Origin of the sequence: Methylobacterium sp. Leaf91, assembly GCF_001422815.1 — a bacterium.
Lineage (GTDB): Bacteria > Pseudomonadota > Alphaproteobacteria > Rhizobiales > Beijerinckiaceae > Methylobacterium.
The window spans coordinates 1-54857 of the sequence record NZ_LMMP01000004.1 but is presented as its reverse complement, the minus strand read 5'-3'; the positions used below and the strand labels follow the sequence as shown (position 1 = coordinate 54857).

Sequence of the window (54857 nt, the reverse complement as noted above, 5' to 3'; positions counted from 1 at the left end):
CCTTACGCGACGTCGGCAAGGCGGCGGATCGCCGTGCCCCGCAATTCGTCCAGGCGCGAAATCACGCCCGAGACCATGGTGTAGGTGCGGTTCACGTCCATCAGCCGGGTCATCTCGATGACGGGCTTGACGTTGGAGCGTTCGAGGGCACCCGATTCGAGGCGGCCGTTCACGCCGGCGGCCACCGGGGCCGCCTGGGACGAGTAGAGGTTGGCGCCTTCGTTGGTGAGGGCCTGCGGGTTGGGGAAGGTCACCATCCGCACGCGACCACGGATGCCGAGATTGGTGGAGACCGTTCCGTCCGGACCGATGGCGATGCCGGTTTCCTGGGGGTTGATCTGGATCGGCCCACCCTCGCCCTGGACGGCATAGCCGTCGCTGGTGACGAGGTTGCCCTGAGGGTCGGTCTCGAACGCACCGTTGCGGGTGTAGCGGTCGCCGGTCGGAGTGCGGACCACGAGGAACGCCTCGCCGCGCACGGCCACATGCAGAGGATTGCCGGTCTGCTCGATCGGCCCCTGGGCGAGGTCGAGGGCCGTGCCCTGATCGATGACGTAGGAGACGCGCCGATCCTGCCGCTGGAACGAGTCGGCGCTCGCCACCGGCATCAGGTATTCCTGGAACCGTGAGCTGCGGCCCTTGAAGCCCGTGGTGGAGACGTTCGCCATGTTGTTGGCGATCACGTCGAGTTCACGCTGCAGGGCGACCTGACTGGAGACTCCGACAAACAGCGCGTTCTGCATGGATCGAAAGGCCTTGGGCTGCGGCGACGTTAATCATGTCCGCACAGCCCATGCCATCCGCCGAAAAATGGATTTGATGAACAGTTTTAGATGCTTGGTGCGAGTCTGGCTTGCTCCCGTTCGCTGATCTTCCTCTCCCCACGGCAAGAACCGCCCGGCAGAATTTGCCTCCTTAACGAGGTGTTAACCGTAGCCACAGATATATCCCTGCAAGGGGTCGCGGGCACACATCGCCGAACGCACCCTGAGACGAGATCCGAAGGGGGCGCGCCATGGCGAAGAAGCCGACGAAGACCCCTTCCGCCGACGGGGAAGACGCCGAAGGCGAAGCCCCGAAGGGTGGAAAGAAGAAGATCATCATCATCGGTGCGGCCGTGCTGCTGCTGGCCGGCGGTGGTGGTGGATATTTTATGATGAAGAAGAAGGGCGGCGACGATCACGCCGCCGTCGAGGTGAAGAAGCCCCTCGTCTTCCTCGACGTGCGCGAGATGACGATCAACCTCGCCAACGACCCCGGCCAGGAAAAGCCGCGCGTCGCCAAGGTCAAAGTGTCCCTCGAACTGAAGGACGCCAAGGTAGAGAATGAGGTCAAGCCGCTGATGCCGCGCATCGAGGACACGTTCCAAGTCTACATGCGTGAGCTGCGCGCCAGCGATCTCGCCGGCTCGGCCGGCCTCTACCGGCTCCGCGAGGAACTGCTGCGGCGCGTCAATGTCGCGATCCATCCGGCACGGGCCGAGGCCGTGCTCTTCAAGGACGTGATCGTCCAGTAATTCCCCTCAACCGGTATCGAGACGGTCATGGCAGGTCCCGAAGACGAGCTCGAAGAGGACGATTGGGCAGCCGCCCTGATCGCGCAGAACGCCGAAGGCGGCGAAACCTCGCTCGCCGACGAGTGGGGCGCCGCTCTCGCCGAGCAGGGCACGAGCACGCATGCCAGCGACGTCGCCGCCGAATGGGCGACGATGATCGAGGACGGGGAGACCGACAATCTCCCCGAACTCGCCGGCAACGACCGCATCCTGAACCAGGACGAGATCGACGGCGTCCTCGGCTTCTCCTTGCGCGAATTGTCGGCCTCGGGCGCCGGTGGTGTCCGCGCCATCGTGGATTCGGGCGTCGTCCAGTACGAACGCCTGCCGATGCTGGAAATCGTCTTCGACCGGATGATCCGGTTGTTGTCGACCAGCCTGCGCAACTTCTTCCAGGACAACGTCGAGGTGACCCTCGACAACATCACCTCTGTCCGCTTCGGCGATTATCTCAACGCCATTCCGCTGCCGACACTGCTCGGGGTCTTCCGGGCCGATGCCTGGGAGAATTCCGGCCTCGTCACGGTGGAATCGAACCTCGCCTACTCGACCCTCGACCTGCTGCTGGGCGGCAAGCGCGGCGGCTCGGCGACCCGGCTCGACGGGCGTCCGTTCACGACCATCGAGATGCAGCTGGTGCGGCGCCTCGTGGAGATCATCCTCAGCGATCTCGAACTCTCGTTCCAGCCCCTCTCGCCGGTGCGCTTCGGCATCGACCGGATCGAGACCAACCCGCGTTTCGCCACGATCACCCGGCCGGCCAATGCCGCCATCCTGATCACCCTGAAGCTCGACATGGACGGCCGCGGCGGCCAGCTCCAGATCCTGTTCCCCTACGCCACGATCGAGCCCATCCGTGAACTGCTCATGCAGAGCTTCATGGGCGAGAAGCTCGGCCGCGATCATGTCTGGGAGAGCCACCTCGCCACCGAGATCTGGCAGGCCGACGCGACGATGGATGCGGTCCTCCACGAGATGATGCTGCCGCTGAAGAAGGTGCTGTCGCTCAAGGTCGGCGACACGCTCATGTTCGATACCAAGCCCACGGACCTGATCTCCGTGCGCTGTGGCGACTGGGCCCTGACGCAGGGGCGCATCGGCCGGGTCGACGACAACATCTCGGTACAGCTCACGCGGCCGCTGCGGCGCTCGCGCACCACGTTCCAGGCCTTCGAGGCTTCCATCAACAACCGCAACGACGGGTGACCGCGCCATGAGCCTCCTCGTCACCCTCGCAGCCGACATCCTCGTTGCCGTGCTGCTCGTCGCCAGCATCGTTTCGTCGGTGAGCTTGAGCCGGCGCATCACCCGGATGAAGGCCGATGAAGCGGCCCTGCGCCAGACGATCGGCGATCTCGTGGTGGCGAGTTCCACCGCCGAGCGGGCGATCATCGGCCTGCGCGCCACCCTCGACGAATGCGACCGCACCCTGGCCGACCGTCTCGGCACGGCGGAGCGCTATGCCGCCGATCTCTCCGCCCATGTCCAGGCCGGCCAGACCGTGATCGCCCGCATCTCGGCCATCGTCGCGCATTCCCAGCCGTCGCAGTTAGCCGCGGTGCCGCCCGTCGAAATCCGCCCCTCCGACATCCGCCCGACGGAACTCCGCGCCAGCCGGACCCAGCCCGAGCAGGCGCCGGTCGCAGCATCGAGCCCTAACGGTGAGCGTCTCGGAGCCGCCGCCGCCGCCGCGCTCGCCATGTCCGAGCGCGCCCTTGGACGCCTGCGGAGCCGCGCCGCATGAAGAAATCCGGCTTCCTCGTCCGCGCGGGGCAGAACCACCTCGGAAAGCTGCGGCCGGGCCGTAAAGGTCCCGGCCAGGTTCGGCCCTACAAGCTGCGCCTCATCGATGCGGTGACGATGGCGGCCGTCGGACTGCTCGTGCTCAAGCTCGGCGCCATCGTCGTTGACGATATGGGGCCGAGCGCGGCCTCGGCCGGTGGGCAGCTTCCAGACTTCGCCAGGGTCCTCGCCAAGGCGCGGACCAATTACGAACTCGCCGACCCGCAGACCACGGGTTCGGTCACACCGAAAGAGCCGGAGAAGCCGGCGGCCGAGCCGGAGCCGCCTGCTCCACGGCCACCGCCGCCCGCGGAGCCGATGCCGGCCAGCGAGCGCGCCATCCTCGAAAAATTGTCTGCCCGGCGCGACGCGCTCAAGCAGCGTGACGAGACCCTGAGCCTGCGTGAGCAGATGCTCGGCACCGCCGAACGCAAGCTCGAAGAGAGCGTGAAGGATCTCAAACGCAACGAAGAGAGGCCAGACGGGGCCGGCGCCCAACAGGCCGAGGCCGAGAGGGCGGCCCTGAAGAACATCGTCACGATGTACGAGACGATGAAGCCGAAGGATGCCGCCCGCGTCTTCGACCGTCTTGCCCTCGACGTGCTGGTGCCCATCGTCCTGGCGATGAACCCGCGTAAGATGGCCGACGTCCTGGCCCTGATGCAATCGGAGCCCGCCGAGAAGCTGACCGTGGCCCTGGCCAACCGCGCGCGTGGCCAGACACCGACGCAGCAGCCCGTCGTCATGGGCCTTGGCCCCAACGAATTGCCGGCCATCGACCAGGGCACCGGCCAGGACAAGCGGCGTTGAACCCGGCGGGTAGATCAGGCAAGGCGAACGGGTCGGATTGCCGGTGGGCGACAAATCGCGATGCCAACCGGTGCATTGCGCTCGGAGGCAGGGAGGGCTAGGCGGCAGGCGTGACTTCGTTCGAACGCCGGATGCCCGCTTGATGCGTTGGAGACATGTTTTACCCCTGGTCGGCGTGATCTCGCTTGCCGCGATCGGGGATGCCTGGAACGCCGCTTACGCCCAGGAGGCCGCGCCGGAGCAGGACGCACCGGCCGCCGAATCGTCGCCGAAGCCCAAACCCAAGCCGAAACCCAAGCCCGCACCGAAACCGGCCGCTGCCGCCCCAGCCGCGCCTGCGCCCATCGCCCCCGCCAAGGCGACGTGGCCGGAAGGAGCCAGCGCGCTGAGCGAGAGCTACGGCGATTGGAGCATCAATTGTTCCCGCGAGAATCAGGCGACGATCTGCTCGGTGGTCCAGGCCCAGGGATCGAAGCGCGACAATCGCCGCGAATTCGCCATCGAGCTCAAGCCGCCGGCGAACGACCGCACCGATGGACTGATCCTGATGCCGTTCGGGTTCCAGATCGAGGCGGGGTTGAGTTTCAAGATCGACGAGGCGGTCCTAGGCAAGGGCGCCCCCTATTACACCTGCAGTTCCGAAGGGTGCCTCGTCCCGGTGAGCCTGCCCACCCTCGCCACCGACACGATGAAGACCGCGAAGAACCTGCTCATTCTCGCACCGAAGCAGGACGCCACCGAACCCACGACGATCACCGTGCCGCTCAACGGCTTCGGTGCCGCCCTCGCCCGGGCCAGCGCGCTCTCGCACTGACGGCAAACAGTCAGGCGATGCGACAGACAGGTAGGAAAACGCCACCCATGAAGCAGATCTTGCTCGCCTCGCTCCTGTTCGGAAGCCTGACGCTCCCGCTCGCCGCACAGCCCGCCCCGGATGCGCCAGCGCCCCCGGACACCAAGGAAGAGCGCCAGAAGAACACCGCCGCCAAGCTCGCTGGGCTGTTGCAGTTCGTCTCGGCGTCCTGCCCCGAAGCGAAACCGAATTACGAGACCTTCAAGACGGTGGTGCGGAGCCTCGGTCTCGAGCCCGATGCCTTGGCGGGCGGCGAACTCATTCTGCGCGTGAAGGCCTATGCCGACGTCTATTCGCAGGACGTTCCGGCCAACTGCGCCAAGGCGCTGGAGAATTTCGGCGCGAACGGCAAAACCCTTCCGGGCCTCGTCGTGAAGCAGTGACCGGATCGGGTATCAGCCCGATCCGCTTGTACAGACCGTCGATCCGGGACCGTCGTCGGTCCCGGATGGGTCAAAATTCGGCCGTCGGCATACGTGTCAGGGTTTGGACGTCGCCCTGATCGACGCATCCGGGCAGTTCGGCAGGATTGCCTTGCCGACCTTGTTGTCCGGATCGCAGGCGGGAACGGCGGGGGCTCCGCCATTCTCGGCCCTTTCCGTGCGAAGCGATTCGAAATTCCAAACGCCGACCCAGATCACCGCAAGGATCGCAGCCAGACCCAGCAGCACCATGGGCATGAGGCGACGCATTAGCGAGGCGCCGTCTGCTGGACGGGCGCGGTATGTGCCGTGTCTCCGTTTCGGACGAACGCATATAGAATTCCTGCCGCAAGTAGGGCGAAGACGGCGATCAGAACGGGAAAGTAGCGGTGCATCGGTGTTCCTGAGGACGAAATGTGAGAGTGACCGGCCCGGCGGGAGACGGGCGGCGCTGTAAGGGTTCGGCCCGATGGGCTAGGAGCTTGCCACCAGGGCTACGCCTCCGATCATCAGTAGGCCGCCGACGATGCGCCACAGGGTCGCCGGATGGCGTTCGAAGCCGACCCATCCGAAATGATCGAGCATGATCGAAGCGACGACGCCCGCCGTCACGAGCATGCCGAGGAAGGGAGCCGCCCCGATCTGACGCGCCACCATAAGCTGCGCGACAACGATGCCGCCGCCCAGCACTCCGCCGAACCATGCCCACCAGGGGGCCTCGAGGACCTGAGCCGTGGTCGGCAGCGTGAGCTTGCCCGATGCAAGCCCTACGAGAAGCACGCAAGTGGCCGTTCCCGCTGCCACGACGAGGCCCGCACTCAGCGAGCCGCCGAAGCTTTTCGCCAATGCACCGTTCTGTCCCGCCTGCACAGCGTTCGCGACGCCGGCGAGCAGTACGAGGCCGTACAAATACCACATCGGTTACCGAACCCATCGATAGCCTGCGTCATCTAGGGCGGTAACGCGCCGGGGAGGTGCGACATCTGCGCAGTCGCCGTCTTTCCGGGATGATTCCGGTGCCGTGAAGCGTCTAACCCATACCCTCGGCCCCGAGGGGGATATGACGACTTCGCCCCGTCTGGCCTATGCCGGGCGGGGCTTTTACTATCGCGATCTCCATTGTCCAGTATGGATATTTCCGGTCGCTCCCGCGTTACCTCCGGGCATTCGCAGGAGCACCTATGAAGACCTTAGCCATCACATTCTGTGCGCTCGCCGTTTCTTCTCTCGCGCTCGCCCAGATGACGACGTCCGCCGATGCGCGCTCGCGCTACTCGAAGCGCGGCCTTGGCACCCCCAGCATGTCGAACAATACTGGTGGCCGCAGCGGTCGCGACAGCTCGGCGGCGGGCGGCAATTCCAGCCAGCCTTCACGCCGGTCCGGGGGCGGAAGCGCTGGCGGTGGCAGCGGCGGAAACGGCGGTCTGTAACGTCCATCATCGACCGGATCTGTCCCGTCCGCCCTGGGCAACGCCGACATATGCTCGAGCGTCAGGGTAGCCCAGCCTCGAAAGCCGGGGAGATGTTTGGGGTCGATGTGGTAAATGTGGGATCTCACATGATATGAAGGGTCATTCCTCCCAAGGAATGTCCTTCTGAACACTGCCCTGCTTGGCGAAAGCCGAGTGGGGCTTTTTGTTTGTTCGGAGGGCGAGATAGCGCGGATCCGACGATATCGCGCTTCGGAAGAATGAACGCGCCAGTATCGCTCGAGCGACGCGCAGTTTTGAGACAGCGCGCCAGGCGCCCGTTAGGCGGGCGTTAGCCTCGAAGGGGGAGAGTCGCCGACGGTGTATCGTTTCGCGGCGGCTTGTCTTCGGCTCTCCGCGCAACCGGGTGTGGCGTAAACTGCAATGGGAATGGGGGCCGGAATCGCGAGACGTCGACGCCACCTCATGGCCGGCTTCATGGCGACCTCGATCGTGGCGGGGACGTTCGTCTGGGCCAGCGAGGCGGAAGCCGCGCGGCTCCTGACGGTGAAGGCTAATCAGGTCGGGCGCTACGCCCGAATCGCCATGACCTTCAATTCGGCGGTTCCGGTGAAGGCCAGGATGTCCGGCCTCGTCCTCCTGGTGAATTTCGGCGAGCCCACCACTCCCGCGCCGGAAAAGATCGTCAGCGATATTCCCGAATTCGTCTCGATGGTGCGGCGGGACCCTGACGGGACCGGCATGCGTATCGCCTTGCAGAAGCCGTATCGCCTCAACGTCCAGGCGGCGGGCGAGCACGTCTTCATCGATCTACTACCTGAGGATTGGTCCGGGCTTCCCCCTCCCCTGCCACCGGAGATCGTGGCCGACCTCGTCCGTCGGGCACAATTGGCAGAAGCCGCCATGAAGGCGGCCACGCCCATCGTGCAACCGAGGCGACTCGCCCTCGAACTCTCGCGTCTCCCAACGCTGACGCGCCTCAGCTTACGGCTCCCGCCAGATACGGTCGCTCGCTTCGACGAGACCGGATCGGGAACGCGGCTGACGATTCCCGGTGCCTGGCGCATCGACGACGGCGCTCCCCGCGGACGGACGAAGCCTGCCATCGAGACTCTGACGGTCGAGAACGACGCGGACGGCGCCCGTCTCATGGTGAGTCCCGCCGCAGAATACGAGATCCGGACCGGACGGGACGATGACGGCGTCACGCTGGATATCCTCCGCAAAGCTGTGCCATCGGACGCCAGGGCCGCGCCCGTCGATGGCAAACCCTCCCCTGACAGTAAGTCCTCCACCGACGGCAAGGCCGCGGATGCGAAGGCCGAACCTGCGTCGAAACCCGCCTCGCCGCTCACCGCAACGATGCAGAAGCAGGCGGTTGCCCCGCAGGTGACGGCCCCGCAGAAAACCATCATCCTGCGGCCAGCCGGCCCAGGCCTCGCCTTCCCGTTCAGCCGACAGCCGGCGGCGGCTTTGTTCGAACGCGCGGGCATCGCTACCCTCGTCTTCGAGACCGCCGAAACCGTCGTCGTGCCCGCTGGCGATTCGGTCTTCGAGACCGTCAGCCAGCCCCGGCGGCAGGGTGCCTTCATCGTTCTCAGTTTCAGGGTTCCCCGCGAGCGCCTTCTCGATCTCGTGCCGATTGGCGATGCCGACGCACCGACCGGGTGGGAACTGGTCGCCGGTGAGAATCTGTCGGCCAGCGAACCGCTTTCGGCGATCCGCAACCCGGAAGTCAGTGGCCGGATCGGCATCGGTATACGCCTGCCGCATCCGGGCGGAGCGACATGGATCGAGCGGAACGGCGAGCGGATCGGTGTCGTGACCGGTTATGGGCCCAAGCCCGCCGGGATCCCCAAACGCCAGGCGTTCGTGGATTTCGAGCTGCTGCCCAGTCGTCAGGGCGTCGCCGTCCTTGCGAAAGCCGATGACCTGCTGGTGCGGCCGGATATGGACGGCGTCGTGATCGGCCGCGAGGGCGGCATGTCGGTTTCCGGCGTCGCGCGTCCTGCCGAGCCGGCCCTCACTGCCGTGAGCGATCTCGCCATAGAGCGCACGCCCTGGGATGCGGCGAGGAGCGGCAATATCGGCGAGAACCTGCGCCAGCAACTGAACGACGTGGTGGATGCCCCACGGCCGGCGCGTGGACCGCTGCGACTGATCCTCGCGAGGGGTATGCTCGCCAACGGGCTCGACGTGGAAGCCCTCGGTGTCCTTCAGGTGGCGGCCAGCGAAGATCCGGTTCTGGCCGGACAACGCGAACTCGCCATCCTCACCGCCGTGGCAAACATCCAGATGGCGCGCTACGCCGATGCGCGAAAGGCGCTGGAGAACGAGTTCCTCCGGGCGGACCCGGAAGCACGGCTTTGGAAAGGCTACCTCGATGCGATGGCGGGTCGTTGGCCGGCCGCCGATACAGCCTTTCGCGATACGGCCGGCATCATCGAGCGCTATCCCGACGACTTGCAGGGACTGCTTCGCGCGGCGGCAGCGGAGGCTGCCATCGAGAACGGCGATTGGGCCGCTGCGGGTCGGCAGATCACGACGGCGCTGGCGCGCGCGGCGGATCGCTCCGTCACCGACAGGCTCGCCTTCCTGCGCGCACGCATCGACGAGGTGACGGGTCAGACCAGTGCTGCCCTCGACACCTACACGCGGCTCTCGGATACGGCGGACCGGCCCATCGCGGCGGTGGCGACCCTTCGCGCCGCGATCCTGGCCCATGCCCTCGACAAGATGCCGGTGGCTGAGGCGATCGAGCGGCTGGAAACCCTCCTCCTCACCTGGCATGGCGACGAGATCGAGCAGAGGACGATCGCAGCGCTCGCCAAGCTCAACATGGAAGCCGGGCGCTGGCGGCAGGCCTTTGCCGCGTCACGCAAGGCGGATGCGCTGGCGCCGGGATCACCGATCAGCCGCGAACTCCACGACAGCGCTCAGGAATTGTTCGATGACCTATTCCTGACCGAGAAGGGCGCGAAGATGTCCGGCGTGGAGGCGCTGGCGCTGTATTTCGACTTCAAGGATTTCGCCCCGATCGGCCGCCGTGGCGACGAGATCGTGCGCCGCCTCGCGGACAAGCTGGTCGAACTCGATCTCCTCGATTCAGCCGGTGAACTTCTCCAACATCAGGTCGATCACCGGCTGTCCGGGCCGGCCCGCGCCAGTGTCGCTGCGCGGCTGGCGACCATCAGGATGATGGACGAGAAGCCCCTTCAGGCGCTTCAGGTCATCGACGCCACATACCAGCCCGAACTTCCCGAGGATCTGCGCCGCGCCCGCGCCCTCATCCGCGCCCGCGCCCTGTCCGACCTGTCACGCACGGATCTGGCTTTGGAGACCATCGAAGCGGAGTCAGGCCCCGACGCGGACCGGCTGCGTGCCGACATTCTCTGGGTTGGTCGCCGCTGGCGCGAGGCCGGCGAGGCGCATGAGGCCATGGTCGGCGAGGCATGGCGCATGCGCAAACCTCTCGACGATGCCATGCGCTCCGACATCATCCGCGCCGCCATTGCCTACGGCTTGTCGAACGAGGTGCTCGGGCTCGAGCGCCTGCGGGCGAAATTCGCCGGCCCCATGGCCGACAGCATGGACGCGCGCACCTTCGCCCTGCTCACCCAGCCGAATGCCGTGCGGAGCCAAGCCTTCCGGGATATCGCGCAGAAAGCCACCAAAGCGGATACGCTGCAGGCTTTCCTCAAAGAGTATCGTAAGCGCTACCCGGAAGTGTCCGTGCCCCAACCGGCCAACGCCGATGGCGCGCAGGTCGAGGCCAAGGCCAGCGAGCCCCCGCCCTCACCGAAGGGCTGAGGCCCGCCTTTCAGGACAAAGCCTCAGCGCCGGAACGCGACGGGGCCGTTCATGCCCGGCCAATCGGAATAGCCGTTGGCTCCCCCGCCATACCAGTAGGCTTTGGGAGCCTCGGCGAGCGGTGCGCCGGTGCGGAGCCGCTCCACGAGATCGGGATTGGCGATATAGGGCCGGCCGAAGCTGAACAGGTCCGCCCTCCCCTCGGCGAGGTCCTTCTCGGCGAGTTCGAGCGTGTACTGGTTGTTGCCGATATAGGCCCCCTGGAAACGCTCGCGGATCTGGCCGAAATCCACCTCGTCCGGCACGTCGCGGGTCTGCTGGGTCACGCCCTCGATCGTGTGGACGTAGAGCAGGTCGAACCCGTTCAGGGCATCGATGTAGGCGCCGAAGGTCGCCTTCGGATCGCTGTCCAGCGGCGTCTTGCCGGGCTCCGTGGTGGCGGGCGACAAGCGGATTCCGACGCGCTTGCTACCCCAGACGTCCGTGACTGCCTTCACCACGGCGAGGGGGAAACGCAGGCGGTTCTCGATCGAGCCGCCATAAAGGTCGGTCCGCCGGTTCGTGGAATCACGGACGAACTGTTCGAGCAGGTAATTGTTGGCCGAATGGATCTCGACGCCGTCGAACCCGGCACGCTTCGCGTTCTCGGCGGCCCTGCGGTAATCCTCGACGATGCCCGGGATCTCGTCCGTCTCCAGGGCGCGGGGCGTCTCATGCGGCTTCATGCCGGATTTGGTGAAGGCCATGCCCTCGGGCTTCAGGGCCGAGGGCGCCACCGGCGACTGGCCGTTCGGCTGCACGTCGGGATGCGAGATGCGGCCCGTATGCCAGAGCTGCAGGAAGATTCGCCCGTCATTGGCGTGAACCGCCGCGGTGACCGGCTTCCATCCCTCCACCTGCGCATCGGTCCAGATGCCCGGTGTCAGCGCGTAGCCGACCGCCTGGGGCGAGATGTTGGTCGCCTCCGAGATGATGAGGCCGGCATTGGCGCGCTGGGCATAGTAATCCACCGCGAAATCCGGGGGGATGCCCTCGTCGGAGGACCGGCTCCGGGTCAACGGAGCCATGACGACGCGGTTCTTGAGGGTGAGGTCGCCGAGGGTGAAGGGTTCGAGGATCGGGCTCATGAGGCGGAAGCATCCTTGGGGAGAGACGTCGGTGGAAGGCGGTGACGCCCTCCGGTGCTGACCTCACCCGATCTGCCCGAACCATCCGTGTTCGGTAGCGCGACGGCGAAGGACCGGGGTGAGGCGGGATGAGCGGGAAAGCCCGCTTCACCACGCCTTGTTCCCCGCCCGGCCGAGCCTTCGCGACGCAGGCCCGACCTCAATATCCCCTGGCCGCAATGGATTCCGACCAGTTCACCGCGCGGCGGGCCATGCTGATGTGCTGGCGCTCGTACATGCGGCCCTCGACCTTGATGGCCCCGCGCTTGGCGTTCTCGGGCTTGTCGAAGGCCTCGATCACCAGGGTGGCGCGGCGCACCTCTTCCTCGGTGGGGGCGAAGGAGGTGTTGGCTGGCTCGAGCTGGTTGGGATGGATCAGCGTCTTGCCGTCGAAGCCGAGGTCGCGTGCCTGCCGGCACTCGGTGCGACACCCTTCGATGTCGCCGATATCGTTCCATACACCGTCGAGGATGGTGAGGCCTTCCGCGCGGGCGGCGGCCAGGGTGAACATCATCCAGGGCAGCATCGGCACCCGGCCGGGCACGAGCTGCGCCCAGGTGTCCTTGGCGAGATCGTTGGTCCCGAGAACGAAGCAGGTGAGCCGGGTGCGCCGGTCGCGCCGGGCCTTGGCGATGTCCTGGATGTTGAGGATCGCCGCCGGGGTCTCGATCATGGCCCAGACGTCGATGCTCTCGGGCGCGTCGAGGGCTTCGAGATGGTTGGCGATGCTCTCCAGCACCGCGGGCGAGGACACTTTCGGCATCAGGATGGCGTCGGGACGGGCTTCGATCGCCGCCTTCAGGTCGGCTTCGCCCCAGGGGGTCTGCGGAGCGTTGACGCGGATCACGAGCTCGCGGTCGCCGTATCCGCCGCCCTTCACCGCCGCGCAGACCTGCTCGCGGGCCAGCACCTTCTCGTCCGGTCCCACCGCGTCTTCGAGATCCAGGATCAGGGCATCGGCCTGTAGGGTCTTCGCCTTGTCGAGGGCTCTCTGGTTCGAGCCGGGCATGTAGAGGACGCTGCGGCGCAGGCGGAGATCGGACATGAACGCATTCCAGTGACGATGCGGCGGAGCTTAATGCAACACGGCTGCCGGGACAGCCCTGCGGATATAAAATGCGTGTCGATGACCCGCGTTTGACCGGCGCGGGCGTGGCCTCTGCAGCGAAATGCCGATCACACCGCATCGCCGCGAGGGCCTCGCGGACATCCACCGGGTTCGCGGGAATCCGGCCCGGCCCATGCACGGATAGGGAATCATGACGCCTTCGACGGAAAACCGCCCCTATACTGCCACGCAGGAGGGCGTTCGGCTCGCCGTGCGCCTGACGCCGCGCGCGAGCCGGACCGGCCTCGACGGCCTCGTGGAGGGCGCCGACGGGCGCGTCTGGGTCCAGATGAGGGTCGCCGCACCTCCGGTGGAGGGGGCCGCCAACACGGCGCTGATCGCCGCCCTCGCCGAGGCCCTGCACCTGCGCCGGTCCGACATCCGCATCGTCACCGGGGATACGGCGCGACAGAAGATCCTGGTGCTCAGCGGCGACCCCGCAGCGCTCGCCTCGCGCCTCGACGTCTGGTTCGCCGGGGCGGCCTCGCGGCGCTGAAGCGATCTTCAGAACAGGCGGCTTCCGTCCGGCACGGCATGGTCGGGGCGGAACAGGACGACGGCGCCGTTCGTGTCGGCAAAGCCCAGGGTCAGGACCTCCGAGAGGAACTTGCCGATCTGGCGCGGGGGGAAGTTCACCACCGCGGCGACCTGGCGGCCGACCAGATCCTCCGACCGGTAATGCTCGGTGATCTGGGCGCTGGAACGCTTGGCGCCGACGGTCGGCCCGAAATCGATGACGAGCTTGAGCGCGGGCTTGCGCGCTTGCGGGAAAGGCTCGGCGGAGACCACCGTGCCGATCCGGATATCGACGGCCAGGAACTCGTTGAAGGAGATCGGGGCCGCCGCCGGTGCGGCCGAATCGTGGTTCACATGCATGGTCCGCCTCTCCGGTTCACGCCGTCCGCAGGGTGCGCCTCTTGTCGGCCGACGACCATTGCATAAGGGCGACCATGACCAGGATCGTGCCAAGATAGACGATGACCTGCAGCCCCGTCGGGCGGTCGGTATAACCGACGAGGGCGTGGAGCACGCGGCCGGCCAGGCTGCCCTCGGACAGGATGTCGGCGGTGTTCCAGAGCGGCCGGTCGAGCACGGTGATGAGCCCGGCATTGGTGAGGAACTGCGCCGCCTGCGCGGCGAGGCCGGCGGCGAGGAAGATGATGAGCGCGCTGGTGACCGAGAAGACGTAGCGGGTCGGGATCGCGGCCAAGCCGAAATAGCTCACCGCCGAGATCAGGATGCCCGCGCCGACTCCGGCCAGCGCCCCGATCTGCAGATCGGGGCCGGACGTGCCCGAGGCGACGAGGCCGTAGAGGAAGAGGACGAGCTCTGCGCCCTCGCGCAGGATCGCCGCGCCGACGACGAAGGCCAAGGCGGCGGATGTGGTCTCGCCCCTGCGCACGGATTCTCCGGCGGCCTTCAATTCGCCCGCGAGCTCGCGCCCGTGGCGGCTCATCCAGGTGTTGTGCCAGATCAGCATGACGACGGCAGTGGCGAGGACCGCCGCGTTGAGGATGTCCTGGCCCGCGCCCTCGAACGCGTCGGAGATCCCTTCGGCGAAGAGCGCCACGAGGCAGGCGCCGGCAAGCCCGCCGACCACGCCGAGGCCGATCCAGCGGCCGCGTCCGGCGATGCCGCGCGTGGCCGCCAGCACGATGCCGACGATGAGGCCGGCCTCGATGACCTCGCGGAAGGCGATGACGAATGCTCCGATCATGCGGAGATTTCCTTCGATGTCGCGGGCGGGCTGTGTGAGCGCCCTACCAGATCCAGAACAGAAGCACCCAGCCGGAAACCGACAGGGTGGCGGCGGCGGCGATGCAGGCCGTCGCGCCCGCCCGGCGCCATCCGCCGGTGGTGAGCCCCGCCACCTGCCAGGCGAGCCACGCACTCCACAGGCTCGCGCCGATGAGCAGCCCGGCCCGCATCTCGGCGACGTAGGGAAGCGGGAGCCCCTCCCCGCGCAGGAAGGTGACGGTGAGGGCCGAGAGGCCGAGGAAAACGCCACATCCCGCGATGGGGATCAGCGTCTGCGTCAGGTGGTGGAAACGCGACGACGACCAGGGGCCGAGAAAGCGCGTGCCGAGGGCCACGAGGGCGGAGAGGCCCACCCCCAGGATGATCGTCGCGGCGCCGATATAGGCCAGCAGCAGGCCGCCATCGAGCAGGGTCATGACGTCGTTGTGCTCGGGGTAGTTGGTGAGCACGAACCACGGCAGGGTGGTCTCGAGCGGCCAGACCATCCCGTGTTCGATGAACCAGGTGGCGAGCCATTGCTTGGCGTCGATGAACCAGGGGCTCGACGACCATTGGAAGGCACCGGCCGCGAGGCCCATCATGCCGAACAGGATCAGGACCGTCTGTTCGAGGCTCGGCTCGGTGCCGGCCACATGGACGATCTCGTAGGCGGGGGAGCGCCGGGCGAGGCGGACCGCGCCGCGATAGCCGCTGCAGCGCCCGCACATATGGCAGGAGCCGGCCCCGCGCATGGTCTTCACCGGCACCAGGGGCGCGCAGTTGAAGGCGGCGCCCTGCGGCTTGTCGGAGGCGGCCCAGGCGGGGCGGTCGACCTGGAAGCTCACTGGCGCGAGCTTGGCCAGCACCGCGAAGACCCCGTTCACGGGGCAGAGATAGCGGCACCAGACGCGCTTGTTGCGGCCATAGACGAGGCCCACCGCGATCGCCGCCACGGTGGAGCCGCCGAGGACGGCGAGCACCGGCTTCGGGTAGCCGTAGACGCTGACCATCTGGCCGTAGACCGTGGTTCCGGCGAACGCGATGAAGGGCCATCCGCCCCAGGTGATCCAGCGCGGCACCGCGCGGCCGAGGCTCCAGCGGCTGGCGAATTCCGTGAGCGTGCCCTCTGGGCACAGCACCCCGCACCAGGCCCGGCCGACGAGGACCATGCTCACGAGGACGAAGGGCCACCAGATGCCCCAGAACGCGAACTGCGCGAGGACGGTCAGGTTGTTCCAGAGATGGGCGGTCCGGTCCGGCAGGGGCAGGAAGGCCGGCACGGCCACGAGGACGAGGTAGACCGCGACCACAGCCCATTGCACGCTGCGGATGATCCCGCCGTGGCGCTGGAGCCAATGGCCGAGTTCCGCGAGGCGCTGGTCGATCCAGGCTTCACGCAGGTCCGTCGAGACGCTCGCCGCCATCGGGCTACTTCGCCACCAGCTTGGCTTTGGCTTCCGGGTGGAAGTCGTCGAACACGTCGTAGGTGCCGGGGTCGAGGGTGCGGAAGACGATTCCCGAGGTCGAGCCGGCGGCCAGTGCCTTCTCGCGCTTCAGTTCCATGCTCTCGAACTCCACCGGCGAGGTGCCGGTATTGGTGATCTCCAGCTTGAAGCGGGTATTAGCCGGCACCTCGATGATCTCGGGGATGATCACGCCATCCTTCATCTCGACCTTGATCACCGGCATGTCATTGGCCGATGCAAAGCCGATGCCGGCTGCCATGAAGGTGCAGGCGAGTGCAAGGCTGCGGACGTGCTGCATCACGGTGCTCAATACGCGCCCTTCTTGCCGGTGCCGGCGAAGGTGAAGTCCTGGATCAGGTCGAAGGGCTTGAACCATTCGGCGACACCCGTCTCCTTGTCCACGTGGCGGCCGAAATGCTGGTTCTTGCCGGGAGGCGCCACCGTGAGCTTGAGCCGGTAGCGGCCGGGGCCGCTCAGCTTGACGTTGTCGCCGTAATGCGGGCCGTCATTGGCGACCATCGGCATCAGCGAGCCGCTCACCTTCGGACCCGTGGCGGCCTCGCCCTCCAGCTTCGTCAGTTCGAAGCTCACGTCGAGGGAGGGCAGCCAGTCGCCCTCGGCGAACCCGTTACGGTTGTCCTTGGCCGCGCGGATATCGGCTTCGAGGTGGATGTCGGATTGCGCGGCGGCGCGCATCATGTCCGGCGGGTACATCTCGATCGGCTGAAGATAGACCGCCGTCACTTCCAGCCCGTCCTTGAGCACGGGAGGGCCGATCGGCGTCTCCTTGGCCGAGGCGAAGCCGGTGCCCAGGGCCGCGAAGGCCAGCAGGGAGGCGGAAATCAGTGCGGAGTGAGTGATCTTGCGCATTGTCGCTAGCGCGTAGCCCAGCGATCGTCGGAAGCAAAGCTGGTTCTTGAGAAAAACCATATATCAGAATACTTCCAATGTGTTGCACCGACAGGAAGCCAGGGTGTTCGCCCGGCCTTACCCTGACGGACAGGGCTGGCGTCGGTTTTTCAGCCCGATGGCGGGAATCACCCATCATCGGGAATTTTCTAAGGCATCTTCGATACCGCTGCGGCTCATCCCATGCCGGATGGTCGGTTCGCGACGGCGGGGCGTTAACGGACGCGCGACCAATCCGTGAACAATGGGATGCGCTGGCTGGGGGGCTTGGCCGGAGACATCATCTCGTCCGCTCCGTACGGCTCGGCTGGAAAATCCTCAAGCTGTTCACGACCTCGCAATCGGAGCGCGCGACGGCGCCCGAAGTGATGCATGGCATGACGGCGGCCTTCCAGGCCCTCTCCGTCACGACGGCACAACGTGTGGTTCGGATGAACGCCGCGCGATATCTGGCCAGCACCAATCATGGCTGATCGGTGCGACTTTGCGCACGATTTTGCATGCCATATTTTGTTGACGAACAGAGACTATCCTCACGGCCTATGAAGTCCAACCCCGACCGACCTTATTATCATGACGCAGCTGCACAAAGACATCGCGACGAGTTTCGTGAACGTTCGCATGAAGATCGAAGCTTATGCTTCCGTGGGTGAGGATTTATCTGGCGAGTTGAGGCGGTGGACCGATAGTGCGATGCGGTTCATCGAACCCGACCCTACGATCCACTCGCTTCACCGCATCGTCCTGGAAAGTACGGACGACCTTGTCGGCCTGATGATGGAGCAGCCTCGTCCGCGCGCCACGACCATCCTGACGGCCAAGACCCATCTCACGAAGGCCTTCGACGAACTCGAAGACGCGATCCTGAAGCGAGGCATTCTTTCGGTGAGAGGCGAGAAAGTCGGCCTGGGGATCGCAGGCAAGCCGATCTGAAGGCGTCGTCTTTGTCGAAGCGCGAGGCTCAGCGAGAGGCGGGATCGACCGCCATTGTCTTGGCTTCAGGCAGTGTCTTGACTTCAGGCAGTTCGGGGGGCGGCAGTTTGCGGTTAAGGGCCGAAGCAGCGCGTAGGAACGAAAGGACGACCGTCGCCAGGCGGATATGGCGGGGCAGTTGCCGAGGGCCGAGCGGGCGGTAGACCAGTTTGGGGCTGACACGCTCGATCTCGGCGACCGCGAGTCCGACGAGAGGCTGCTTGGCGATCCGCACGGCATCCGCCTCGGGGATCGACAGTTTGCGTGCCCAGGCCGTGGTGGTCGCCAAGGCGCTCGAGGCGTGGAGCCGACGAAGGCGGCGTCGCCACAGATAGCGGTAGAGAGCGCGGGGAACCGCCTCCATACGTGCATCGCAGAGGCTGTCAGGCACCTCGCAGCGCGCGCGTATCGTATCGGCGACGCCGCCGGGCGCGCGGCCGACCAGGCGGCCGGAAACGGTGACGACCACGTCCTTGGCGTGCCGCACTCGCAGCCCGTGCTGCAGCAGGGCTGCCACGAAAGCGCCGTCCTCGCCGAGGGCGATCATCGGCATGCCCCCCACCTTACGGTAGGCTGAGAGGCGGACGGCGAGCGTGGCGCCGATCGTCGTCCGGTGGCACGGCCAGGGATCGTGCGGATCGTGGTCGATCCGTGCTTCCAACTCGGTCAGGAGATCGCTGTAGGCATCTTCGAGCTTACCCCGAGCACGAAGCGACTTGGGCAGTGCCGCCCATTCGTCCTCATCGATCTGGATGCGCCCCGCTACGGCATCGGCCCCGGCATCCAAGGCTGCGAGGTTGCGCGCAACCCAATCCGACGGCACCCGGCTGTCGGCATCCGAGGTCAGGATCGTTCCGGCGGTGCCGTCCGGGCCGATCCATTCGGCAGCGGCTTCCATGGCCGCGCGGCGCGCCCATCCGGCATGGGCACCGTCGAAGGTCACCATCCTGACCCGGACCGGGATCGACATGTCCTGTACGAGTTCGGCAACGATCCGATCCGTGCCGTCGCTGCAATTGTTGAGGAACAGATAAAGACCGAGGCTGCCGGAACGCACGCCCTCCTGCGCGTCGATGGCGCGGAGGCAGGCCTCGATCCGCTCGGCCTCGTTATAAACCGGGATCGCGATGACGGTGTCGGGAACCGAGGAGGCGAAGCGCGGCGACGTATCGATGGCGGGGGCGACGTCGGAGAGGGTGGAATAGGGCACGGAGGACTCCGATGAGGCGGCGCGGATGGATACCGGCGCCGATCCCCGGCAGGTGAGACGTGATCAGTGTATCGATCAAAGCTGAACGGCAGCAATCCGGCTCGGACGCCGACGATCAGGGCGCGCGCACATCCCTTGCCGCAGGCGCACTATCGAAGGTCCGGCGGGCGAGCCCCGGATAGGCCAGAGCCTGACTGGCGCCGCGTGCCGCCAGCAGAATCAGGAACGAGAGCCACAGACCCATATTCCCGAAGCCTGCGGTGTGAGCGATGCCGATCGCCACGGCGTAAACGCCGGTGGCCGCGATCATTAGATTGCGCATGGCCCGTGTCCACGTGGAGCCGATGTAGATTCCATCGAAGGCGAACGGCACGGAGGCAACGAGAGGAGCGAGTGCGGCGGGGGCCAGATACGCACGCGCCGTTTCGCGCACCTCCGGGCTCGTCGTGACCGTATCGATGAAGGCTGCGCCGAAGGCCAGGAACAGTGTCGCCACCGCTAGGCCGAAGGCAACGCACCAGATTACGCTAAGGCGGGCCGCGCGGCGGAAACCGGCTTCGTCACGCGCGCCGACCGCCTGCCCGCACAGCGTCTCGGCCGCGGTGGCGAACCCGTCGAGGAAAAACCCTCCGATGAGGAAGAGATTCCACAGGACGGCATTCGCCGCCAGGATCACGTCGCCCGAGCGCGCACCGAGCGCGGAAAACAGGGCGATGGCACCGACCAGCAGCAGGGTGCGGATCATGACGTCGGCATTGACGCTGAGCATGCGCGCCAATGCCAGGGGATCGCGAATGACGGCGAACGGTACCGCGAACGGACGCGAGCCGAGCCGGGCCAGCAGGACGAGCCCGATGCCGGTTCCGGCGGCTTCGGCGACGAGCGTGGCCATGCCGGCTCCCGCGACGCTGAGATCCGCCCAGAGCACGAGGAAGAGGGTCAGGACGATGTTGACGAGGTTGATCGCCACCTGAAGCAGAAGTCCGAGATCGGTCCGCCCACGACCGAGCACCGAGCCGAGGATGGCATAGTTCGCCAGCGTGAATGGGGCCGCGAAGATGCGGATGTGGAAATAGGTGGCGAGACCCGCGATTACTGCCGGGCTCGCGCCGCTGAGGGCGAAGGCCCCGGTCGCGATCGGCACCTGAGCGGCGACGATGACGAGCCCCACCAGGATTCCGGCCGCAAGCGAGCGGGCCAGGATCCGGTCGATCTCGGCCAAGTCGCGGGCACCTGCCGCCTGAGCCGTGAGCCCCGCCGTCGCCATGCGAAGCGAGCCGAAGGACCAGAAGATCGCATCGAACACCACTGCACCCAGCGCCATGGCGCCGAGGAGAGCGGCATCGCCGAGGCGCCCGATCACCGCCGCCCCGACGAAACCGAGGAGCGGGGTGGTGACGTTGGCGAGCGTCATCGGCAAAGCCAGCGCCAGGATGCGGCGGCTGGTGGCGGGAGTCGGGGTCGCGATACCGTTCGGGTCCGCGGTGGCGGTCAGTGACATCCGCACCCGCTTCCGCAGCTTCCCTCGCCCTTCGGTGGCTCGCTCTTTGCCGGATTGGCGGTCGGACGCCGGGCGGCATCGCGCACGAGGCCGCGCTCTTCGAGCTCGGACAGGTACTTCGCCCAGCGGTTCCGGTACTCACGGCCGAGGTCGTAGAGATAGCCCCAGCCGAACAGCCCGGTATCGTGCATGTCGTCGAAGGTCAGCTTCACCGCATAATTGCCCACCGGCTCCACCGAAAGGATCGCCACGTCGCGCTTTCCGCCGATGACCTTGCGCTCGGCGGGGGAATGGCCCTGAACCTCGGCCGAGGGGCTCGAGACGCGCAGATATTCCGCTGGCAGCGCGAACTTGCCGCCATCCTCGAAGGAAACGTTCAGCGTCCGCTTGTCGCCTGACAGGCGGATCTCGGTGGGCCACCGCTCCGGTGAGGCGACCTGCTGTCCGGTGGGGAGGGGATCGGCGTGATGCTGGCTCATACTGGAACTCTCATGCCTGTAACCGTCTCGGATGCAATATATGTGTAGAGCGTACGGGGCATGCGTCGGCATGCGCTTGCTCCCTGGCCACCAACGCCTCATATGCCAGTGATGCTAGGTTCCTCGCGCGACCACGCTTCAGAAATCTCCCCAGCCAAGAGCCACGAGTCTCCCATGGGTGTTGCCTATGCCGAACCCGTAGCTTCGAAAGCGCAAGCGCCCCTGATAGACCCGTTCCAGCGGGCTATCACCTATCTTCGCATCTCCGTGACCGATCGCTGCGACCTGCGATGCGTCTATTGCATGTCGGATGACATGACGTTCCTGCCCAAGCGTGATCTGCTCACGCTAGAGGAACTCGACCGGCTCTGTGGCGTGTTCATCGACCGGGGCGTGCGCAAGCTCAGGATCACCGGCGGCGAGCCGCTCGTTCGCCGCGACATCATGCATCTCTTCCGTCGTCTGTCGCGCCATCTGGGCACCGGCGCCCTGGAAGAGCTGACGATGACGACGAACGGCACGCAGCTCGGTCGCTTCGCATCGGAACTCGCCGAACTCGGCATCAAGCGCGTGAACGTGTCTCTCGACACGCTCGACCCGGACAAGTTCCGCGCCGTGACGCGGCGCGGCGACCTCAAGGTCGTGCTCGACGGCATCGAGAAGGCCCGCAAGGCCGGGATCAAGGTCAAGATCAACGCCGTGGCGCTGAAGGGCGTGAACGAAGACGAGATCGCCGACATGATCGCCTGGGCCCATGGCGATGGCATGGACATGACCCTCATCGAGGTGATGCCCCTCGGTGAAGTGGATGGTGACCGCACCGACCAGTTCCTGCCCCTATCTGTTGCCCGGGCACGTCTCGAACAGCGATACACCATGATTCCGCTGCCGGACCGCACCGGTGGCCCTGCCCGCTATGTCCGCATCGCCGAGACCGGGGGGCGGCTCGGTTTCATCACGCCTCTGACCCATAATTTCTGCGAGAGCTGCAACCGTGTCCGCCTGACCTGCACGGGGAAGCTCTACATGTGTCTCGGCCAGGAAGACGCGGCCGACCTGCGCGAGGCCCTGCGCGCCTCACCGGACGACGCCCTCGTCACGCAGGCCGTGATCGATGCGATCGCGCGAAAGCCCAAGGGCCACGACTTCGTCATCGAGCGCGCCCGACCGGCTGCCGTACCGCGCCATATGAGCGTCACGGGCGGCTGAAACCGTCTCGCGTTTGACCCCTCCCGCCATCGAATCTAGACCCGCCGCAAACGTAGTGACGGATGGAGACGGATGATGGCGAAGGTCGCGTTCCTGGGCCTGGGTGTGATGGGCGGCCCAATGGCGGGTCACCTCGCAAAGAATGGCCACGACGTCACCGTCTACAACCGAACCACCGCCAAAGCGGAAGCCTGGGTGACGGCGAATGGCGGCGCCTTCGCGGCGACGCCCCGCGAGGCGGCGGCGGGGCAGGAGATCGTCTTCGCCTGCGTCGGCAACGACGACGACCTGCGCGGCGTGACACTGGGCGAGGACGGGGCCTTCGCCGGAATGGAGAAGGGCGCGATCTTCGTCGATCACACCACGGCCTCGGCCGAGGTCGCCCGCGAACTGTCCCGGGCCGCGTCCGAACTCGGCCTCGGCTTCATCGACGCTCCCGTTTCCGGCGGACAGGCCGGCGCCGAGAACGCGGCGCTCACCGTGATGTGCGGCGGGGACGAGGCCACCTACGCCAAGGTCGAGCCCGCGATCCTCAGCTTCGCCAAGGCCTCACGCCTGATGGGACCGGCGGGCTCCGGCCAGCTCACCAAGATGGTCAACCAGATCTGCATCGCCGGCATCGTCCAGGGCCTGTCGGAGGCGATCCACTTCGCCAAGCGTGCCGAGCTCGACGTGGATGCGGTGCTCGACGTGATCTCGAAAGGCGCGGCCGGCTCCTGGCAAATGGAGAATCGCGGCCGGACGATGAATGCCGCGAAATTCGATTTCGGCTTCGCCGTCGACTGGATGCGCAAGGATCTCGGCATTCTCCTCCTAGAAGCCCGGCGTAACGGCGCCAAGCTCCCGGTCACCGCCCTCGTCGACCAGTTCTATGCCGACGTGCAGGCTATGGGCGGCAACCGCTGGGATACGTCGAGCCTCATCGCCCGCCTGGAAAAATGAGGCTGGTCGCCACGGCGAGGGCCGCATCGGGATCGGTCCAGGCCCAGTCCTCGCCCATCTGGTGGCGGAACCAGGTGAATTGCCGCTTGGCGTAGCGCCTCGTGTCGCCCTGGCCGCGCTGGATCGCCTCGGCGAGGGGGATCGTCCCGTCGAGATGGGCGATGAGGCCCGGCACGCCGTGGGCGCGCATGATCGGCAGGAGCGGATCGAGGCCGCGTTCCCGCAGGGCCGCGACCTCGTCGAGGGCGCCCTCCTCGATCATCGCCACGAAACGTCGGTCGATCCGGGCGCGCAGGGTCTCGCGCTCAGGGGCGAGGAACAGCTTGACCAGACGTTTGCCCGCCAGCGGCCCTGCGACGCGCTCGCCATGAAACGCCGAGATCGGTCTCCCGGTGGCGGCGAAGATTTCGAGCGCCCGCATGATCCGGGCGCGGTCGGTGGGCCGCAGCGTTTCCGCCCCGGCGGGGTCGACCTCCGCGAGGTCGGCATGGAGCAGGTCGGTGGCCCGGTCCTCGGCCCGTGAGCGAAGCGCGGTTCGGATCTCATCGGGGACCGGCGGCAGGTCCGACAACCCCTCTTCCAGGGCGCGAAAATACAGGCCGGTGCCGCCGACGAAGATCGGAAGCCGGCCGTTCAGATCGACGAGGAGGCGCGTGGCATCGCGGGCGAAGTGCCCGGCGGAGTAATTCACCGCGCCATCCACCTCGCCGTAGAGCCGGTGGGGCGCCAGCGCTTCCTCCTCGACGCTCGGCCGCGCCGACAACCGTCGCAGATCGACATAGACCTGCATGGAATCGGTGTTGACCACGACGCCGTCGTGACGGCGCGCGAGTTCCGTCGCGAGGCCGGACTTGCCCGAGGCGGTGGGCCCTGCGATGAGGATCGCCGCCGGGGGCGCCTGTCTGTGTGATCCGTCCGTGACCGGCGGCAAGGCGTGGACACTCCCCGATGACCCTCGTCGCGACCCTGATAGCAAACGAGAGCCGCCCCGCCATCACCGATGCGGTGCTGGCGGAAGCCCGTTCCGTGCTGCGGACCGATCATCAGCCGCGCATCCTCCATGGCGAGGTGGCGGCTGAGATCCTGTTTCCGGGCACCGGGGAAGACGTTTCCGCGATGGCGCGGCGACTACGGGCGGCCTTCGCCGCCGAACCGTTCGACGTCGCCGTGCAGGTGGCCGGCTCCCACCGCCGTAAACGGCTGTTCCTGGCCGACATGGATTCGACCATGATCGAGCAGGAATGCATCGACGAGCTCGCCGACACGATCGGCCTGAAGGACCGCGTCGCCGCCATCACCGAGCGGGCCATGCGCGGTGAGATCGCCTTCGAGCCGGCCTTGCGCGAGCGTGTCGCCCTGCTGTGCGACCTGCCGGTCGGCGTGGTGGACGACCTCATCCGGGATCGCATCACCCTCACACCGGGGGGACGCGTCCTCGTGCGGACGCTGAAGGCCAACGGCACGCATACCTGCCTGGTCTCCGGCGGGTTCACCCTGTTCACGGGACCGATCTCGGCGACCATCGGATTCGACGAGGCTCACGCCACCACCCTCGGGGTGAAGGACGGCCATCTCACCGGCGAGGTGCTGGAGCCTATCGTCGGCAAGGAGACCAAGCGCGCGACGCTCATTGCCCTGCGCTCGCGCTTCGGCCTCGACCGTGAGGACACGCTGGCGGTGGGCGACGGGGCGAACGATCTCGACATGCTCGGCGAGGCCGGACTCGGGGTGGCGTTCCGAGCCAAGCCCAAGGTCGCGGCGGCGGCCGATGTCCGCATCGACCACGGCGACCTGACCGCGCTTCTCTACCTGCAGGGTTACGGGGCGAACGAGTTCGTCGCGTAGGACTACGCCGTCAGCGGACGATCCGTGCCAGGGCGATGACGGCCCCGAGGATGATCAGGGTCTGAAAGCCGATCGTCCCGAACATCCACTTGATGATGTCGGCCTTCGTGGCTTCAATCTTGGCTTCCAGCCGAGCCAGGGCTTTGCGAAGGTCTCATCTCGTGGGCAGCCGAAGAGCTTCGATATCCACTCGTGTCGACAAGCGAAGAGCTTCGATATCGACTTTCACCGATCCGATATCGGACTTCGTGGTGATGTCGCCCTGAAACAGTTCGATGAATGCGTCCGCGAAACCTTCGGCCTGTTCGGACGACAGCTTCGCCTTTTCGCGAAGGGAGCGGGCGAATTTCAAGGTGTCGAAGGCGACCGCCGTCATCAATTGCTAGTCTCAATAGCGTCGAGATCAGCCTACGCGCCGGCCGGCGAGTCGCACAAGCCGAATGTCCCGGCTCGACGGCATAGCGAAGCCCATCCCGCGTGCGAGATGGGCTGATGCTCTCGATGGGACGGCGCCTATTCGAGGCCGATCGCCACGAAGCGTACATCGCCCGATGCGGCCGCCACGAGGAGGAGAACCGATTTGCGGTTCTCCTTCTTCAGCTGATCGACCCGCTTCGTCACGTCGGCGGGCGATGAGACCGATTCCTGTCCAACCTCGACGATCACCTCACCCGGCTTGATCTGCTTGTCGGCGGCGGTGGAATTCGGGTCGACGCGCGTGACGACCACGCCCTTCACGCTGTCCTTGATGCTGAAGCGGCGGCGCAGCTCGTCGGTGATCCCGGACAGGTTGAGACCGAGGGCCTGACGGATGGCGGGCTCCGCCTCAGGCTGCTTGGCATTGGCGAGTTGCGGCTTCTCGGGATCGTCCAGGCGGCCGAGGGTGACGGATTTCGTCGTCTCGGCGCCCTTTCGGACCACGATGACCTCGACCACCTTGCCCACCGGCGTAGAGGCGACGATGCGGGGAAGGTCGCTGGAGGATTTCACCGTCGTTCCGTTAAACTTGGTGATGACGTCACCGACTTCGAGGCCGGACGTCTTGGCGGGACCCTTCTCATCGACGCCTGCGATCAGCGCGCCCTTGGCACCGCCCTTGAGGCCGAGGGCGTCGGCGGTGGCATCGTCGACGTTCTGAATGCGCACGCCGAGCCAGCCACGACGAACCTCGCCGAACTCACGAAGCTGGTCGATGACCTGCGACGCCGTAGCGGAAGGAACGGCGAATCCAATGCCGACCGAGCCACCCGTCGGCGACAGGATCGCCGTATTGATGCCGATGACTTCGCCATCCATGTTGAACAGTGGGCCACCGGAATTGCCCTTGTTGATGGCCGCGTCGGTCTGAATGTAGTTGTCGTAGGGGCCGGACTCGATGTTGCGGCCCCGCGCGGAAACGATACCGGCCGAGACCGAGCCGCCGAGGCCGAACGGGTTGCCGATGGCGATGACCCAGTCGCCGGGACGCATCTTCTCTGAATCGCCGAAGGGCACAGCTTTCAGCGGCTTGTCGGCCTCTGGCTTCACCCGCAGAACGGCAAGATCGATCTTGGGATCCTTGCCGATGATCTCTGCTTTCAGCTTGGTGCCGTTGTGCAGGATCACCTGGATGTCGTTGGCGTCTCCGATGACGTGGTTGTTCGTTACCACGATGCCCGATGCGTCGATGATGAATCCCGAGCCGAGGGAGTTCGACTTGCGCGATTGTGGGCGCGGTGAATCCCCGTCACCGCGCTGACCACGCTTGCTGAAGAACTCTTCGAAGAGATCCTCGAATGGTGTGCCCTGAGGCAGCTGCGGCATCGTCCGGCCGGGCGTCTTCGACTCCACAGTGGTAGAGGCCGAGATGTTGACGACGGCGTCGGTCACCTTTTCGGCGAGATCGGCAAGGGATTCAGGTCCCTTCGCCAGGGCCGGAGTCGCGAGGCCCGTGAACGCCACCGCGGTGGCGAACGACACGGCGGCGAAGGCCGAGCGTGCCGTCTGGTGGAACGCTCGGGGACGTCGCGCCGTTTTGGCGCTCGCGGCGGAAATCATGGTCGACCTCTTGTTGAGACGAGGCTTAGATCGTCCGCCGAAGCGGACGATCAAGGGTAGGTCAGTCAGTGGACGCCCGTTTCAGCGGACGGTCCCGGTCGTCGGAGCCGCATCCGCCGAACCCGACGCGCGCGGTGCAGTCGCCGGAGCACGCCCCTGCGGATCGTTGAAATAACGGAAGAAATCCGAGTTCGGGTTGATAACGAGGCGTGTCTCGGGGCCCTTCAGACCAGTTTCGTAAGCCTGCATCGACCGATAGAAGGCGAAGAAGTCAGGGTCCTTGCCGAAAGCCTCCACGAGAATCCGGTTTCTGTCGCCGTCGCCCTGGCCTCGCAGGGTTTCAGCCGTCTGGTTGGCCTCCGACAGGACGACGGTGACGTCGCGGTCCGCCTTCGCCTTGATGGTCGCAGAGATCTGATCGCCGTTCGCGCGGATATCGGCGGCCTCGCGGTTACGCTCGGTGATCATCCGCTTGTAGACGGCGGTCGAGTTCTGCGCCGGAAGATCGACCCGAGTCATGCGCAGGTCGACGATTTCCACGCCCAGCTCTTTCGCCTGATTGTTCACGTCACCCTGGATGACGTTCATCAGATGCGAACGCTCGGTCCGCACGATGGCGTCGCGGGTCGAACGGGCGAGCACGTTACGCAGGGCCGAGTTGGTGAAGCTCGCCAGAAGCGTGTTGGCGCGCAGGACGTTATTCGCCGACTGATAGAAGCGCAGCGGATCGACGATGCGGTAGCGGGCGAACGCATCGACTTCCAGATTCTGCCGGTCGGCAGTCAGAAGCGTCTGAACCGGAAGATCGAGATCGAGGACGCGCTTGTCGAAGAGCACCACGTTCTCGATCAGCGGAACCTTGAAGTACAGGCCCGGCTTCTCGGTGCCGGTCTGATTGAGGACCGTGCGCACGCGGCCGAACTGGATCACCAGGGCCTGCTGCATCTGTCCGACGGTGAAGACCGAAGCATAGAGCGCGACGGCGAGCACTGCGAGGAGGAAGAGGACGCCGGTGCGAAGAGCGGGATTGTTCATCGTCCAGCCCCCGTATTGGTGTTGCGATTGCCGAATTCGGTCAGCGGAAGCACCGGAACGACGCCCGCGCCCGTTGCTCCACCGGCAACGCCGGTTCCGTTCTGGTCGATGATGACCTTGTTGACCGAGCCCAGGACCCGCTCCATCGTTTCGAGGAAGATGCGCTCACGGCTGACAGCCGGTGCGAGCTTGTAGGATTCGTAGACCTGCTGGAAGCGGGCCGCCTGACCAGTAGCGTCCGCTGTCGCCTGGGTCTTGTAGGCTTCCGCGGCCTGGACGATCTGCGAGGCTTTACCGCGAGCCTGCGGAACCTCGCGGCTCGCATAGGTGCGGGCTTCGTTCTGAGCGCGTTCCGCATCCTGCTGAGCCGCGTTCACATCGATGAAGGCGGGCCGAACATCCGGCGGCGGGTTGACGGCCACGAGCTGGACGACTTCGATGCGGACACCGGCGCCGTACTCGTCGAGAGCCTTCTGGGTGATCTCCTTGACCTCCTGGGCCACGCTGGACTGCTCGTTGGTCAGGATCGCCTGGATATTCCGGCGACCGATCACTTCGCGCATGGCGCTCTCGGAAATTGCCTTGATCGTCCCTTCGGGATTCTCGAGGTTGAAGACGAAGTCCGACGCCTTCAGCGGATTGATGCGCCACTGCACCTCGAAATCGAGGTCGACGATGTTCTCGTCGCCCGTGAGCATCAGGCTTTCCTCAGGCATGTCGCGGCCCCGCGATTGGGACCCGGCGCCTGCGCGGTAGCCGATCTGGACGCTGTTGACCTGACCGACATTCGGCTTGGTGACCGCGCCGATCGGATAGGGAAAGTTGTAATGCGGCCCCTGGCCGGTGGTGTTCGTGTAGCGGCCGAAGATCGTCTCGATACCGACCTGCTGCGGCGCGACCGTGTAGATGCCGGTGGCGAGCCAGATGAACAGCACGATGCCGCCGGCCACGGCCACACCCTTGCCGCCGCCCATGGAACCGCCGGGGATGATGCCACGCAGACGGTCCTGGCCACGACGGAGGATCTCTTCGAGGTCGGGGGGCGTTTTACCGCCGCCGCCTCCACCGCCGCTACCCCACGGGCCGCCCCCGCCTCCATTGCCGCCGCCGCCACGGCCCCAGGGCCCTCCCCCGTTGCCGCCACCGCCGCCGCTTTGATTGCTCCAAGGCATGCTCGCCGATATCTCCCGCTGAGGCAGTGACGTTCGAGGTCGGACCGGCGCGTTGCCGCTTCAGGCCGATCCGTCTCACGGTACTGAGTGTCGCCACTCCGTCCTGTCAAGGCTGGCAAGTGGGCATCATGAAGGGGAAAGGCAACAGCGCCGGGCGCTCTTGCACAATGCGTCGCGGCGTAGAGTTACCGGACCCGTTCCATATCAACGAATGCGAAGGCGCATTCATCCCGATCGCCGGACGGGTGTGCGACGCGGGATGTTTCGTGGAAGGCACCTCTGTCGAAGCTGGGGAAGACGGTGTCTCCCTCAGGAGAAATGTCGACTTCCGTCATGTAGATGCGGTCGGCATGCGGTAGCGCCAGTGCATAGATCTCCCCCCCACCGGCCACCATCAGCTCTTCCGCATCGCCGGCCGCCGCGATGGCCCCTTCCCAATCGAGCACGACATTGACGTCCGCGATCGAGAGTGACTGATCGCGGGTGAGAACGATGATGCGTCGGCCGGGTAATGGTCGTCCGATGGATTCGTAGGTCTTCCGGCCCATCAGGAGCGGCTTGCCCATGGTGAGTGCCTTGAAGCGGCGCAGGTCGCTGCCGAGGCGCCAGATCAGGCCATTGTCGCGGCCGATGACGCCATTGCGGGCCATGGCGACGACGAGACTGATCAGGGGGCGGGAGGAGACAGACATCAGACCGCCACCTGCGCACGGATGGCGGGATGTGGCGCGTAGCCTTCGATGGCGATGTCTTCGAACCGAAATTCAAACAGCGAGCGGACTTCCGGATTGAGAACGAGGCTTGGCAGCGGGCGCTGCTCACGAGTCAGCTGTAACCGCGCTTGGTCGAGATGGTTCACGTAGAGATGGGCGTCGCCCAGGGTATGGATGAAATCGCCGGGCCTGAGACCGGTCACCTGCGCGATCATGGCTGTCAGAAGCGCGTAGGACGCGATGTTGAAGGGCACGCCGAGAAACACGTCCGCCGAGCGCTGATAGAGCTGGCACGAGAGCCGTCCGTCGGCGACATAGAATTGGAACAGGCAATGGCAGGGCGCCAGCGCCATCCTGTCGAGGTCGGCCGGGTTCCAGGCCGAGACGATCAGCCGGCGGGAATCGGGGTTCCGCCTGATTTCGTCCACGAGCCAGGAAATCTGGTCCACCGCACCGCCGTCGGGCTTAGCCCAGGAACGCCATTGCCGGCCATAGACCGGACCGAGATCGCCGTTGGCGTCGGCCCATTCGTCCCAGATCGTGACGCCGTTGGCCTGGAGCGCCCGCACGTTGGTGTCACCGGTGAGAAACCAGAGCAGCTCGTGAATGATGGAGCGCAGATGCAACTGCTTCGTCGTCACAAGCGGGAAGCCCTGCGCCAGGTCGAAGCGCATCTGGTGGCCGAAGACCGAGAGCGTGCCTGTGCCGGTTCGGTCGTCCTTGCGCGTCCCCTCGGAGAGGATGCGTTCGATGAGCTGATGATAGGCGTGCATCGGGATCCCATTCTTGTCTCCTGCGATACCGCGAAGCGGGTCGGGAGGCGAGCGTCAGGCGGACGCCGGCCACAGCAAGTAGGCGACGACGGCGAGATTGCTCCAGACGTGGAGCAGGATGCATGGCCATAGCCGCCCGGTCCGCCAACGCAGCCAGCCTAGCATCAGGGCCAGGGGGACTAGGGAGACCGGACGGGCGATGCTGCCGACTTGGAGATGAAGCAGTACGAACAGCGCCGAGGTAGCGAGGATGGCTCCCCACGGCTTGAGGAAGCGCGATGCCCTCTCGAACATGGCCCCGCGCATCAGCAGCTCCTCCGCCACGGGAGCCAGGACGATCGTGAAGGCGAGCCAAGCGACCGCGCCCGTCCTGCTGAGCAGGGGCGACAGGCCGACATTGCGTCCGAACGCCATGTGAAAGGCATCCGCGGTCGCGATCACCCACAGAATATGGAGGAAGGGCCAGAACAGGATGATGGCGAGAAGCCTCGAAGGAGCGAGGCCGGGTGCGTCGACCGGACTGAGCGCGAGCTTGGCGCGCCAAGCCTTGCCCGCGGACCAGATCGCCGTACCGATGACGATGGTGACGATCAGGCATTGTCGCAGGATGTCGCTCGCCACCTCCCGTAGGACCATCTGTTGCGGATAGAGCCGGGGTCGGCGGACGTCGCTGGCCAGCGGATCGATACCCTGCAGGATGTCTGCGCCGACTCGAACGATGAGCATCGCGGCGATGGCCGCGACGACCATGATGGACAGCGTTACCAGGACGAGGCCGATGGCATCCCGAAACGCGGTCGCGGCCAGATGGAACGACGAGCGCCTCGACCGCCCGTCGCCTTCATGGCAAGCCATTTCAGCGATTGCCCGCTCCGCGGACATCTCCACGACAGGATCGGGCTTCAAAAGCGACGCCTCTCCCTCTATATTCAATCCGCTCGGTCGAGAGGCCGGGCTAGGCGCCTGACAGACTTCGGTGAAAGCCGATGGACCAAGGCGTTTTCAGCAGAATTCTGGGTACTTGGATACGGTGTCAATTCACCGCCCCCCGTGGCCACCACGGCGGCAACGGCGCGATTGAAACCTGGGCCCGAGTCCGGCAAGCCTTCACGTCAATTCACCGACCCGGTGCGCCACCAGCGCGATATTCCGGCAGGTACCGGGCAAAGCGACAAGCGATGGCAGACGATCTGATCCGTTACGACCTTCTGGTTCAGGATGCCCTTCGCGGCGTCGTGCGCAAGGTATTGAACGACGCGGCCCGCGAAGGCCTCGCGGGGGAGCATCATTTCTACGTATCGTTCCGGACAGAGGCGCCGGGGGTGCGGATGTCCCAGCGGTTGCGGGAGAAATACCCTCAGGACATGACCATCGTCCTCCAGCATCAGTTCTGGGACCTCGGCGTCACCGAACATGCGTTCGAGGTCGGTCTGTCCTTCTCGGGAGTACCAGAGCGTCTGCTCGTACCGTTCGATGCTCTGAGCGGGTTTTTCGATCCCTCCGTGCAGTTCGGTCTGAAGTTCGACTTGAACGAGACGGCTGAGGACGACGCTTCGGACGATGCTCCACAGGTCCCGGGCTCGAAGAACGCGCCGCGTGGCGCCGCATCGGAGCCGAGCGAGATCATGCCGAAAGGCAATGCCGTCGCGGCGATCGGCGCAAGCGTTCCCAAACTTCTGCCGGCGCAGGGTGCGAGCCAGAACCTCGACAAGACCGAGGATGGCGCGGACGGAAAGCCGGCCCGGCCAGCGGCCAAGAAGCCCGAGGGTGGTGAGGCCGGCGCCGAAGTCGTGAGCCTCGATGCGTTCCGCAAGAAGAACTGAGCCGAAGCGCGCTTCGCTTATCCAATAATGGTGCCGCGGGTCAGGTCAGGCCCGCTGCTCCACTCGCATCCGTAAGCCATGTTCTGGTCGGAGCGTTACGCGCTGCAACGGCGTCACCGGGGCATGATCCGCCGGCAATGTGAAGCGTATGCGACGGATCATATGCGCCAGCACGATGACGGCTTCCTGGAGCGAGAAGCTCTGGCCGATACAGACCCGCGGTCCGGCTCCGAACGGCAGGTACGAGAATCGCTGTACCGCCGTTCTGTTCTCCGGCAGAAAACGTTCAGGCATGAACGTCTCGGGCTCGTCCCATAACGTCCGGTGGCGGTGGAGCACGTAGGGTGCCACCATGATCAGCGATCCCTGCGGGATCTTGATCCGGCCGATCCGATCCTCCGCGATGGCCTGCCGGCTCATGAACGGAACTGGCGGGAACAGCCGCATCGTCTCCTCCATCACTGCCTTGGTATAGGGGAGTGCGTCGGCATCGAATACATCACCCTGCACCGAATCGACTTCACGCTCTACGTGAGCTCGGGAATCGTGATCCTGCGACAGACAATAGAGAGCCCAGGTCAGCGCATTCGCCGTCGTCTCATGACCGGCAGCGATGAAGGTGACGATGTTGGCGCGGACTTCGAAGTCGCTGAGACCTTTGCCGGTTTCAGGGTCCTGAGCCTGAAGCAGCAACGTCAGAAGATCGGAAGGCGCCGTTCCGCCATCGAGTTGCGCGCGCCGGCGCTCGATAAGCGCGTTCACGACCTCCTCGAAGAAGCGGATCGCGGGCCTCGCCCGGAGGCGGCCAATACGCGGCACGAAGGCAGGGACACCGAATACGTCCATCGGGTCCACCGGCCCGACCGATTCGAGGAAGCGCGTGATGGCGCGGCCGAGAGCGTCGGGATCGCTGGAGAGCCCCTCGGTGAAGATGGTCCGTTCGAGCACGTCGAGGGTGACCCGGGTCGTTTCCAGCGCCACGTCGACGGTGGTGCCATCGCGTCGGGCGAGGCGACGGCCGATTTTCGCCCCGGCCTCATTCATGGGAGCCGCAAAACCGAGGACGTGGCGGGCCGAAAAAATCGGCGCGAGGGTACGCCTTTGCAGTTTCCACTCCTCGCCCTCCGCCGTGAGAAGGCCGTTGCCGAGGCCCGGCGCGAGAACCCGGCGCTGCAGGTCGTCCTTGCGGTAATTGGCAGCGTTCTCGACGAACAGGTAGCGGATCAGGGCAGGGTCACTGACCACGGTCACGCGGCCCATCGCACCCTCTCGCGCCACGACCGGCTCAACGAAATGCTCGTCGAGCCACGTGGTGATCGGATTGGCGCGCACCGCCTTCAGGAAGGCGAACAGCCCCGGCTGTTCGCGAAGTGGGCGGGGAACGGAAGGACGGAAACGCGGTCGGGCATCGGGCTCCATGGTCGCTGCGTCCACGGGCATCGGCATGTATCCTCGTTGGATTCGACGCGGGGGCGGTGCCTGACTCCGGCACGGACCTGTGACGCCTTTGGTAAAAGCACCATCGCGGTTTGGCCCCGCACCGTCTAAGTAGGGCCGCATACTCCGCCATCTAAGAGGCCACGATGTCGCCGCTCGAAAGCCCCACCGAAACGTCCGCCACCCGGACCGAGTCCGACACGTTCGGCCCCATCGAGGTTCCGGCCCATCGCTACTGGGGCGCGCAGACCCAGCGCTCGATCCAGAATTTCAAGATCGGCACCGAGAAGATGCCGGCCCCCCTGGTCCATGCCCTCGGGATGGTGAAGCAGGCCGCCGCCCTGGTGAACCAGGATCTCGGCGCCCTCGACCCGAAGGTGGCCGAGGCCGTCGCCGCCTCCGCCGCCGAGGTGGTGTCCGGTGAGCACGACCAGGAATTTCCCCTCGTGGTCTGGCAGACGGGGTCGGGCACCCAGTCGAACATGAACGCCAACGAGGTGATCGCCAGCCTGGCCAACGAGCTGCTCGGCGGAAAGCGGGGCGGCAAGTCGCCGGTCCACCCCAACGATCACGTCAATCGCGGCCAATCCTCCAACGACGTGTTCCCCACGGCGATGCACATCGCGGCCTCGCGCGAGATCAACGACCGGCTGCTGCCCTCCCTGAAGCACTTGCACGACGCTCTCCATGCGAAGTCCGAGGCGTTCTCGTCCATCGTCAAGATCGGCCGCACCCATTTGCAGGACGCGACTCCCGTCTCCCTCGGCCAGGAATTTTCCGGCTACGTCGCGCAGGTGGCGTTGGGCACCGAGCGCGTGAAGGCGACGCTTCCGGGCGTGCTCGCACTGGCCCAGGGCGGCACGGCGGTCGGCACCGGCCTCAACGCCCATCCCGAATTTGCCGAGAAGTTCGCGGCCAAGGTCGCCGAGCTGACCGGCCTGCCCTTCACCTCGGCCGCCAACAAGTTCGAGGCGCTGGCCACCCACGACGCCCTCGTCTTCACGCAAGGCGCGCTCTCGGCCCTGGCCGCGGGCCTGTTCAAGATCGCCCAGGACATTCGCTTCCTCGGCTCCGGCCCGCGCTCGGGCCTCGGCGAACTCTCCCTGCCGGAGAACGAGCCGGGCTCGTCGATCATGCCGGGGAAGGTCAACCCGACGCAGTGCGAGGCGCTGACCATGGTCTGCGCCCAGGTGATCGGCAACGGCACCACGGTGAGCTTCGCCGGCTCCCAGGGCAATTTCGAGCTCAACGTGTTCAAGCCGGTCATCGCCAATGCGGTGCTGCAATCGATCCGCATCCTCGCCGATGCCGCCGTGAGCTTCGCCGACAATTGCGTCGTCGGCATCAAGGCCAACGAGGACAAAATCGCCGACCTGATGAGCCGCTCGCTCATGCTAGTGACGGCGCTCGCCCCCTCCATCGGCTACGACAAGGCTGCCGAGATCGCCAAGACCGCGCACAAGCGCGGCACCACCCTGAAGGAAGAGGCCCTGCGCCTCGGCTACGTCACGGAGGAGGAGTTCGATCGGGTCGTGCGCCCCGAGACCATGCTGGCACCGAGCATCGACTGACGGGGAAGCTCATGGCCGAGATCATCAACCTGCGCTCGGTACGCAAGGGCAAGGCGCGGGCCGAGAAGGAGGCGAAGGCGGAGGACAACCGCATCGCCTTCGGCCGGCCGAAGAAGACCAAGACCCTGGCCGAGGCCAAGAAGGCCATCGAGTTCTCACGCCACGAGGGCCACAAGCTCGTGGGACCGGATTCGGACGGGTGACGACCCTAAAACGCTCGCAAGTCTCCCCTCCCCCCTCTGCGGGGGAGGGTGGCCCTCGCATGAGCGAGGGTCGGGAGAGGGGAGCGCCATCTCCGGAGAGGTCGCCCCCTCTCCCGCCTGCTTCGCAAGCACCCTCCCCCGCAGAGGGGGGAGGGTTGCGCGCTCGATGACCACCGGCACTACCAAACGCTCGGTCATGATCGCCGGCCACCGGACCAGCGTGTCGTTGGAGACGCCGTTCTGGGAGGCTTTGCGCGAGATCGCCGCCGCCCGCGAGCAGTCGGTGCAGGTGCTGATCGGCGAGATCGACGAGGCGCGGGGCGCGCAGAACCTGTCCTCGGCGATCAGGGTGTTCGTGTTGGCTGAAGTGCGCCGGCCGAACTGAGGCCACTGGCGTCTATGGCCGCCGAATACCCACGAGGCTCGCCGAGGCGGGTGCGCCGAACGTCTGCCGGAAGGCGTTGGCGAAATGGGCCTGATCGGCGAAGGCCGCGTCGTGGGCCGCGACCGTGAAGGTTTCACCCCGAATGACGGCGTCGATCGCCCGCCGCATGCGCAGCCACGAGCGATAGCGCCGGAATGGAACTCCCACCTCGCGGGTGAACAGGTGCTGCATCCGCGAGGATGACAGCCTGACGGATGCCGCGAGGCGCGGCGCCGACATGCTGGCGTCCTGGCAGGTGCCGAGATCGGCCATGATCCGGGTGATGCGCCCATCGAGCGTCGGTTCGTTCCGACGCACCGCGAAACCGGCGAGATCGGCGATGGCCTGCCCGGCCCAGACCGTGGCGCGCCGGCATTCGTAGAGCGCACGCAACGGCTCGATCTCACCCCGCATGGCGACGCGTGCACCGTCGATGTCCTCGCCGGCGGCGATCAGGCCCAGGAGAGCCCGCGCTCCGGCCTCCGGCTCGAGATAGAGGACGCCCAAGGGATCGCCGGCACAATCGAGTTCGTGCCGCATCCCGGCCGGGACGAAGGCCGTGCGGCAGGCGATCCACGGACCGGGCCTGAACCGGATGCGGAAAGATCCATACAGGCCGGCCAAATAGACCGGTGCACCATGCTGGTGGCTAGCGTTGTAGCCGAGCGGTCCGGCAAAGAAGGTGTGCCCGCCCTCGACGTGCCAAAGGGGGCCGAGCGCTGGGCCAGCACGTTCGTTCAAGCGGTGCCCCCTCCTAACGCGCTAGGCCGGTCATCCCCGCCTCGCGGTCCGCCTGCGCGGTGGGATCAGCCGGAGATCCTGCGACGATGATCACATTGAGCCGACGCCTTGTCACGGGCGTCCTCGCGGGCCTCGCTCTTTCCGGCGCGAGGCCGGCCCTGGCCGGGGCGGCTGCCCTCGCCGAGGCGCCTGCGTCGCGACGCATCCGGCTCGGCGCCTTCACCATCACCACCTTGCTCGATGCGGACGAGACCATCGACGGGCCGTGGCCGATCGTCGGCGAGGACCGGCCGAGAGAGGAGGTGCAAGCGCTGATGCGGGAGAACTGGCTTCCGCCGGACCGGTTCACGCCGGGCTTCACCCCGACGCTGATCGAGACCGGCACACAGCGCATCCTCTTCGATACCGGAAACGGCGAGGTCGGCTTCATCCCCAGGCCAGCGGGAGGGCGGCTGGGTCAGGCGCTACGGCGCGCCGGAATCGCGCCGGAGACGATCGACCTCGTGGTGATCACGCATTGCCATACCGACCATATCGGCGGCCTCCTCGAGGGCGGCATTCCGCAATTTCCCAACGCGGCCTACGTCGTGGGAGAGGCGGAATACCGCTTCTGGACGGCGGAGGAGCGCCTGTCGGCGCCGGCGGACAGCAACACCTACCGGTCGGCCGCAGTGGTGGGCAGCCACCTCGTCCCGCTGCGCGACCGCATCCGCTTCGTCGGACCCGGCGACACGGTCGCGCCCGGCATCGACGTGGTGGCGGCGTTCGGGCACACACCGGGGCACCTTGCCTTCCATTGCGAGAGCGAGGCGCAGCGGATGCTCGTGTGGGGCGATTGCGCCCATCACGAGGTGGCGTCCCTGATCCACCCCGAATGGCACGCCCTGTTCGATCTCGACAAGGATCGGGGCATCGCGACCCGTCGGGCGATCTACGCGATGGCCGCCACCGAGAGGCTGCTGGTCGCGGGCTATCACACGGCGTTCCCGTCGCTCGGCCATGTCGAAGCGCGAGGAACGGGCTTTCGCTGGATTCCGGTGACCGGATCAGGAACTCCCTGACCCCTCTCTTCCCGTCCGCTGCCGATCCGAGCCAGCGACAGGACCTGCGCAGGTCTTGGGGAAATGCGTAGATCTTGGCGAAATGCGCAGATCCTGGCGTCGCTTCCGGGTTACTCCGCCGCCTCCAGCACCCGCGTCCCGCCCAATCGCTCGAGCACCGCCGGCTTCGGCCCGCCCGTCGCCCAGTCCAGCAGTTCCACCGTGTGCACGATGGGGATGCTCGTGCCGTTCCCGATCTGCGTGGCGCAGCCGATATTGCCGGTGGCGATGAGGTCGGGGCGCATGCGCTCGATATTGGCCACCTTCCGGTCGCGGAGGCGCCCGGCGATCTCCGGCTGTAGAATATTGTAGGTGCCGGCCGAGCCGCAGCAGATATGGCCCTCGGGCACGTCCTTCACGGTGAAGCCGGCCTTCTTGAGCAGGTTCTTCGGCTCGGTGCGGATGCCCTGGCCATGCTGCATCGAGCAGGCGGAATGGTAGGCCACGACGAGATCGCTCTCGAACAGGGGCGGCATCAGGCCGAGGTTGGCGACGTATTCGGTGACGTCCTTGGCGAGGGCCGAGACCCGCGCCGCCTTGTCCGCATAGGCCGGGTCGTCGCGGAACATGAAGCCGTAATCCTTGATCGTCGTGCCGCAGCCCGAGGCCGTGACGATGATCGCGTCGAGGCCGTCGCCGTCCATCTCGGCGATCCAGGCATCGATGGTGCGCTTGGCCTGGGCGTGGGAGGTCTCGGACTTGCCCATATGGTGGGTGAGCGCGCCGCAGCACCCCTCCCCCTTCGCCTGGACCACCTCGACGCCGTGACGGGTGAGAAGCCGGACCGCCGCCTCGTTGAAATCCGGCCGCAACACGCTCTGGGCGCAGCCGCGCAGGAGGGCGACCCGGCCGGCGCGGGCGGGTGCGACCTCGCCCTGAAGCAGGGCGCTCGCTTCCCGCGCGCGGTTGTCGGCCGGGAAGGTGCCGGGCCGGTCGTTGACGGTGCGGTTCGGCAGGAGCGCGGGGGCGAGGTCGAGCATCGCCGCGAGGCGGTTGCCGACACGGGGCAACTGGGCGACGAGGGGCCGGAACGGCGAGCCGATCTTGGCGGCCAGAAGCGCGAGGCGGAAGCGGTTCGGATAGGGCAGCACGAAGGCGAGCACGCTGCGCAGGAGCCTGTCGCTCAAGGGCCGGCGATAGGTCTCCTCGATATGCGTGCGGGCATGATCGACGAGGTGCATGTAATGCACACCGGACGGACAGGTCGTCATGCAGGACAGGCAGGACAGGCAGCGGTCGACATGCTTGACCACTTCGGGCGTCGCCGGTTTGCCGCCTTCCAGCATGTCCTTGATGAGGTAGATGCGGCCGCGCGGGGAATCGAGTTCGTCGCCGAGGAGGAGATAGGTCGGGCAGGTCGCAGTGCAGAATCCGCAATGCACGCAAGTACGCAGGATTTTTTCCGATGCGGCCATCGCCGGGTCGGCAAGCTGTGTCAGGCTAAAATTGGTCTGCACGGCGTTTCCTCAGGGTCCCGATATCGTTTTCTTGCTGGGTGGTCTGTCGCCGCCCGGCGCTGTTTCAAGCAGCTTAGAGAAAATTTCGGCGGAAGCCGAGCCTTGGAACGGCTCTAAACCTCCGCCCACCCGGCGGGGATAGCGCGAAAGCCATTCAGGATCATGAGGCCGCTGCGGGTGAGATTGTCGCGGTCAACGTTTGGGCCGGATGCTGAAAGCTTGGTTCTGGCATCGGGCGAGAACCGGATCGCCGGGGCGGGAACCGTACGGGGGTCAGATGCCAGCATACATCCGGCCGGGATTGAAAACCCCCTTCGGATCGTGCGCCGCCTTGATCCCGGCCGTCATACGAAGCAGTGGATCTGACAGAGGCTCGAAGACGGCGGTCGCCGCGCGTACCGCATCCGGTGCCCGCACCAGGGTGGCGTGCCCGCCGGTGGTGCGGAGGACGTCGCGGATGGTCTCGGCGCCGGCATCGCCCTCGGCCGAGGTGGCCAGCCAGACGAGGCCGCCGCCCCAATCGTAGAACCAACGCGCCTGACGCTGCGCCGCGATGGCGGCTGTGACCGCAGGACCCTGCATCGGTGCGGTGGAAATTCGCCAGACGGCGGATGCGCGCGGTTCCGTCAGTGGGATGACATCGCGGATCGCAGCCCACAGAACGGCTCCGATCTCGCCCTCGATGATCTCCGGCTCTCCGAACCGCCTGAGGAGCTTGCGCAATTCGCCGAGGCGGTAATCGAGGGATTCCGAGAAACCCTCCAGACGCATCAGGGTGCGCGGGCTCGGCCCGTCGAGGCCGCTCGGCAGGTGAGCCGCACCCGTGAGTTCGAACGGCGATCCGAGGGCGGCACTAAGAGCGGCCACCGCCGTCGCATCGTCGAGGCCGGAGAAGGCCAAGGTCGTCACCCGTTCCTGGACGGGAAGCACCTTGAAGGTCACTTCGGTCAGCAGGCCGAGAGTGCCCCACGAGCCCGCCATGAGCTTGACGAGGTCGAGGCCGGTGACGTTCTTCATTACCCGGCCGCCCGATTTAATGGCCTCGCCGCGCCCGTTGACGAAACGGACGCCGATGAGGCTGTCGCGGGCCGCCCCCGCATTGATCCGGCGCGGTCCCGCATTGTTGGTCGCTGCCACGGCACCGAAGGTCGGCTCCCCGGCCGAGCCCATCAGGATGCGATGGTCCATCGGCTCGAAGGGCAGCATCTGGCCGCGTTCCGCCAGCAAGGCCTGGACCTGCGCGAGGGGAGTTCCGGCCCGGGCGGCGACCACCATCTCGGCCGGCTCGTAGAGGGTGATCCCAGTCAGACGAAGGGAAGAGAGGGTGGCTTCGTCCTGGGCGGGGCGGCCGATCGCGGCCTTGGTTCCCCCGCCGACGAGCCGCATCGGCTCTGACCGGCCGGCGGCGGCGGCGACGATGGCTTGTGCCTCGCCCTCGTCCTGAGGCTCGTATGACCGCATCGTTTCCTGCCCGCTGCGATGCTCGACGGCATCTTCAGACGACCATATGCGGGAAGGGACGCCCCGCTTTCAAGCGGTGCGTTCTGTCTCACGCCGCCGGGGTGACGGCGCGCTGCCGCAGATAGGTCGTCACGAGGCCGCGTAATCCGGCGATGTCAAACACCGCAACGAGCAGGGCATAGACCAGCACACCGAGAGGCAGGCAGATGGCGAGTGCCATGGTCGGATCCATGTGCCTGAACGGTGCCAGGCAGGCCATCATCGCCAGGGTGGCGGTACAGGCGGCGAAGATCTCCCACCAGTCGATCCGCAGGCGCTGCGGACCCGCGAGGGCCCGGACTGCGAGCCAGAGCGTCGAGGCGACAAGGCCGGCGCTCTGCGCCATGGCGATGCCGGGAGCGCCGAAATGCGCGGGCAGGACGACCAGGCAGATGGCATTCACGGCAAGGCCAACAAGGGCGGCGGCGATGACCGGCACCGTCTTGCGCCGGATCTGGAAGATCGGGTTGAGCCCGAAATTGAGCAATGTGCCGCAGAGCAGGCCGGGGATGAGGATCAGCGCATAGAGGGCGAAGGGGCCGCGATAAGCCTCCGGCACGACGAGCCCTTGGAGTGCCGGAAGCACAGCCCAGAGCCCGCCGGCGCAAGGCACCATGAGCGCCACCACGATGGCCGCATTTCGGCCGATTTGGGCCTCGGCCGCCACATGGCCCTCGTGCTCGTCCACCCGCACGGCGAGCTGGAACAGGATAAGGTCCAAGGCCGTGCCGATCATGCTGAGGCTGCGCGAGGCGACATCCGCCGCCAGGGTGAAATAGCCGGCCTCCGCCAGGCCGAACGACATGGCGATGGCGCTCCGGTTGAGGAACGGCGTGATCTGGTAGATCGCGTTCGCCACGATCAGCGGAAGCCCGTAGGCGCGAAACAGCCGCCAGGTCTCCCCCATCCGTACGCGGACGATCGGCACGGGCGGATCGAGCAGCGGCTTGCGCAGCGCTACGATGGGTAGAAACTGGCTGAGCCCGCAAGCGACCAGCACCCAGAGCGGCTGCGGAAACAGCCAGGCTGCGCCCGCCATGAGCAGGAATGATAGGCCGTTCTTGATGAGGGTGAGCTTGAGATAGAGGCCGCCGTCAAAGCGCGCGCGGGTGAGGGCTGCGTGATAATCGAACAGGCCGATGCCGAAGGCGGCGAGGCCAGCCCCCGCCGCGATGGCGAAACGGCCCTCCGTGTTCATTTCCACAGTCGCGCCGACGACGGCGCAGAGAGCCGATGCGAGCAGAAGGAGGACGGCCAGGATGGCGTAGGCCCGGTCCAGCCCATGGCGGATCCAAGGTTCCTCGCGCCGGACGCGGTTGGAATAGAACCGTGTCGCCGACAGCCGCAGCCACTCGAAGACCAGGGTGTTGAGCACCACGGCACCCGTGGTGGCGAGGCCGAACAGGCCGAAATCTGCCGGCCCCATGAGCTTGGCTAGAAGGAGGCCGAGGCCGAAATTGAGCCCGGCATTCAGGATGAAGGCGACGATTACGGCCATGCGGTCGACTCTGGTCGCCGGATTGCCGGCGATGCTCCCAATCCTTGCGCGCTGGGCCGAAAAGATTTCCCTAAACCCCGAAAACGCTCGATCGAACGCGCGTTAGAACCAGCCGCGCAGCTTGAAGAAGACGATGGGGATGATCGCGCTGATGACGATCAGCGACAGACCATAGGGATAGCCATAGGCCCAGTCGAGTTCCGGCATGTGCTTGAAGTTCATGCCGTACATCGACGCGATCAGGGTCGGCGGCACGCCCACCACCGAGACGACGGTGAGCACGCGAAACGTGTTGTTCTGCTCGATGTTGATGAGACCGAGAGTGGCGTCGAGCAGGAACTGGACGTTTTCCGACAAGCGGATCTCGAACTCGTCGAGGGAGGCGATGTCCCGGCGCAGGGTCTCGAAGCGCGGCATCTCCGTGGCGCCGAGGAGGTGCTCGCACTCGCCGGCGACGAACGGGAGGATGCGCTCGAGACCGAGCAGGCTCGAGCGGATCTTGCCGAGCGCCTTGCCCCGCCGACCGACGCTGCGGAGGATTCGGCGCAGCGCGAGGTCGCGGCGGCGCGGGGTCTTGCCGGAATCGCCGGCGACGCCCCCTGCCCTCACGTCGAAGTCGAAGATCCGGGTCGAGAGCGCGTCGAGATCGGCACCCATCTCCTCCAGGGCGTCGGCGAGGCTGTCCACCAGCTCCTCCACCAAGAGGAGGAAGATCTCGGTGCCGGTCTGGCAAGCGCCGTCACCGTCGCCGATGCGCTTCTTGACCTCCTCGAAGGCGCGCAGCTCATTGAACCTGACGGTGATGAGCCGGTCCCGGGTCAGGACGAAGCCGAGCGGGGTCAGCTGCGAATCCACCTTGTCGAAGGTGATCATCGGTGTGGAGAGCGAAAGACCGTTCTTGAGCCGGCGCAGGCGGCTCGAGTTCTCGACCTCGCTCAGGGCTTTTCGCGAGGGGACGCGCAGGCCGGTGGCGGCCTCGATATGCTCGGCCTCCTCGGCGCTCGGATCGTTGAGGTCGATCCAGATCGCATGGCTCGGCACGCCGCCGCCATTGGCTGCGCCGGAATGCTCGACCGCGCCTTGCGGTCCCTGAAGGCTGATCATGGGGTGATTGTCATCCGTCTGTCAGCGACCGGAGAGCAGAACATGCTGCGCAAACGCGGCATGACGCGTCGTCCGCGTCTTGACTCGCAAGGAGCTTGAGCCTACCTCCGCCCTTGCTTTGGCACTCTTCGCTCGGGAGTGCTAACAGCCTGGGTTGGGCGAGCCCTTCGGCCGCATCAACGCCATCCATGAATTTGAAGCAAGAGGGCAGCTCATGAAGTTCCGTCCGCTGCACGACCGTGTCGTCGTCCGCCGTATCGAAGGCGAAGAGAAGACCAAGGGGGGCATCATCATCCCCGATACCGCCAAGGAGAAGCCGCAAGAGGGCGAGATCGTCGCTGTCGGCCCTGGCGCCCGTGACGAGGCCGGCCGCGTGAACCCGCTCGACGTCAAGGCCGGTGACCGCGTCCTGTTCGGCAAGTGGTCCGGCACCGAAGTCAAGATCGACGGTCAGGACCTCCTGATCATGAAGGAATCCGACATCATGGGCGTCGTCGCCTAAAGCGACCCGGCCCTCTTCCTTCTTCCATTCGAGCCTTTCGAGCGCGCCCTTCGGTGAGCGCCTCAAGGCTCTCAACCTGATGAGGATCTATACATGGCAGCGAAAGAAGTACGCTTCGGCTCAGATGCCCGCGAGAAGATGCTCCGCGGCGTCGACATCCTCGCCGATGCCGTCAAGGTGACCCTCGGCCCCAAGGGCCGTAACGTCGTCATCGAGAAGTCCTTCGGCGCTCCGCGCATCACCAAGGACGGCGTCACCGTCGCCAAGGAGATCGAGCTCGCCGACAAGTTCGAGAACATGGGCGCCCAGATGGTGCGCGAAGTGGCCTCGAAGACCAACGACATCGCTGGCGACGGCACCACCACCGCCACCGTCCTGGCCCAGGCCATCGTCCGTGAAGGCGCCAAGTACGTCGCCGCCGGCATGAACCCGATGGACCTGAAGCGCGGCATCGACCTCGCCACCACCGCTGCCGTGAAGGACATCACGAGCCGCGCCAAAAAGGTCGCCTCGTCCGAGGAAGTTGCCCAGGTCGGCACCATCTCGGCCAATGGCGACAAGGAAATCGGCGAGATGATCGCCCACGCCATGCAGAAGGTCGGCAACGAGGGTGTCATCACCGTCGAGGAAGCCAAGACCGCCGAGACCGAGCTCGACGTCGTCGAGGGCATGCAGTTCGACCGCGGCTACCTCTCCCCGTACTTCATTACGAACGCGGAGAAGATGGTCGCCGAGCTCGAGGACCCCTACATCCTCATCCACGAGAAGAAGCTCTCGTCGCTCCAGGCGATGCTGCCGGTTCTCGAGGCCGTGGTGCAGACCGGTAAGCCGCTCGTTATCATCGCCGAGGACATCGAGGGTGAGGCTCTCGCCACGCTCGTCGTGAACAAGCTGCGCGGTGGCCTCAAGGTCGCTGCCGTCAAGGCTCCGGGCTTCGGCGATCGCCGCAAGGCCATGCTTGAGGACATCGCGATCCTGACCCAGGGTCAGATGATCGCCGAGGACCTCGGCATCAAGCTCGAGAACGTCACCCTCCCGATGCTCGGCCGCGCCAAGCGCATCCGCATCGAGAAGGAGACCACCACGATCATCGACGGTCTCGGCGAGAAGGCGGACATCGAAGCCCGTGTCGGCCAGATCAAGGCGCAGATCGAGGAGACCACCTCGGACTACGACCGTGAGAAGCTCCAGGAGCGCCTGGCCAAGCTCGCCGGCGGCGTCGCGGTCATCCGCGTCGGCGGCGCGACCGAGGTCGAGGTCAAGGAGAAGAAGGACCGCGTCGACGACGCGCTCAACGCCACCCGCGCTGCGGTGGAAGAAGGCATCGTCCCCGGCGGCGGCACCGCCCTCCTCCGTGCCCGTGAGGCCGTCCGCGCTCTCCAGAGCGACAATCCGGACGTCCAGGCCGGCATCAAGATCGTGCTGAAGGCCCTCGAGGCACCGATCCGCCAGATCGCCGCCAACTCGGGCGTCGAAGGCTCGATCGTGGTCGGCAAGATCACCGACAACACCTCTTCGATCACCTACGGCTTCAACGCCCAGACCGAAGAGTATGTCGACATGATCCAGGCCGGCATCGTCGACCCGGCCAAGGTCGTGCGCACCGCTCTGCAGGACGCCTCCTCGATCGCCGGTCTCCTCGTCACCACCGAGGCCATGATCGCCGATGCTCCGAAGAAGGACAGCGGCGCTCCCCAGATGCCGGGCGGCGGCGGCATGGGCGGCATGGACTTCTAAAAAAGTCCCTATCGTCACGTGGAATGGATGCTCTCGCGGTTACCGCCGCGAGAGCGGAGAGGGTCGTCGCAAGACGGCCCTCTTTTCGTTGCGGATGACCGGACAAGATCGGGCGCTGGGCGGTTAAATGTCGTCGCGCGGACGGATTTGGCCGACGTGAATCCGTGAAACCTTCGCCCGATATTTCAGCCCGTCATGGCGAAGAGATCCGGCGAGACTTCAGTATCGGCGGTGTTTACCCTGCGCGGCGATTGCACCGGACGTAAGAGGCGTCGCCCTTGGCACTCGACCATGTCAGACGGTCGCCCTCGACGATCAGCTTCACTTGGGATGTCCAGCGCCGGCCGCCATCGCTGCAGGATGCTGCCACGCTCCAACTCGCGCCCATGCGCCGTCCGTCGCGGAAGGTACAGACGGTATTTCCCGCCCGCGCGCCATTTTCGGTGATCCGCGCCGGTATGTATCCACGGCGCCGCGCGCCGCGGCGGCATGCCACCTCGTTCGGCCCCCAGACGCCGACATAAGCCGCCGCCTCGATCGGCGGAGAAGCGGTAGCGGGGGCATCGGCGCGTGGCGTCACTTCCGTATCCTGCTTGAGCGCGACCGGCCGGATGCCCGGCTGGGCAGGGGATGCAGCGAGCCTGTCCCGGGCAGGCGCTCCAGCGTGAGCAGAGCCAAGCCCCACATCCGACCAGGGCGCATTGGCACGGGGCAGGCGTGAGGATGCCGCCGTGTTCTCGAACGGACCCGGCTCGTTCAAGGCAGCCTGTGCCGTGCCGGTCTCAGGGCGGACAGGTGTATCGTTCGTCAACAGAACTGTGCTGTAGCCGAGGAGAACGCCCCAGCCCATGGCGAGGGATACTGGAAGTATCAGGGCACGGCGCGACCCGCCCGACGGTCCGGTCACCGTCACTGACGGCGTGCCGTCCTCGTTCTTCATATCCTCGCTTTCGATGCGGGCGGCCATCGTTGTCTCCCGTCAAGCCCGACCCTGAGGCCGAGCCAATCCCGTGCGCGCCAATTTCTCGTCGGCACCCACCACCTCACTATTCCGCGACATTCGATCCCCCACCCAGTCCGACATGCAGGCCGTTATCATTCTCAAAGTCGGCTCTCGTCAGGAAAGGTGTGTGATTATTCTGTCTCGGTGCGTTTGATAGCGGTGGATAGACTCCGGGAATAGGGCGAGCGAACGGCAAGGCCTTCCCGTCGCTTGCCAAAACTGCCATGCTCAAGCTTGTGAGAAACATACCAGCGCGCAGATCCATCGTGACGAGACGCCTCGCCATCGCCGTCTGCGTCGTCATCGCCACCTCGGCCGGCGCTCAGACGCCTCCCCCCACTCCGCGGATGTCCTGCGCGGACGCGATGGCGCTCGTGAAGCGCGACGGATCGGCGATCCTGTCCTGGTCCGTGGGCAAGGCGGATAGGTCCGGCAGGGGGGAGCAGCCGGTAAAGACGGAACGCTTCGTCAGCGATCGCAGCCTTTGCGGCCTGACGGAAATCGCCGAGCTGCGTTTCGTCCCGACCCGCGATAATCTGGAATGCCCCGTGGGGTACCGCTGTCGCGAGCCCGATTACGGCGACTGGGATTGGCCCTGATCCGATCTGACGCATCCGGCGGGTGAAGCCCTCGCCACGATCTCGCCACGACCGGCCGTCACTGCCGCCGTCACGATCGGGTGCTAATCCGGCGGGCGAAGACCTATTCGCACATTTGAATTTACCGAGTTGAGGAGACGCGCGTGGCCGTACTCAGGACAGGCCTCGGCCTGCAGGCCGCCATAACGGCGCTCTTTGCCCTCGTTCTTCTGATCCTGCCGGGCACCTCGACACCGCTCTACGTCAGCCTCAGCGGCTTCGCGATGGTGGTGATCCTTTTTGCCTCCGCCAAGCTCTCAGATTATCTCAAGGTGTTCGTTTCCGTCTACGGTATCGGGTATTTGTTCCTAGCCGGTGCTAAGCAACTTGCAGCATCCGGTTTTCTGCCGGAGACGCTGGCGGCACTGCTGCCGCCTGCCTTCGCGGCCACGGGCGCGGTGGTCTTCGCAGGCATCGTGTTCGGAATTTCCCATCTCGAACCCATCCGCGCGATCACTCGTATCGCGGATCCGTTCTTCGCCGCACGCGAGGAGCCGAACCGGGAAATCCGACCGTTCCGTTTCTTCGGCGGTACCGAAGGCCGCGTCGCACGGCGCCTCGTTGCGCTTTCGATCTTCATCACCTTTGCGCAGGTTGCGCTACAACTGCGCCTGAACTTCTGGTACCGCGACCTCTTCAACGCGCTGCAAGAGTATAACGCCGACGCATTCTGGTATCAGCTCGTCTGGATCTTCGTGCCTCTTGCGACGATCTGGGTCATCATCGGCATGTTCGACACTTTCGTCGATGCTTCGCTGCACATCCGCTGGCGCACTTGGCTCGCACGCAGCCTCTACAGCCGCTGGCTCGATGGGGGCACGCATTACCGCATACCCTTCACCGACGAACCGGCCGACAACCCGGATCAGCGCATCCAGAGCGACGTCAACCTCTTCATCCAGCAGACGACGAGCCTGTCGATCCGGCTCCTGTCCCAGGCCGCTACCCTGGTTTCCTTCATGGTTATCCTTTGGGGGCTGTCGCGGGATTTCGTTCTTCCCTTCACCGACATGGTAGTGCCCGGCTTCCTGGTGTGGCTGGTCATCGTCTACGCGGTGGTCGGAACTTGGCTGACCCATCTCATCGGCCGCCCGCTCATCGGCCTCGACTTCCGGCAGGAGAAGGTGGAGGCCGATTTTCGCTTCTCACTCGCGCGGACCAGGATCTATTCCGAGCAGATTGCCCTGCTGCGCGGTGAGCGGTCGGAGACCTTGCGACTGCGCGAGCTGTTCCGGGAGATCATCGAGAACTACCTCGCCATCATCTACCGGCGGATCAAGATCGGCAGCTTCACCCTGTCCTACAACCAGATCAGCGTGGTGTTTCCCTACATCCTCGCCGCTCCATCCTACTTCCTGAAGAAAATTACCCTCGGCCAGTTCCAGCAGACGGCGAACGCCTTCAGCAGCGTCCAGGGTTCCCTGTCCTTCTTCATCGATTCCTACACCACCATCGCGTCGTACCGCGCCAATACCAACCGCCTGACGTCATTCAAGCGGGCGATGACGAAGGCGGAGGCCCTGTCCGGTGCCGGATATGGCTTGGTGCAGGGCAGTGGACCGGGCCCGGCCGTGACGGCGTCCGGCATGACCCTGGCGCTGCCCGATGGTCGCGAGATCGTCTCCGCCAAGTCGTTCACCCTCACCAAGGGTACCGCCACTCTCGTCACCGGCCCGTCTGGATCGGGCAAGTCGACCCTGTTCCGTGCGATCGCCGGGATCTGGCCGTTCGGCAAGGGCCGGATCGACGTGCCCGAAGGTCAGTCGGCGCTGGTGCTGCCGCAGCGGCCGTATATTCCACTCGGAACCCTGCGTGGCGCAGTGGTCTATCCCAGCACCACCGACCAGTTCTCCGACGAGGCGATCCGCGAAGCCTTGATTGCCGCGCAACTGCCGCAGCTGGCCGACCGTCTCGACGAGATCGATGCCTGGGACCAGCGCCTGTCCGGCGGTGAACAGCAGCGTTTGGCCATCGCCCGCGCCGTGCTGGCGAAGCCCGCGTGGCTTTTCCTCGACGAATCCACCGCCGCCCTCGACGAGCCGAGCGAAGCTGGCATCTACCGCATGCTGCGCGAGCGGTTGCCGGGGACGACCATCGTTTCCATCGGCCATCGCTCGACGCTGCACGCCCTTCACGACACGCGCATCGACATGAAATCGGGCCAGGACGGCCGCTTCATCCCGACAGAAATTACTGAAGCTGCGCTCGCCAAATAGGGGGGGTGACGTCAGCGCAAAAACGTCACGGCGAGCGGTGCGAGGATCGCCGTGATGAAGGCGTTGAGACCGAGTGCGATACCCGCGAAAGCACCCGCCACCTCGTTGACCTGAAACGCCCGTGCGGTGCCGACACCGTGCGCGGCGAGACCGGCGGCGAAGCCTCGTGCCCGCATGTCCTGAATGCGGAGCAGATTCATGAGCGGCGTCACCAGGATTCCACCGGTCATACCCGTCAACATCACCAGCACGGCTGCGAGGGTCGGATCACCGCCGAGATTCTGAGCAATCCCCATCGCGACACCGGTCGTCACCGATTTCGGGACGAGGGCGATGATGACGTCGTGCGGGATGCCGAAGGCCGTGCCCAAGGTCACGGCAGAGATGAGAGCTACGACGGAGCCTACGAGGAGAGCTGCCAGCATTGGCGCCAGCGAGCGGATCACCGTGGCGCGATATTCGTAGAGCGGGATCGCCAGGGCCACGGTGGCGGGCCCGAGCAGGAAGTGGACGAATTGGGCACCGTCGAAATAAGTCGCGTAGGGCGTTCCGGTCAGCTTAAGCACGCCAGCCATCAGGATGATGGCGACGACTACGGGATTCGCCAGGGGATGCCTGTTCGTTGCCGTGGCGATGCGGTCGGCCACCGCATAGACCATCAGAGTCACGGTCAGCCACAGCAGGGGCGTGCGCGAGAGATAGACCCAGAGCGCGAAATCGCCGGTCATGGCTCCCTCCCCGGGGCGAACCAACGCTTGACGGCGACGAAGGTGAGCGCCGTCGCCGTAAGGGTCGCCAATGTCGAGACGACAACGACGCAGGCCAGCGCCAAGCCATGAGCTTCGAGCACGTCGAGCCGTCCGACGATACCGGCGCCGGCCGGGATGAACATCAGCGACAGATGGGCGAGCAGCCCTTTCCCGGAGCGCTCCAGGGTGCCGTCCACGAGTGGCGCAGCGAGGACTCGTGAGGCAATGCCGGACCAGTGGTCGCGCAACACCATGAACAAGAGAAGCAGTGCCATCCCGATGACCGGACCCGGGACTGAGAGGGCCGTGGCACGTGCGAGCACCTCTCCGACGAGTTGGGCCAGGAGGATCAAGGTGAAGCTGACGATCATCGCGCCGCGATTCTTTCTTCCGGCCTGATCCGGCCCGGCGAAGCCGAGGATCGTCTGCCGAGCTGCCGCTAGGAGACCGCCCCCGATTCTGCGCCGGCCCTGGCGAGACGGATCGCCGTGTCATCGAACCGGAGCAGGCGACCGAGCCGCCAGACCAACGCCTCTTCGAACTCATGAACCGTGCCATCGGCGCCGGCCACCGACCATGCCATGGAGAGCAGCCGCGCGCGCTCCGTCTCGCCGAACTCGTGGCCCATCATTTCCACGAGCAGCGCCATGTCGCGGGTCTGGGCATCGACACCGGCCGCGCGAGCGATCAGCGCTTCGGCCTCCTCGCGGTTGCCGGCATAGCGTCCCTCGACCAGGCGGCAGAGCCGCTCCGACTCGGCGCCGTCGAGAACGCCATCCACCCGTGCCACATGGACGAGAAGGGCAATCGCCGCCAAGCGCTCATCTACAGCTTCCGAATCGTCCGGGCTCGCGGACAGGCCGAACGCGTCGGCAGCATAGGCACGCAAGCGGGCGATGAGGGACATGGCTTTTCCTGAAACGTGCCGCGAGCCTTCGAAGCCGCATCGCTCCGCGTCAAGGCAGCATGGCGCATCGCGGGACCGTGATGCACCGTCCGTGGCACAGTTGCATCACGAAGACGACGCGGGCCGCCTTGCCATCGGTCGAGCGTGCGGATATGAAGCCGCAACGATCCGAAGCGACACCAGCCGTCGCACTACGGATCTCGCCGCAATAGCTCAGCTGGTAGAGCACCTCATTCGTAATGAGGGGGTCGGGGGTTCGAATCCCTCTTGCGGCACCAGCAATCCCCCACTGTAGCGACCGCTTGGGAAGGCCGGCTCTCCGATCAGTTCGGACAGACGCCCCCTGACCTCTACGTCGAAGCCCTGTCTCGGCAGGCCGGGATGGATGGTCACTGTCTCAATAAGTGACCGGAACGAGCGGACCAGCTTTTCGCCAGCCTCTCCCTCTTCGCGTCCATAGATTGACAGCGTTTCGTGAAGCACTTCGACATGCCGGAGGTACTCGGCGATCAGCGTCGGGTGCAGTGCGATGACCTGTGGCGACTCCTCGATCTGGGCGAGTTCCGCCTCCAGCGCTGCACGCTCTTCGCGGAGCTTGGGCAGGGTTGCCTCTGCGTCGTCCTCGGACAAGAAGCCCTTGGCGAACGCCGCGAGAAGGCGGTCGTACGCGCGCCGACATCCGTCCAATCGGGCAGCGATGCGGCCCCGATCCCTGTCGGCCGTGCTCGCAAGCCGCTTCCGCTCCGCGTTGTAACGCTTCACGAAGACCTCGATCAGGCGAGGATCGCGGAGATGCTCGCGCATCCCATCAATTACGGCTGCCTCCATCGACGGCAGGTAGACGATTCGCCGGTTGTCGCAGCTGCCGCTCTCGCGTTGGGCGGAGCAACGGATGCGTACCTTCCCAGTCTTGTCACGGTCGTGGACAGTGTACCCAGATCCGCAACAGCCGCAGCGGAGCAAGCCGCTTAAAAGGTGCGTCGGTCGCCGGCTGATATGAGGGTGCGAGACACTTCGCTGCCCGCGTATCGCCTGGACCCGATCCCAGAGCTCCGCATTGACGATCCGAAGCGTAGGCACCTCGACAGCCTCGCGCTCGGCTGACGGATTGATGCGGGGCACGCGCTTGCCGGTGTAGGGGTTGCGAGCCTTCGAGACCTTGTTCCAGACGATTCGGCCCGCGTAGTGCTCGTTATTGAGGATGCCGTTGCCCCTGGCGGACGAGCCGTTGAGCGTCGATGCATTCCAGAGAGAGCCCCTCGGCGGTGCAATACGCTCCTTGTTCAGCGCCGCGGCAATGCGGCGGGGGACGCGACCAGATGCATACTCCTCGTAGATGCGGACGACGATCGCGGCTTGGTCTGGATCGATCTCGCGCTCGCCTGGTTTGCCTGGCACGACCCGGTAGCCGTAAGCGAGCCCGCCGGCGATGCGGCCAGACCTGACGACACCGGAGAGGCAACGCTTGATCTTCTTCGCACCGTCTTCCCGAAATAGCTGACCGACAAGGCCACGCAGACCGACGAGCACCGTCGATGCCACTCCCTCGTGAACAGCGCGAATCTCCACACCGTGGAAGGTCAGTCGCTTGTGGATGCCGGCAAGATCTTCCATGTCGCGCGACAGGCGATCGAGGGCCTCTACGATCAGCACGTCGAACGGTCGATCAGGCGCTTGAGCCTGCGCAAGCAAGGCGAGTAGGTCGCCGCGCTCGAACATAGAGCCGCCCGAGCGGGCCTTGTCGGAGAAGCGAGAAACGACCCGCAGCCCCTCGCGGACGGCGTAGGCACGGCACAGCTCGAACTGGTCCTCAACGGACCTCTCATTCTGCATATCGGTGCTGTAGCGGGCATAAAGGGCGGCGCGCTTCATTTTCTCTTTGCTCTTGCCGCCTCACGAGCTGAGAGCGCCGCGCGCTGATCACGAAGCGCTACCGCTTCGGCAAGCGCTTCGACGAGGCGAACGAGGCCCGGATCCAGTTCGGGGCGTGCTGCGGTTGAATGCGGCGAGTGAGCTTTCAATCCGCCCTCCCCTCAACGGAGACCTTCATGCTGCGGCTCCGATGTCGAGCGCGTCGGCCGGGGCGAGCGGCGTCCAGCGGATCACCACGCCCTCGAACACCAGGACGTTGCCCTCCGCGGGCGGGTGCTCTCGCCACCAGAATGCAGCCATGTCGGTGATGTCGCGGAAGCCATCGGCACGCGCAAAAGCGTCTCTCACGCAACTGCTGATGAGATACCGGGTGCCAACATTGAGAAGTTCGGCTGTGCCGCGATTCGAGAAGACCATCCGCTCGGGCTGGATATACGGGCGAGCGCGTCGCCGGCCTCGGTCAGACCACGCTAGCCGGCCTGGACAGCATGAAGGCCAATGCCAGCGGCGCCACGGGCGCGGCGCAGGCGGGGAGCAGCTTCCTCGGCACGCTGCTGGGCAATGGTGGCTCGACGGCCGGTACCCAGAGCGCGGCCGCGCAGCTCGGTGGGGTGAAGACCAACGTCGACACGGGCGGCGTCGCCTCTGCCGCGTCGAAGCTCTCCGACCCGAACAGCCTGGCGCAGACCACCGGTTCGGCGCTGGCCGGCGGGACCTACGGCACCGACACGTCGGCCATGAAGGCGCTCGCCGACAGCGTGGCGGGCGGGCCGTCTCAGGTGAAGTCGTCACTCCTTGACGTCGCCAACGGGAAGTATCTCGGCGGCGCGAACCCCTATCTCGACGACATTCTCGGGCGCTCGAGCGCCGAGGCCGCATCGAAGGTGGGGCAACAGTTCGCCGCGTCGGGTCGGTACGGCTCGGGTCGGTTCGCCGCCGCAACCGCCGATGCCGTCGCCAATGTCGAGACCCAAGCCCGCTATGCCGATTACGAGGCCGAGCGCGGGCGTCAGGCGCAGGCCGCCTCCGCGATCGACGCGGCCGAGAACGCGCGGGCCGGGACTGCCGGCAACCTCTACCAGGGCATCGCCGGAATCAACACGGGCAACGGCAGCCTCGCCGCGACCGGCGCGAACCTGTCGCTGAACGCGAACCAGGCCGGGCTCGCCGGCGCCAACGCGCTGGCCAACCTGCAGGGCTCGAACGCCGATCGCTCGCTTACGCAGGCTGGCGCGCTCCTGTCGGCGGCTCAGAGCGACCGCGCCGCCGGCATGGCCGGCATCGGACAGGTCCAGACGGTCCAGGACAACCTTCTGGCGCCCGGGCGCACATTGGCGGGCATCGGTGCCGTCGAGGACCAGGCGAAGCAACAGCAGCTCGCGGCTCTGCAGGACCTCTTCAACGAGCAACAGGCGGCACCCTGGCGTCAGGTCGGGCTT

General features: G+C 66.0%; 55 protein-coding genes, 1 tRNA gene and 1 pseudogene. 24 read left to right on the top strand and 33 right to left on the bottom strand.

What is annotated here, in order from left to right; genetic code table 11:
- Positions 1 to 2: 2 nt before the first annotated feature.
- Positions 3 to 743, bottom strand: coding sequence for a flagellar basal-body rod protein FlgF (gene flgF, locus ASF32_RS05670; RefSeq protein WP_056424716.1), 741 nt, complete (start codon positions 741 to 743; stop codon positions 3 to 5).
- Between the two features lie 272 nt (positions 744 to 1015).
- Here flgF and fliL point away from each other — a divergent pair, with 272 nt between their 5' ends.
- The 6 genes from fliL to ASF32_RS05640 all read left to right on the top strand — a co-directional run bounded on the left by fliL (position 1016) and on the right by ASF32_RS05640 (position 5383).
- Positions 1016 to 1516: a flagellar basal body-associated protein FliL gene (fliL, locus tag ASF32_RS05665; RefSeq protein ID WP_056424713.1), complete on the top strand. Its 501-nt coding sequence runs from the start codon at positions 1016 to 1018 to the stop codon at positions 1514 to 1516.
- 27 nt (positions 1517 to 1543) lie between these two features.
- Positions 1544 to 2761 (top strand): flagellar motor switch protein FliM, encoded by a 1218-nt coding sequence (gene fliM, locus ASF32_RS05660; RefSeq protein WP_056424709.1) that lies wholly within the window; start codon positions 1544 to 1546, stop codon positions 2759 to 2761.
- Positions 2762 to 2768: 7 nt separating this feature from the next.
- Positions 2769 to 3299: a DUF6468 domain-containing protein gene (locus ASF32_RS05655; protein ID WP_056424706.1), complete on the top strand. Its 531-nt coding sequence runs from the start codon at positions 2769 to 2771 to the stop codon at positions 3297 to 3299.
- Positions 3296 to 4147, top strand: coding sequence for a hypothetical protein (locus ASF32_RS05650; protein ID WP_244483597.1), 852 nt, complete (start codon positions 3296 to 3298; stop codon positions 4145 to 4147). The genes ASF32_RS05655 and ASF32_RS05650 overlap by 4 nt, the downstream gene beginning before the upstream one ends.
- A 142-nt stretch (positions 4148 to 4289) precedes the next feature.
- On the top strand, positions 4290 to 4961 hold the full coding sequence (locus ASF32_RS05645; RefSeq protein WP_056424703.1) for an invasion associated locus B family protein: 672 nt from the start codon (positions 4290 to 4292) through the stop codon (positions 4959 to 4961).
- A gap of 47 nt (positions 4962 to 5008) precedes the next feature.
- On the top strand, positions 5009 to 5383 hold the full coding sequence (locus ASF32_RS05640) for a hypothetical protein (RefSeq protein WP_056424699.1): 375 nt from the start codon (positions 5009 to 5011) through the stop codon (positions 5381 to 5383).
- A 96-nt stretch (positions 5384 to 5479) separates the two neighbouring features.
- Here the strand turns inward: ASF32_RS05640 and ASF32_RS05635 are convergent, their stop codons facing one another.
- Positions 5480 to 5692, bottom strand: a complete 213-nt coding sequence (locus ASF32_RS05635) for a hypothetical protein (protein ID WP_056424696.1) — start codon at positions 5690 to 5692, stop codon at positions 5480 to 5482.
- 204 nt (positions 5693 to 5896) lie between these two features.
- Positions 5897 to 6340, bottom strand: coding sequence for a DMT family transporter (locus ASF32_RS05630; RefSeq protein ID WP_056424691.1), 444 nt, complete (start codon positions 6338 to 6340; stop codon positions 5897 to 5899).
- A 263-nt stretch (positions 6341 to 6603) separates the two neighbouring features.
- Between ASF32_RS05630 and ASF32_RS05625 the strand changes: the two genes are divergently transcribed.
- Entirely contained in the window at positions 6604 to 6852 is a 249-nt protein-coding gene (locus ASF32_RS05625) for a hypothetical protein (RefSeq protein WP_056424689.1), read from the top strand.
- Positions 6853 to 7317: 465 nt separating this feature from the next.
- The gene (locus ASF32_RS05620; RefSeq protein WP_244483596.1) at positions 7318 to 10662 is read left to right on the top strand and encodes a hypothetical protein; all 3345 of its coding nucleotides are present in this window, start codon (positions 7318 to 7320) and stop codon (positions 10660 to 10662) included.
- 23 nt (positions 10663 to 10685) lie between these two features.
- On the opposite strand, the gene ASF32_RS05615 is transcribed toward ASF32_RS05620, so the two are convergent.
- Both ASF32_RS05615 and ASF32_RS05610 read right to left on the bottom strand, forming a co-directional pair.
- Entirely contained in the window at positions 10686 to 11789 is a 1104-nt protein-coding gene (locus tag ASF32_RS05615) for an alkene reductase (protein ID WP_056424683.1), read from the bottom strand.
- 199 nt (positions 11790 to 11988) lie between these two features.
- A complete protein-coding gene (locus tag ASF32_RS05610; RefSeq protein ID WP_056257933.1) occupies positions 11989 to 12873 on the bottom strand; it encodes a CoA ester lyase in 885 nt (294 codons plus the stop codon).
- Between the two features lie 214 nt (positions 12874 to 13087).
- On the opposite strand from ASF32_RS05610, the gene ASF32_RS05605 reads away from it, so the two are divergent.
- A complete protein-coding gene (locus ASF32_RS05605; RefSeq protein WP_056424680.1) occupies positions 13088 to 13432 on the top strand; it encodes a DUF167 family protein in 345 nt (114 codons plus the stop codon).
- 8 nt (positions 13433 to 13440) lie between these two features.
- Here ASF32_RS05605 and ASF32_RS05600 read toward each other — a convergent pair whose 3' ends face one another.
- The 5 genes from ASF32_RS05600 to ASF32_RS05580 are packed head-to-tail and all read right to left on the bottom strand — an operon-like array spanning position 13441 to position 17009.
- Positions 13441 to 13812: a tRNA-binding protein gene (locus tag ASF32_RS05600; RefSeq protein ID WP_056424677.1), complete on the bottom strand. Its 372-nt coding sequence runs from the start codon at positions 13810 to 13812 to the stop codon at positions 13441 to 13443.
- Positions 13813 to 13828: 16 nt separating this feature from the next.
- Positions 13829 to 14653 carry an FTR1 family protein gene (locus ASF32_RS05595; protein ID WP_056424674.1) on the bottom strand — a complete coding sequence of 275 codons (825 nt, stop codon included), beginning with the start codon at positions 14651 to 14653 and terminating at the stop codon, positions 13829 to 13831.
- Between the two features lie 43 nt (positions 14654 to 14696).
- A complete protein-coding gene (locus tag ASF32_RS05590) occupies positions 14697 to 16097 on the bottom strand; it encodes a 4Fe-4S binding protein (protein WP_056424671.1) in 1401 nt (466 codons plus the stop codon).
- A 4-nt stretch (positions 16098 to 16101) separates the two neighbouring features.
- A complete protein-coding gene (locus ASF32_RS05585; RefSeq protein WP_056424666.1) occupies positions 16102 to 16437 on the bottom strand; it encodes a cupredoxin domain-containing protein in 336 nt (111 codons plus the stop codon).
- A gap of 8 nt (positions 16438 to 16445) precedes the next feature.
- Positions 16446 to 17009, bottom strand: coding sequence for an iron transporter (locus ASF32_RS05580; protein ID WP_056424662.1), 564 nt, complete (start codon positions 17007 to 17009; stop codon positions 16446 to 16448).
- Between the two features lie 612 nt (positions 17010 to 17621).
- Between ASF32_RS05580 and ASF32_RS05575 the strand changes: the two genes are divergently transcribed.
- Complete coding sequence (locus ASF32_RS05575; protein WP_056424658.1) at positions 17622 to 17981, top strand: hypothetical protein; 360 nt, start codon at positions 17622 to 17624, stop codon at positions 17979 to 17981.
- 28 nt (positions 17982 to 18009) lie between these two features.
- On the opposite strand, the gene ASF32_RS05570 is transcribed toward ASF32_RS05575, so the two are convergent.
- The 3 genes from ASF32_RS05570 to ASF32_RS05560 all read right to left on the bottom strand — a co-directional run bounded on the left by ASF32_RS05570 (position 18010) and on the right by ASF32_RS05560 (position 21210).
- Entirely contained in the window at positions 18010 to 19194 is a 1185-nt protein-coding gene (locus ASF32_RS05570) for a glycosyltransferase family 2 protein (RefSeq protein WP_244478244.1), read from the bottom strand.
- A gap of 151 nt (positions 19195 to 19345) precedes the next feature.
- Positions 19346 to 20731, bottom strand: a complete 1386-nt coding sequence (locus tag ASF32_RS05565; protein ID WP_056424652.1) for an MATE family efflux transporter — start codon at positions 20729 to 20731, stop codon at positions 19346 to 19348.
- A complete protein-coding gene (locus tag ASF32_RS05560) occupies positions 20722 to 21210 on the bottom strand; it encodes a DUF971 domain-containing protein (protein WP_056424649.1) in 489 nt (162 codons plus the stop codon). Before ASF32_RS05560 ends, ASF32_RS05565 begins: the two co-directional genes overlap by 10 nt.
- A gap of 174 nt (positions 21211 to 21384) precedes the next feature.
- Between ASF32_RS05560 and moaA the strand changes: the two genes are divergently transcribed.
- Complete coding sequence (gene moaA / locus ASF32_RS05555; RefSeq protein WP_056424647.1) at positions 21385 to 22419, top strand: GTP 3',8-cyclase MoaA; 1035 nt, start codon at positions 21385 to 21387, stop codon at positions 22417 to 22419.
- A 75-nt stretch (positions 22420 to 22494) separates the two neighbouring features.
- Complete coding sequence (locus tag ASF32_RS05550; RefSeq protein ID WP_056424974.1) at positions 22495 to 23361, top strand: NAD(P)-dependent oxidoreductase; 867 nt, start codon at positions 22495 to 22497, stop codon at positions 23359 to 23361.
- Here the strand turns inward: ASF32_RS05550 and miaA are convergent.
- On the bottom strand, positions 23339 to 24292 hold the full coding sequence (gene miaA / locus ASF32_RS05545) for a tRNA (adenosine(37)-N6)-dimethylallyltransferase MiaA (protein ID WP_056424644.1): 954 nt from the start codon (positions 24290 to 24292) through the stop codon (positions 23339 to 23341). The two genes, ASF32_RS05550 and miaA, sit on opposite strands and share 23 nt — an antisense overlap.
- A 17-nt stretch (positions 24293 to 24309) precedes the next feature.
- On the opposite strand from miaA, the gene serB reads away from it, so the two are divergent.
- Positions 24310 to 25206 carry a phosphoserine phosphatase SerB gene (gene serB, locus ASF32_RS05540; RefSeq protein WP_056424641.1) on the top strand — a complete coding sequence of 299 codons (897 nt, stop codon included), beginning with the start codon at positions 24310 to 24312 and terminating at the stop codon, positions 25204 to 25206.
- Between the two features lie 154 nt (positions 25207 to 25360).
- Here serB and ASF32_RS26340 read toward each other — a convergent pair whose 3' ends face one another.
- The 7 genes from ASF32_RS26340 to ASF32_RS05505 all read right to left on the bottom strand — a co-directional run bounded on the left by ASF32_RS26340 (position 25361) and on the right by ASF32_RS05505 (position 31842).
- A complete protein-coding gene (locus ASF32_RS26340) occupies positions 25361 to 25582 on the bottom strand; it encodes a hypothetical protein (protein WP_244478236.1) in 222 nt (73 codons plus the stop codon).
- A 137-nt stretch (positions 25583 to 25719) separates the two neighbouring features.
- Complete coding sequence (locus ASF32_RS05530; protein ID WP_056424638.1) at positions 25720 to 27243, bottom strand: DegQ family serine endoprotease; 1524 nt, start codon at positions 27241 to 27243, stop codon at positions 25720 to 25722.
- A gap of 81 nt (positions 27244 to 27324) precedes the next feature.
- Positions 27325 to 28278, bottom strand: coding sequence for a protease modulator HflC (locus ASF32_RS05525; protein WP_056424635.1), 954 nt, complete (start codon positions 28276 to 28278; stop codon positions 27325 to 27327).
- Positions 28275 to 29450, bottom strand: a complete 1176-nt coding sequence (hflK, locus tag ASF32_RS05520; protein ID WP_056424630.1) for an FtsH protease activity modulator HflK — start codon at positions 29448 to 29450, stop codon at positions 28275 to 28277. The genes ASF32_RS05525 and hflK overlap by 4 nt, the downstream gene beginning before the upstream one ends.
- Before the next feature lie 185 nt (positions 29451 to 29635).
- A complete protein-coding gene (locus ASF32_RS05515) occupies positions 29636 to 30142 on the bottom strand; it encodes a dihydrofolate reductase (protein ID WP_056424627.1) in 507 nt (168 codons plus the stop codon).
- Complete coding sequence (locus tag ASF32_RS05510) at positions 30142 to 30936, bottom strand: thymidylate synthase (RefSeq protein WP_056424624.1); 795 nt, start codon at positions 30934 to 30936, stop codon at positions 30142 to 30144. The genes ASF32_RS05515 and ASF32_RS05510 overlap by 1 nt, the downstream gene beginning before the upstream one ends.
- Positions 30937 to 30990: 54 nt before the next feature.
- A complete protein-coding gene (locus ASF32_RS05505) occupies positions 30991 to 31842 on the bottom strand; it encodes a CPBP family intramembrane glutamic endopeptidase (RefSeq protein WP_244483595.1) in 852 nt (283 codons plus the stop codon).
- A 272-nt stretch (positions 31843 to 32114) separates the two neighbouring features.
- Between ASF32_RS05505 and ASF32_RS05500 the strand changes: the two genes are divergently transcribed.
- A complete protein-coding gene (locus tag ASF32_RS05500; protein WP_056424619.1) occupies positions 32115 to 32759 on the top strand; it encodes a ClpXP protease specificity-enhancing factor SspB in 645 nt (214 codons plus the stop codon).
- Positions 32760 to 32804: 45 nt separating this feature from the next.
- Here ASF32_RS05500 and ASF32_RS05495 read toward each other — a convergent pair whose 3' ends face one another.
- The gene (locus ASF32_RS05495; RefSeq protein ID WP_056424617.1) at positions 32805 to 34199 is read right to left on the bottom strand and encodes a cytochrome P450; all 1395 of its coding nucleotides are present in this window, start codon (positions 34197 to 34199) and stop codon (positions 32805 to 32807) included.
- Between the two features lie 143 nt (positions 34200 to 34342).
- On the opposite strand from ASF32_RS05495, the gene fumC reads away from it, so the two are divergent.
- From fumC to ASF32_RS05480, 3 genes are all read left to right on the top strand, one after another.
- Positions 34343 to 35767, top strand: coding sequence for a class II fumarate hydratase (gene fumC / locus ASF32_RS05490; RefSeq protein ID WP_056424613.1), 1425 nt, complete (start codon positions 34343 to 34345; stop codon positions 35765 to 35767).
- Between the two features lie 11 nt (positions 35768 to 35778).
- Complete coding sequence (locus ASF32_RS05485; protein ID WP_056424610.1) at positions 35779 to 35970, top strand: DUF4169 family protein; 192 nt, start codon at positions 35779 to 35781, stop codon at positions 35968 to 35970.
- Positions 35971 to 36136: 166 nt separating this feature from the next.
- Positions 36137 to 36355, top strand: a complete 219-nt coding sequence (locus ASF32_RS05480) for a ribbon-helix-helix domain-containing protein (RefSeq protein ID WP_056424607.1) — start codon at positions 36137 to 36139, stop codon at positions 36353 to 36355.
- 12 nt (positions 36356 to 36367) lie between these two features.
- On the opposite strand, the gene ASF32_RS05475 is transcribed toward ASF32_RS05480, so the two are convergent.
- Positions 36368 to 37135, bottom strand: coding sequence for a helix-turn-helix domain-containing protein (locus ASF32_RS05475; RefSeq protein WP_056424604.1), 768 nt, complete (start codon positions 37133 to 37135; stop codon positions 36368 to 36370).
- A gap of 86 nt (positions 37136 to 37221) precedes the next feature.
- On the opposite strand from ASF32_RS05475, the gene ASF32_RS05470 reads away from it, so the two are divergent.
- Complete coding sequence (locus ASF32_RS05470) at positions 37222 to 38196, top strand: MBL fold metallo-hydrolase (RefSeq protein ID WP_082470642.1); 975 nt, start codon at positions 37222 to 37224, stop codon at positions 38194 to 38196.
- A 110-nt stretch (positions 38197 to 38306) separates the two neighbouring features.
- Here the strand turns inward: ASF32_RS05470 and ASF32_RS05465 are convergent, their stop codons facing one another.
- The 4 genes from ASF32_RS05465 to ASF32_RS05450 form a co-directional block, all read right to left on the bottom strand.
- A complete protein-coding gene (locus ASF32_RS05465; RefSeq protein WP_056424602.1) occupies positions 38307 to 39692 on the bottom strand; it encodes a heterodisulfide reductase-related iron-sulfur binding cluster in 1386 nt (461 codons plus the stop codon).
- 273 nt (positions 39693 to 39965) lie between these two features.
- Complete coding sequence (locus ASF32_RS05460; RefSeq protein WP_056424599.1) at positions 39966 to 41153, bottom strand: FAD-binding protein; 1188 nt, start codon at positions 41151 to 41153, stop codon at positions 39966 to 39968.
- 88 nt (positions 41154 to 41241) lie between these two features.
- The gene (locus ASF32_RS05455; RefSeq protein ID WP_056424596.1) at positions 41242 to 42690 is read right to left on the bottom strand and encodes a polysaccharide biosynthesis C-terminal domain-containing protein; all 1449 of its coding nucleotides are present in this window, start codon (positions 42688 to 42690) and stop codon (positions 41242 to 41244) included.
- 102 nt (positions 42691 to 42792) lie between these two features.
- The gene (locus tag ASF32_RS05450) at positions 42793 to 43794 is read right to left on the bottom strand and encodes a magnesium transporter CorA family protein (protein WP_056424594.1); all 1002 of its coding nucleotides are present in this window, start codon (positions 43792 to 43794) and stop codon (positions 42793 to 42795) included.
- A 214-nt stretch (positions 43795 to 44008) separates the two neighbouring features.
- Between ASF32_RS05450 and groES the strand changes: the two genes are divergently transcribed.
- Positions 44009 to 44296: a co-chaperone GroES gene (groES, locus tag ASF32_RS05445; protein ID WP_018042554.1), complete on the top strand. Its 288-nt coding sequence runs from the start codon at positions 44009 to 44011 to the stop codon at positions 44294 to 44296.
- 93 nt (positions 44297 to 44389) lie between these two features.
- Entirely contained in the window at positions 44390 to 46033 is a 1644-nt protein-coding gene (gene groL, locus ASF32_RS05440) for a chaperonin GroEL (protein WP_056424589.1), read from the top strand.
- A 235-nt stretch (positions 46034 to 46268) separates the two neighbouring features.
- On the opposite strand, the gene ASF32_RS05435 is transcribed toward groL, so the two are convergent.
- The gene (locus ASF32_RS05435) at positions 46269 to 47000 is read right to left on the bottom strand and encodes a hypothetical protein (protein WP_056424587.1); all 732 of its coding nucleotides are present in this window, start codon (positions 46998 to 47000) and stop codon (positions 46269 to 46271) included.
- Positions 47001 to 47320: 320 nt separating this feature from the next.
- Here ASF32_RS05435 and ASF32_RS05430 point away from each other — a divergent pair, with 320 nt between their 5' ends.
- Positions 47321 to 47635 (top strand): hypothetical protein, encoded by a 315-nt coding sequence (locus tag ASF32_RS05430; protein ID WP_348271054.1) that lies wholly within the window; start codon positions 47321 to 47323, stop codon positions 47633 to 47635.
- Between the two features lie 143 nt (positions 47636 to 47778).
- Positions 47779 to 49890 (top strand): ABC transporter ATP-binding protein/permease, encoded by a 2112-nt coding sequence (locus ASF32_RS05425; protein ID WP_056424580.1) that lies wholly within the window; start codon positions 47779 to 47781, stop codon positions 49888 to 49890.
- An 11-nt stretch (positions 49891 to 49901) separates the two neighbouring features.
- On the opposite strand, the gene ASF32_RS05420 is transcribed toward ASF32_RS05425, so the two are convergent.
- The 3 genes from ASF32_RS05420 to ASF32_RS05410 all read right to left on the bottom strand — a co-directional run bounded on the left by ASF32_RS05420 (position 49902) and on the right by ASF32_RS05410 (position 51546).
- Entirely contained in the window at positions 49902 to 50618 is a 717-nt protein-coding gene (locus ASF32_RS05420) for an LrgB family protein (protein WP_056424577.1), read from the bottom strand.
- Positions 50615 to 51010 carry a CidA/LrgA family protein gene (locus ASF32_RS05415; RefSeq protein WP_056424573.1) on the bottom strand — a complete coding sequence of 132 codons (396 nt, stop codon included), beginning with the start codon at positions 51008 to 51010 and terminating at the stop codon, positions 50615 to 50617. Before ASF32_RS05415 ends, ASF32_RS05420 begins: the two co-directional genes overlap by 4 nt.
- A gap of 68 nt (positions 51011 to 51078) precedes the next feature.
- Complete coding sequence (locus ASF32_RS05410; RefSeq protein WP_056424570.1) at positions 51079 to 51546, bottom strand: TerB family tellurite resistance protein; 468 nt, start codon at positions 51544 to 51546, stop codon at positions 51079 to 51081.
- A 202-nt stretch (positions 51547 to 51748) separates the two neighbouring features.
- Here ASF32_RS05410 and ASF32_RS05405 point away from each other — a divergent pair.
- A tRNA-Thr gene (locus tag ASF32_RS05405) sits at positions 51749 to 51824 on the top strand.
- 535 nt (positions 51825 to 52359) lie between these two features.
- Here ASF32_RS05405 and ASF32_RS26335 read toward each other — a convergent pair.
- Both ASF32_RS26335 and ASF32_RS05395 read right to left on the bottom strand, forming a co-directional pair.
- Positions 52360 to 53379: pseudogene (locus tag ASF32_RS26335) on the bottom strand (recombinase family protein); the annotation flags it as partial.
- A 213-nt stretch (positions 53380 to 53592) separates the two neighbouring features.
- The gene (locus ASF32_RS05395) at positions 53593 to 53835 is read right to left on the bottom strand and encodes a hypothetical protein (protein WP_056424564.1); all 243 of its coding nucleotides are present in this window, start codon (positions 53833 to 53835) and stop codon (positions 53593 to 53595) included.
- A gap of 71 nt (positions 53836 to 53906) precedes the next feature.
- Between ASF32_RS05395 and ASF32_RS05390 the strand changes: the two genes are divergently transcribed.
- The coding region (locus ASF32_RS05390; RefSeq protein ID WP_056424559.1) for a hypothetical protein at positions 53907 to 54857 on the top strand (951 nt) is incomplete at its 3' end.

What these genes read in the sequence shown, in the direction of transcription:
- flgF (WP_056424716.1), bottom strand. Translation starts at nt 743, where the DNA reads ATGCAGAACGCGCTGTTTGTCGGAGTCTCCAGTCAGGTCGCCCTGCAG.
- fliL (WP_056424713.1), top strand. Translation starts at nt 1,016, where the DNA reads ATGGCGAAGAAGCCGACGAAGACCCCTTCCGCCGACGGGGAAGACGCC.
- fliM (WP_056424709.1), top strand. Translation starts at nt 1,544, where the DNA reads ATGGCAGGTCCCGAAGACGAGCTCGAAGAGGACGATTGGGCAGCCGCC.
- ASF32_RS05655 (WP_056424706.1), top strand. Translation starts at nt 2,769, where the DNA reads ATGAGCCTCCTCGTCACCCTCGCAGCCGACATCCTCGTTGCCGTGCTG.
- ASF32_RS05650 (WP_244483597.1), top strand. Translation starts at nt 3,296, where the DNA reads ATGAAGAAATCCGGCTTCCTCGTCCGCGCGGGGCAGAACCACCTCGGA.
- ASF32_RS05645 (WP_056424703.1), top strand. Translation starts at nt 4,290, where the DNA reads ATGCGTTGGAGACATGTTTTACCCCTGGTCGGCGTGATCTCGCTTGCC.
- ASF32_RS05640 (WP_056424699.1), top strand. Translation starts at nt 5,009, where the DNA reads ATGAAGCAGATCTTGCTCGCCTCGCTCCTGTTCGGAAGCCTGACGCTC.
- ASF32_RS05635 (WP_056424696.1), bottom strand. Translation starts at nt 5,692, where the DNA reads ATGCGTCGCCTCATGCCCATGGTGCTGCTGGGTCTGGCTGCGATCCTT.
- ASF32_RS05630 (WP_056424691.1), bottom strand. Translation starts at nt 6,340, where the DNA reads ATGTGGTATTTGTACGGCCTCGTACTGCTCGCCGGCGTCGCGAACGCT.
- ASF32_RS05625 (WP_056424689.1), top strand. Translation starts at nt 6,604, where the DNA reads ATGAAGACCTTAGCCATCACATTCTGTGCGCTCGCCGTTTCTTCTCTC.
- ASF32_RS05620 (WP_244483596.1), top strand. Translation starts at nt 7,318, where the DNA reads ATGGCCGGCTTCATGGCGACCTCGATCGTGGCGGGGACGTTCGTCTGG.
- ASF32_RS05615 (WP_056424683.1), bottom strand. Translation starts at nt 11,789, where the DNA reads ATGAGCCCGATCCTCGAACCCTTCACCCTCGGCGACCTCACCCTCAAG.
- ASF32_RS05610 (WP_056257933.1), bottom strand. Translation starts at nt 12,873, where the DNA reads ATGTCCGATCTCCGCCTGCGCCGCAGCGTCCTCTACATGCCCGGCTCG.
- ASF32_RS05605 (WP_056424680.1), top strand. Translation starts at nt 13,088, where the DNA reads ATGACGCCTTCGACGGAAAACCGCCCCTATACTGCCACGCAGGAGGGC.
- ASF32_RS05600 (WP_056424677.1), bottom strand. Translation starts at nt 13,812, where the DNA reads ATGCATGTGAACCACGATTCGGCCGCACCGGCGGCGGCCCCGATCTCC.
- ASF32_RS05595 (WP_056424674.1), bottom strand. Translation starts at nt 14,653, where the DNA reads ATGATCGGAGCATTCGTCATCGCCTTCCGCGAGGTCATCGAGGCCGGC.
- ASF32_RS05590 (WP_056424671.1), bottom strand. Translation starts at nt 16,097, where the DNA reads ATGGCGGCGAGCGTCTCGACGGACCTGCGTGAAGCCTGGATCGACCAG.
- ASF32_RS05585 (WP_056424666.1), bottom strand. Translation starts at nt 16,437, where the DNA reads ATGCAGCACGTCCGCAGCCTTGCACTCGCCTGCACCTTCATGGCAGCC.
- ASF32_RS05580 (WP_056424662.1), bottom strand. Translation starts at nt 17,009, where the DNA reads ATGCGCAAGATCACTCACTCCGCACTGATTTCCGCCTCCCTGCTGGCC.
- ASF32_RS05575 (WP_056424658.1), top strand. Translation starts at nt 17,622, where the DNA reads ATGACGCAGCTGCACAAAGACATCGCGACGAGTTTCGTGAACGTTCGC.
- ASF32_RS05565 (WP_056424652.1), bottom strand. Translation starts at nt 20,731, where the DNA reads ATGTCACTGACCGCCACCGCGGACCCGAACGGTATCGCGACCCCGACT.
- ASF32_RS05560 (WP_056424649.1), bottom strand. Translation starts at nt 21,210, where the DNA reads ATGAGCCAGCATCACGCCGATCCCCTCCCCACCGGACAGCAGGTCGCC.
- moaA (WP_056424647.1), top strand. Translation starts at nt 21,385, where the DNA reads ATGGGTGTTGCCTATGCCGAACCCGTAGCTTCGAAAGCGCAAGCGCCC.
- ASF32_RS05550 (WP_056424974.1), top strand. Translation starts at nt 22,495, where the DNA reads ATGGCGAAGGTCGCGTTCCTGGGCCTGGGTGTGATGGGCGGCCCAATG.
- serB (WP_056424641.1), top strand. Translation starts at nt 24,310, where the DNA reads ATGACCCTCGTCGCGACCCTGATAGCAAACGAGAGCCGCCCCGCCATC.
- ASF32_RS26340 (WP_244478236.1), bottom strand. Translation starts at nt 25,582, where the DNA reads ATGACGGCGGTCGCCTTCGACACCTTGAAATTCGCCCGCTCCCTTCGC.
- ASF32_RS05530 (WP_056424638.1), bottom strand. Translation starts at nt 27,243, where the DNA reads ATGATTTCCGCCGCGAGCGCCAAAACGGCGCGACGTCCCCGAGCGTTC.
- ASF32_RS05525 (WP_056424635.1), bottom strand. Translation starts at nt 28,278, where the DNA reads ATGAACAATCCCGCTCTTCGCACCGGCGTCCTCTTCCTCCTCGCAGTG.
- hflK (WP_056424630.1), bottom strand. Translation starts at nt 29,450, where the DNA reads ATGCCTTGGAGCAATCAAAGCGGCGGCGGTGGCGGCAACGGGGGAGGG.
- ASF32_RS05515 (WP_056424627.1), bottom strand. Translation starts at nt 30,142, where the DNA reads ATGTCTGTCTCCTCCCGCCCCCTGATCAGTCTCGTCGTCGCCATGGCC.
- ASF32_RS05510 (WP_056424624.1), bottom strand. Translation starts at nt 30,936, where the DNA reads ATGCACGCCTATCATCAGCTCATCGAACGCATCCTCTCCGAGGGGACG.
- ASF32_RS05500 (WP_056424619.1), top strand. Translation starts at nt 32,115, where the DNA reads ATGGCAGACGATCTGATCCGTTACGACCTTCTGGTTCAGGATGCCCTT.
- ASF32_RS05495 (WP_056424617.1), bottom strand. Translation starts at nt 34,199, where the DNA reads ATGCCCGTGGACGCAGCGACCATGGAGCCCGATGCCCGACCGCGTTTC.
- fumC (WP_056424613.1), top strand. Translation starts at nt 34,343, where the DNA reads ATGTCGCCGCTCGAAAGCCCCACCGAAACGTCCGCCACCCGGACCGAG.
- ASF32_RS05485 (WP_056424610.1), top strand. Translation starts at nt 35,779, where the DNA reads ATGGCCGAGATCATCAACCTGCGCTCGGTACGCAAGGGCAAGGCGCGG.
- ASF32_RS05480 (WP_056424607.1), top strand. Translation starts at nt 36,137, where the DNA reads ATGACCACCGGCACTACCAAACGCTCGGTCATGATCGCCGGCCACCGG.
- ASF32_RS05470 (WP_082470642.1), top strand. Translation starts at nt 37,222, where the DNA reads ATGATCACATTGAGCCGACGCCTTGTCACGGGCGTCCTCGCGGGCCTC.
- ASF32_RS05460 (WP_056424599.1), bottom strand. Translation starts at nt 41,153, where the DNA reads ATGCGGTCATACGAGCCTCAGGACGAGGGCGAGGCACAAGCCATCGTC.
- ASF32_RS05455 (WP_056424596.1), bottom strand. Translation starts at nt 42,690, where the DNA reads ATGGCCGTAATCGTCGCCTTCATCCTGAATGCCGGGCTCAATTTCGGC.
- ASF32_RS05450 (WP_056424594.1), bottom strand. Translation starts at nt 43,794, where the DNA reads ATGATCAGCCTTCAGGGACCGCAAGGCGCGGTCGAGCATTCCGGCGCA.
- groES (WP_018042554.1), top strand. Translation starts at nt 44,009, where the DNA reads ATGAAGTTCCGTCCGCTGCACGACCGTGTCGTCGTCCGCCGTATCGAA.
- groL (WP_056424589.1), top strand. Translation starts at nt 44,390, where the DNA reads ATGGCAGCGAAAGAAGTACGCTTCGGCTCAGATGCCCGCGAGAAGATG.
- ASF32_RS05435 (WP_056424587.1), bottom strand. Translation starts at nt 47,000, where the DNA reads ATGGCCGCCCGCATCGAAAGCGAGGATATGAAGAACGAGGACGGCACG.
- ASF32_RS05420 (WP_056424577.1), bottom strand. Translation starts at nt 50,618, where the DNA reads ATGACCGGCGATTTCGCGCTCTGGGTCTATCTCTCGCGCACGCCCCTG.
- ASF32_RS05415 (WP_056424573.1), bottom strand. Translation starts at nt 51,010, where the DNA reads ATGATCGTCAGCTTCACCTTGATCCTCCTGGCCCAACTCGTCGGAGAG.
- ASF32_RS05410 (WP_056424570.1), bottom strand. Translation starts at nt 51,546, where the DNA reads ATGTCCCTCATCGCCCGCTTGCGTGCCTATGCTGCCGACGCGTTCGGC.
- ASF32_RS05395 (WP_056424564.1), bottom strand. Translation starts at nt 53,835, where the DNA reads ATGGTCTTCTCGAATCGCGGCACAGCCGAACTTCTCAATGTTGGCACC.